This is a genomic window from Bradyrhizobium sp. 26S5 (assembly GCF_036923295.1).
GTDB classification, from domain to species: domain Bacteria; phylum Pseudomonadota; class Alphaproteobacteria; order Rhizobiales; family Xanthobacteraceae; genus Bradyrhizobium; species Bradyrhizobium septentrionale.
In genome coordinates, this window is record NZ_CP145948.1 from 4,919,102 (window position 1) to 4,974,874 (window position 55,773).

Consider the following 55,773-nt stretch of genomic DNA (forward strand, 5'->3'; position numbering starts at 1 on the left):
GATCAAGGACGTCGCGCTGTCGTGGCGCGACATCATCCTGATCGGCGGCGGCCTGTTCCTGATCGCCAAGGCGACCCACGAGATCCACGGCGAGGTCGAGGCGCGCGAGGCGGAGGCCGACGACAGACCGAGCGCCAGCGCGTTCTTCTGGGTGATCGTGCAGATCATCATCATCGACCTGGTGTTCTCGCTGGATTCGATCATCACCGCGATCGGCATGGCGCAGGATATCGAGATCATGATCGCGGCGGTCGTGATCGCCTGCGCCATCATGTACATCTCGTCCGGGCCGGTGGCGCGGTTCGTCGCGCAGCATCCGACCACCAAGATGCTGGCGCTGGCGTTCCTGGTGCTGATCGGCGTGGCGCTGGTGGCCGACGGCTTCCAATTCCACATTCCACGCGGCTACATCTATTTCGCGATCGTATTCTCGGTCGCGGTCGAGATGTTCAACGTGCTGGCCAAGCGCAACCGCAGGAAGGCGGCGCGCCAGGGTTCCGCGCCGCTTGGTTGACAAGCCGGCGCCGATGGCATTCGCTCGCGTGACGCTGATATCTGAGGGGAGCGACCGACATGACCAAGGCTGTGCGCGTGCACAAGGTGGGGGGCCCGGAAGTCCTGACCTATGAGGACGTCGAGGTCGGCCCGCCGGGGACGGGCGAAGTCCGGATCCGCCAGCACGCGGTCGGGCTGAACTTCATCGACGTCTATTTTCGCACCGGCCTCTACAAGGCGCCGGGCCTGCCGTTCATCGCCGGCAACGAGGCCGCGGGCGAGGTTTTGGCGGTCGGCCCTGGGGTGACCAATTTCCATGTCGGCGACCGCGTCGCCTATTACTACAACCTCGGCGGCTATGCCTCCGAACGCGTCATCCCGGCGGACAAGCTCGTCAAGCTGCCCGACCACATTACGTACGAGCAGGGCGCCGTGCTGATGCTCAAGGGGCTCACGGTCTGGTATCTGCTGCACAAGACCTTCAAGGTCGAGCAGGGCCATCGGGTGCTGATCCACGCCGCGGCCGGCGGCATCGGCCTGCTGGCCTGCCAGTGGGCGCACGCGCTCGGCGCCAATGTTATCGGTACCGTCGGCTCCAAGGCGAAGGCCGACATCGCGCTCGCCAATGGCTGCGACCACGTCATCCTCTACAACGAGGAGAATTTCGTCGAACGCGTCAAGCAGATCAGCCGCGGCGAACTCTGCGATGTCGTCTATGACGGCGTCGGCAAGACCACCTTCCCGGGATCGCTGGCCTGCCTCAGGCCGCGCGGCCTGTTCGTCTCGTTCGGCAATGCGTCGGGTCCGGTACCGCCGTTCGCGCTCGCCGAGCTCAACAACCACGGCTCGCTGTTCGCGACGCGGCCCAAGCTCAACGACTATGTCGGCACCCGCAAGGAATTGCTCGAAGGCGCCGACACGCTGTTCGCGGCCGTGATCAACGGCAAGCTGCACGTGCCGATCAATCACGCCTATGCGCTGAAGGATGCGGCGAAGGCGCATATCGAGCTTGAGAGCCGGGCGACCACGGGCGCGGCGATCCTGCGGCCGTAGTTTTTCGCGTCATTGCGAGGAGCGAAGCGACGAAGCAATCCATTGTTCCGAATACTCGGAGGGATGGATTGCTTCGCTTCGCTCGCAATGACGTTGCGGGGACCGGTTAGGCCACCCGCCGTGCTGCACCGACCTTGGTCAGCACCGTATCCAGGCAGTCGGTCATCGCAAGAATCTCCTCCCGCGTGACGTTGAGCGCCGGCATGAAGCGCAGCGTGTCCGGCTGCGGCGAGTTGATCAGCACGCCGGCGGCAAACGCCTCGGCGACGACGGCTGCGCCGATCGGCATCTTGAGATCGAGCGCGAGCAGGAGGCCACGGCCCCTGATCTCGCCGAGCCCGTGCCGCGCCGACAGCCGCTGCAATTCGCGCTCGAGCAAGAGGCCGGCGTCGACAACCGATTTCAGGAAATCTGGCTGACCAACCTGATCGAGCACGACAAGGCCGGCGGCGCACATCAGCGGATTGCCGTTGAAGGTGCCGCCCTGATCGCCATGATCGAAGCAGGAGGCATGCTCGGTCGCGAGCAGCGCAGCGAGCGGCACGCCGCCGCCGATGCCCTTGCCGAGCGTCATGATGTCGGGTGTGATCCCGGCATGCTCGTAACCAAACAGCTTTCCGGTCCGGCCCACGCCGGTCTGGATCTCGTCGACGATCAGGAGCAGCCCGCGCTGCTGGGTGAGCGCCCGCAACTCCCTGAGAAACTGATCCGTCGCGGGCCACACGCCGGCTTCGCCCTGGATCGGTTCGAGCATGACCGCAACCGTGGACGACGTGATCAGCTGCCGCACCGACTCGATGTCGTTCAGCCTGGCTTTGCGGAAACCCGAGACCTTCGGCTCGAACAGCGGCTCGAACGCCTTCTTGCCCGAGGCCGACATGGTCGCGAGCGTGCGGCCGTGGAAGCCACCCTCGAAGGTGATAATCTCGTGCGCGCCGTTCTTGTACTTGGCACCGTATTTGCGCGCGAGCTTGATTGCGCCTTCATTGGCCTCGGCGCCGGAATTGGCGAAGAACACCTGGTCGAAGCAGCTCTTGTCGACCAGCATCTTCGCCAGCTTCAGGCTCTGCTCGTTGTAGAACGCCGGGCTCGGCGTCAGCAGCCGCCGGGCCTGCGCGGCGAGCGCATCGGCCACGATGGTCGGAGAGTGGCCGAGGGGATTCACGGCCCAACCCTGCACGAAATCGAGAAAGCGGTTGCGGTTATGGTCCCACAAATACGAGCCGGCGCCGCGCACGAACACGACTTCAGGGCGGGCAGTGATGTCCATCAGCGCGTCGAACGGATGCGTGGCGTTGGTCATATCGATCTCCTCTGGTCAGTGTTGGGAAAGGGCAGGCCGAAAAGCGAGAAGGCCGCGCTTTGGGGGCGCGGCCTTCTCGAAAACCTTGGCTGATTTTAGCTAATCAGCGCTGGCGTCGGACATGGCGCAGCCCATCATCGTCGCGGGTGCGACGACGGCGGATGGCCTGGCGGTGGGTCCGGTTCAGCTTCATGGCGCAGGGCCATACAGCGGGAGGGCAGGCGATGTCAAGGGCGAGAATAGCGCGCGAACGCAACTTGCCAACCATCGCCGATGCGGTATTCCGGATTTGAACAGCGTCGGAGCAAGTGCATGACGACGTCGATCCAATTTCAGGAGCTCTGCGCGATCCCGACCGTGCTAGGGTTTTCCCTCGTCAGGAACGCTGTCGCGAACGACGGTTCGCTGCTGTTCCTGTTTGCCGAGACGTCTGCCGCCAAGTCTCTCTCCGAGACATACAGGCAGGGCATCGGCGGGTTTCCGCGAACTCGCGCGGAGGTCGCGGCGCGACTTTGTCTCGTGAGGATGACCTCGATGGCGTCGCACACCATCGAGCTTCCCGAACTCGATTTGACCTTTCCGGAGGTTGACGTCTTTCCCGACGGGCGAATTCTCATCGCGGGGCCGAGATGTGAATGGCGAGGCAAAGATGATTTCGATCTCAACGGCGCCATTGTCCAACCAACCACGGGGGAGGTAACACGAATACTGCTGAGGGACGGCATCAGCGCCATTCAGGTCGATGACCTCGCTCGCATCTGGGTCGGCTATCTCGACGAAGGCGTGTTCGGCAATTTTGGTTGGGGGTTTGGGGATGGGCCGACGCCAGTCGGCGCGGCTGGACTTGTTTGCTTCTCTGATGCCGGCGAGAAAGTCTGGGAGTTTCCGAAGAATCGCTCCTACTCGATTGCGGATTGTTATGCGCTGAACGTGTCGGGGGCCGACGCGACGGCCTTCTTCTATACGGAGTTTCCGATCTGTCGGATCAGCAGCAGCTTTGAGCTTACTTTCCGCACGACAAATCTGGCTGGGTGCCACACGCTTGCCGTGTCCGACACGGAGGCTCTTTTCTCTGGTCAATACCGAGATCCGCCGGACACCGCCCATCTTGGCAAACTGTCTCCAGAGCGGCTGTCGGATATCAGGCGGCTGCGCATGTTGATGCCGGACGGATCAGCCCGATCCGGGGGGCAATTATTGGCGCGCGGTCAGTCGCTCTACCACTTCGACACCGAGAAAGTCTGTCGCTTCAGCTTGGACTAACGCATAAGCAGCAGGCTTCAGCGTGTCAGAACCCGGCGACGCTGCCGTGCAGGTCGTATTGGTCGGAGCGCTCGATCTTCGCGGTGACGATCTCGCCAACCTTGAGCGGGCGGCGGCTGGTGAGGTAGACGGCGCCGTCGATCTCGGGCGCGTCGGCCTTCGACCGGCCCTTGGCCACGGTTGGGCCGACCTCGTCGATGATCACCTGCTGGCGGGTGCCGACCTTGCGCTTCAGGCGCCGGGCCGAAATCTTCTGCTGCCGCGCCATCAGCGCATTCCAGCGTTCCTGCTTGACCTCGTCGGGCACCGCATTGCCGATCGTATTCGAGGTAGCGCCGGCGACCGGTTCGTATTTGAAGCAGCCGAGGCGATCGATCCCGGCCTCATCGAGCCAGTCGAGCAGATAGGCGAAATCGGCATCGGTCTCGCCGGGGAAGCCGACGATGAAGGTCGAGCGCAGCGTCAGCTCCGGGCACTGCTCGCGCCATTTCTGGATCCGAGCCAGCGTCTTCTCCTGCGCGGCCGGCCGCTTCATCGCGCGCAGCACGTCCGGGCTCGCATGCTGGAAGGGGATGTCGAGATAGGGCAGCACCTTGCCCTCGGTCATCAGGCCGATGACCTCGTCGACATGCGGGTAGGGATAGACATATTGCAGCCGCACCCAGGCGCCGAGCTCGCCGAGCTCTTTTGCGAGGTCGAAGAACTTGGCGCGGACGCTGCGATCCTGCCAGGGGCTCTCGGCGTATTTCAGGTCGACGCCATAGGCCGAGGTGTCCTGCGAGATAACGAGCAATTCCTTGACGCCTGCCTTCACCAGCCGCTCGGCCTCGCGCAGCACGTCATTGGCCGGCCGGGACACCAGATCGCCGCGCAGCTTCGGGATGATGCAGAAGCTGCAGCGATTGTTGCAGCCTTCGGATATCTTCAGATAGGCGTAGTGCCGCGGCGTCAGCTTGACGCCCTGCGGCGGCACCAAGTCGAGGTGCGGATTGTGCGCCGGCGGCAGCGCGCGGTGCACGGCGTCCAGAACGCTCTCATATTGTTGCGGCCCTGATATCGAGAGCACGCCGGGATAGGCACTCTCGATCTGCTCCGGTTCGGCGCCCATGCAGCCAGTGACGATGACCTTGCCGTTCTCGGCCATGGCCTCGCCGATCGCGGCCAGCGATTCCTGCTTGGCGCTGTCGAGGAAGCCGCAAGTGTTGACGATGACGATGTCGGCGCCGTCATGCTTGCGCGCGAGTTCATAGCCTTCCGCGCGCAGCCGGGTGATGATGCGCTCGGAATCGACCAGCGCCTTGGGGCAGCCAAGTGAATGGAAGCTAATGCGCGGCGCTCTTTCCATGTAATCAACCGTAAATGCATCTGAATTGTTCAATCCAACTAATTGTTTTGATAGTAAAATTCAACCGCATATCAGGTTCCAACGATGATAAAGTGATGCACGTACTAGGCGAGTGGAATCCACCAGTGCCTAGGGACCTGTAGGGTTCATGAACGGCCGGAACTCGGCCCCATCGCGCCGCAGAAATTCATCAACAAGGGAGGGGTATGGACGGACTGAAAATTGCGAGTTCGGGAGAGACAACAACCGAGCGCGTGCTTGACCCATGCTGCGGCAGTCGCATGTTCTGGTTCGACCGTCAGCATTCTGACGTGATCTACGGAGATAAGCGACGCGAAACCATTACAGTTACGGATCGGTGCAGCGCTGACGGGCAACGGACGCTACGCATTGAGCCGGATGTGCTTATGGACTTCCGTGCTCTGCCTTACGCGGACGGAAACTTCAAATTGGTCGTATTCGATCCGCCGCACCTGAAGAGCGCTGGTCCCAAAAGCTGGATTGCTGCTAAGTATGGGAAGCTCGGCCCGGACTGGCGAGAAGATCTTCGCCTCGGATTCTCGGAGTGCTTCCGAGTTCTAGCACCAGATGGCGTTCTCGTATTCAAATGGAACGAGACACAGGTGAAGGTGAAAGAGGTTTTGGCGCTAACCGACAAGAAACCTCTGTTTGGTCATCCGAGTGGCCGCACTGGCCTCACGCATTGGCTGGTTTTCATGAAGGACTGAGGCGCAGCGTCCGAGCCGTCTCCCGGCGGCTTCACAAGTGGCACAAGAGCGGACATCTTCCAGCCCACGCGATGGGCCATTAGCGGACGTTGCCCGTTTCCCGGCGTGTAGGCTGAGTGCTACAGCTGTCGCGCCGATCACGGCGTGCTGTGTAGACGCTCCAATTGCTTTTGCGCGTCCCAGTCGGACGGAGGGCGTCGCCCCTTGCTGAACCATTTCATTCCACTGGCAATCCAAGTAACGCGCCACGTTTCGTACACGGCTTGGCGCTCGACTGAATTACCTCCGGCCGCATCGTCATATCCAAAGTGAATTCCGCAACACGGGCAAATTTCGTGTGAAGATGACCGACCGATCCACGGCGCGAAGTCGAGACCGTATCCACAAGCAGGGCAGAGATCAGGCATGCGGCACTCCTTGAAAAGCAAGAGTTCGTTCCCGGAGCGCCCAAGCGCAAACCCTTTGCTTCACTTCTTGCCTGCTTTGCAGTCCAGATGACAGCCGCCTACGGGCGGCTTTTTTTGGCTCGGATTTTTACCGTATCGAATTACAAGGCAATAATTTCTATACATTCGTTGCTTCAGGGGCACCCCAAGGACACAAAGCTCACTTTCGGCGCGGCCGCCTCTTGCATATCTACCCAAATCTGCCTGATTGATGGGCAGGAGCTAGTCCCAATTGCCGAGAATTACAACCCTTTCCAGGGGCTTCCGGCATGTTATGGATGGCTTTGCCGGGTCCTCAAGAGTCGTCGATGAGCGCTGAGTCGTCTCCCAAGATCGTCATAGTCGACGAGAGCCCGATCCGCGCAGCCATCCTTGAGGAGGGGCTGCGGGAAGCCGGCTATACCGACGTCGTCCACATCAGCGAGATGCAGAGCCTGCTCTCGCGGATCTACGCGCTCGACCCCGATATCATCGTCATCGACCTCGAGAACCCCAGCCGCGACGTGCTGGAACAGATGTTCCAGGTCAGCCGGGCCGTGCGCCGGCCGATCGCGATGTTCGTCGACCAGAGCGACGCCGCCTCGATCCAGGCGTCGGTGGAGGCGGGCGTCTCGGCCTACATCGTCGACGGCCTCAAGAAGGAGCGGATGAAGCCGATCCTCGATCTCTGTGTCTCCCGCTTCAATGCCTTCTCCAAGCTGCAGGACGAGCTCGACCGCACCAAGCATGCGCTGGAGGAGCGCAAGGTGATCGACCGCGCCAAGGGCATCCTGATGAAGGTGAAGGGGCTGACCGAAGAGGAGGCCTACGTGCTGATGCGCTCGACCGCGATGCGCGAGAAGAAGAAAATCGGGGAGATCGCGCAATCGATCCTGACGGCGTCGGAGCTGCTGAAATGACCACACCCTTGCGCATCGGGTTCATTCCGCTGGTGGACGCGGCCGCGCTGATCGTAGCTGTCGACAAGGGCTTTGCCACGGCCGAAGGCCTTGACGTCACGCTGGTCCGCGAAGTGTCGTGGTCGAATGTCCGCGACAAGCTCAATATCGGCCTGTTCGACGCCGCCCATCTGCTGGCGCCGGTCGCGATTGCCTCAAGCCTCGGGCTCGGCCACGTCAAGGTGCCGATCGCGGCACCCTTCAATCTCGGGCTCAACGGCAACGCCATCACGGTTTCGCCGGCGCTGCACGCAGCGCTGATGGACGAGATCGACGGCGACCGCTTCGACCCGATGGCGACCTCGCAGGCGCTTGCCCGTGTGGTGGCGAAGCGGCGCAAGAGCGGGGCGGAGCCGTTGACCTTCGGCATGACCTTCCCGTTCTCGACCCACAATTATCAGCTGCGGTTCTGGATGGCGGCCGGCGGCGTCGATCCCGACGAGGACGTTCAGCTCGTGGTGCTGCCGCCGCCCTATATGGTGGACAGTCTCGCCAACGGCCATGTCGATGCATTCTGCGTCGGCGCGCCCTGGAATTCGGTCGCGGTCGATCTCGGCATCGGCCACATCCTGCACTTCGTCTCCGACATCCTGCTCAGTGCGGTCGAGAAGGTGCTGGCGGTGCGCCAGACCTGGTCGGAGAAGCATCCCGACGCCGTGGCGTCGCTGGTGCGTGCGCATCTGCGCGCCGCGGAGTTCATCGAGCAGCCCGAGAACCGGTCCGAGGTGGCGCGCATCCTCGCCCAGCCGGAGCGGATTGGCGTCGACGCCAGCGTCATCCAGCGCACGTTCGATGGCCGGCTGAAGATCGCGCCTGATGGCACCATGCGCGAGAGCAACCGCTACCTCCTGGTCGGGCGCGAAGCGGCGGCCCGGCCCGATCCGGCACAGGCAGCCTGGCTCTATGCCCAGATGGTCCGCTGGGGCCAGACGCCATTCAAGCCGGAGGCGCTGAAGGCTGCCATGGCGGTGTTCCGGCCCGATCTCTACGACGCCGCATCGGGCCGGCCGGTCGGCGCCTCCAATGCCATCGGCGCGTTCGCCGGTCCGCCCTTCGATCCCACTGACGTTCTGGGGCATCTGGCGGCCTTCAGGATCGGGCGCTGGAAGCCCTGAGCGCGACGCAGCGGCCGCTTCCACCGGGACGTGCACAGCCGGTGCGTTTTGTTGCTGGGACAAGGATGAGCAACAGACGCGGCAGCGGCCGCGCCTCAACTATCCACCTCCGGCTACTTTGCATGGGGTTGTTTTCGAGATTTTCGGCTATTGCGGGACTGGCGCAGGTTCCCGACGCCTCGAACTGCAACGAATAAGATTCTCGAGCCAGCGCGCGAGAAAGAATATTCCACTCGGAACCGAGTTCCCCGAGGTGGCGGTATCGCTATTTTCGCCGCCCGCTTGAATCCCGGCGCGAACGCTATTCCATATGCCCGAGAATGGGGCGTTGGAGATCGACCATGCGCGAACTATCGGCGGAAGCCCGCCTGCACTTTTACGCGCGACAAGTTTCAAGGAAGTCCGGAAGCGGAATTCATACCGCGGCGCTCTACAGCGCCTTCGCGGTGATCGCGGCCATCGTGTTTGGCACGCTGTCCGTCCATCCGTTCTGACGTTTTCAGAAAATTCAAAAGCCGCCGTCTGATTTCCTCAGGCGGCGGCTTTGTGTTGGCGGGATGCTGGTCGTTCAGTATCCGGAGCCGTATCCATATCCGTAGCCGTAACCGCCGCCACCGCCGCAGGTGTTGCAGGTCGGCTGCACCGGCGCGTAGTAGGAATAGCCCGGCGAGACCATCTGGGTGCGCTCCTGGGTGGCGTATTGCGGCGCGATGCGCTCATAGGCGACGCCCTCCGGCGCGACCATCACCGTCCTCGGCACCATCACGGTACGATACTGCGCCGGCGTGCGATGCGCGATCACGCGGCCCGGCGCCACCATCACGGTCTCCTGCACCGTGCGATATTGCGGCGGCACGCTCTGCACCTGGTAGCAGGTCGTGCAGGGCTGGGGCGGCGGCGTGTAGCAGCTGGAGCAGCCGGCGGATGCTGCGCTGGTGAAGGCGGCCGTGGCAACCGCGGCAATTGCGAGGGAGAGGCTGGTGCGGAACATGCTTTCGTACCCAATTTCCTGAGAGGACAATCAAAGGCTCGGAAGCTGCACCTAGCAACCAAACGGCAAGTTTGGGTTTAAGAAGACTCTTAACGGAATCTAAAGGGGCCGGCGCAGCGGCCGGCCCTTGTCAGTCGATGCGTTGACCGCTCAGTGCGCGGTCTTGAACGGCGCGACCGTGATGCCGGCCTTGCTCAACGTCTCACGCAGACCGCGCGCGATCTCGACGGCGCCATGTGTGTCGCCATGGATGCAGACGGTATCGGTCTGCATCTTGATCACCTTGCCGGTGACCGAGACGACGGCGCCATCCTGCACCATCCGCACCACGCGCTCGGCGATCGCCTTGGGATCGTGCAGCACCGCGCCGGGCTTCTTGCGCGACACCAGATTGCCGTCGTCCTCATAGGAGCGGTCGGCGAACACCTCATGCGCCATCCTGAGATTGGCGGCTTCGCCGGCGCGCACCAGCTTCGAGTTCGCAAGCACCACGAAGATGAGATTGGGGTCGACCGCCTTGATCGCATTGGCGATCGCCCTTGCGGTCATGTCGTCCTCGCAGGCGACATTAGAAATCGCGCCGTGTGCCTTCACATGGGTGACCTTGTGGCCGGCCGCGGTCGCGATCGCCTGCAAGGCGCCGATCTGGTAGGCGATCAGGTTCTCGATCTCCGAGGATGTCAGTCCCGGCATGGGGCGGCGGCCGAAGCCGTGCAGGTCGCGATAGCCGGGATGGGCGCCGACGCTGACGCCGCGCGCCTTCGCCAGCTCGACCGTCTTGCGCATGATGTCGGCGTCGCCGGCATGGAAGCCGCAGGCGACGTTGACCGAGGTCGCAAGCTCGATCATCGCGGCATCATTGCCCATTTCCCAGGGCCCAAAGCTTTCGCCGAGATCGCAATTGAGGTCGATGGTTGAGGTCATGACAACAGATCCGTTTGTTGTTGCTGGCTCTTCTGCTTGAGCATGATCTTTTCGGAAAACCGCTTCACACTTTTCCGGATCATGCTCTAGGGCACCGCGACCTGCCACGTCGCGGCGTCGATGGCGCTGACCGCCTGGCCAGCGACGTTAGCATCTCTCAGCGCCTCGATGTTGAGGCCAAAATCCTCGATGCCGCGGAGGCGGTCGGGCAGGGAGCGCAGCAGCGCGTGGAACTTGATCGCCTCGGCCTGCGCTTCGGCCATTGTCACCGCCTTGAAGCGGAACGGCCGGCCAGCGGAGATTTGCGCGAAGCGGCCGAAATCGGCCGAGATCACGGTCGCGATCTTCGGATAGCCGCCGCTGGTGCCGCGGTCCGGCATCAGCACGATCGGCTGGCCGTTGCCGGGCACCTGGATGCTGCCGTTCACGGTGCCGTCGGAGACGATGTTGTGGCCGTCGAGGTGTTTTATCACCGGGCCTTCGAGGCGGTAGCCCATCCGTCGCTGGTCGCCGAGATCTTCCACTCGCTGTCGGTGAACAGCTTCTTGTTTTCTTCGGCGAACTCGTCGTCCTGCGGGCCGAACACGATGCGGATCGGCGCATCGGTGGCGGCCGGCAATTCGATGCGGCGTTCGGCGGCGCCGCTGGCAGCCTGCGTCTTCAGCTCGTCGCCGCTCTGCAGCGGCCGCGGGTACGGACTGCCGAGCCCGGCGCGGGCGTTGACGGCGAGGCTGCCGAACATCGGCTCGCCCTCGATGCCGTGCTCGATCGCGAGATAGCTGAACGAGCCGCCGCGTGCGAACCCGAGAGTGAGCGTCTCGCCCTCGGCGAGGGTGGCCGTACCGTCGAAAGCAACCGCGCGGCCGCCGATATCGGCATTGCGCGGCGCGCCGGCGAGCCCGACGCGCACGGCGCCGCCACGCGCGGTGAAGGCCGCGCCGAACGGGCCGATCTCGACGGCGGCGGCGAGCAGATCATTGCCAACCAGCGTGTTGGAGGCGGCAAGCGAAAGCCGGTCCATCGCGCCGCTCGGCGTCAGGCCGTAACGCTGCGAGCCCGGACGCCCGCCGTCCTGCACCGAGCTTGCCGGGCCGATCGAGCTGACGACGAGCTTGCTCATGGCGTCACCAGTTCTGCGACGAACTCGCCGGCCTCGGCGGCGCGATCCTGTTCGGCAAAGGTCTTGGCGTCGACCGCCGTGAAGGTGATGGCATCGCCCGGCTCCAGCAGGAAGGTCGGATCGCGATGCAATTGGTAGGTTCGCACGGGGGTGCGGCCGAGCAGGTGCCAGCCGCTCGGGCCGGCCAGGCACTGCACGCCGGTCTGGATGCCGCCGATCGAGATGGTGCCGGCCGGGGTCAGCAGCCGCGGGTCCTTGCGCCGGGGCATGTGCAGGAATTTCTCCAGCCCGCTGAGATAGGACCAACCGGGCGTGAAGCCGATCATGGCGACGCGATAATCGCCGGCGACATGGCGCGCGACGATCTGGTCAGGCGTGGTCTGGAGCGCCTTCGCCACATCCTCGAGATCGATGCCGTGCTCGCCGCCATAGGTGACCGGGATGCGCCAGCGCCGCGTTCCGGTTTCGCTCGGCGGCGCCTTGGCGGCGCGCGCAAGCAGTTGCTCGCCGAGCACGTCGAAGGTGATCTGCACGGGATCGTAATGCACCAGCAGCGAGCGGTAGGTCGGCACGGTTTCGGTGATGCCTGTGATCGGCTCGGCTGCAATCAGGCGGTCGAGCGCGAGCACCCGCCGGTTGGCGGCGTCGTCGATGGTGCGGCTGAATTCCACCGTGATGGCGCTGTCGCCACTCGGCAAAAGGCGGGGAGGAGCTAGCGTTTCGGCCATTGGATCAAACGGACTCGTTGGCCATCAAGCTAGCGTGTTTTGCAGCGAAACGGAATTCGTCTCGTGCAAAAAGATACAGCAACTTCAATAAATTAATCGGCATGCCAACGATAAATTTAGATGATCGCACCATTTTCGCGCAGCCCTTGACGCAACGCCTTTGCCCGGCAACATGCGCCGGTCTTTTCCTCCCATCGGAGCAACCTTTCCAGATGTCACTGTCCGCCGAAGCGATCGCGACGCTGTCGCACGTGTCCACCGCCACCATCACCACCGTGCTGCTCAAGAAGGGCCTGCGCAACATCTGGATGCGCGGCACCAAGCCGCTGAAGCCGGGGCAGAAGCGGCTGGTCGGACCCGCCTTCACGCTGCGCTTCGTGCCGGCCCGCGAGGATCTGGCGACGCCGGAATCCTGGTCGTCGCCGATCTCGACCCGTACCGCGATTGAGGCGATGCCTTCGGGCTGCATTGCCGTGATCGATGCGATGGGCATCACCGACGCCGGCGTTTTCGGCGATATCCTCTGCGCGCGGATGGTCAAGCGCGGGGTGACGGCGTTGATCACCGACGGCGTGGTGCGCGACGTCGAGGGCGTGCTCGGCACCGGCCTGCCGGTCTGGTGCGACGGCTACGCCGCTCCACCGTCGGTCGCAGGCCTGACCTTCGTCGGCTGGGGTGAACCGATCGCCTGTGGCGGCGTTGCCGTGTTTCCGAACGACGTGGTGGTGGCCGACCAGGACGGCGCGGTGCTGATCCCCCAAGCCTTCCTCGATCATGTACTGGCCGAAGGGCCGGAGCAGGAGCGGATGGAAGCCTGGATAGTCAACGAGGTGAACAATGGCGCGCAGCTGCCGGGCCTTTATCCGATGAATGCCGAGACCAAGGCGCGCTACGCCGCAAGCAAAAAATAACTTCAAGAGAGGGAGGTAACCCCATGGATATCCACGTTTCCGGCTCGCGGCCGACCCGCCGCGCGCCGAAGGAGAACTTCACCGGCAGCGTGCTGCAGGACCCGATCAATATGGCGCCCGCCCCGGCGCGGCTGAACGCCTCGCGCGTGTCGTTCGAGCCCGGTGCACGCACGGCTTGGCACACCCATCCGCTCGGACAGACGCTCTACGTGATATCAGGCATCGGCCGCGTGCAGGCCAAGGGCGGCCCGATCAGGGAAATCCGCCCCGGCGACGTCGTCTGGATCCCGCCGAACGAGAAGCACTGGCATGGCGCGTCCCCCGGCAACAGCATGACCCACATCGCCATGCAGGAGGCGCTCGACGGCGTGTTTTCGACCTGGATGGAGCACGTCACCGACGAGGAATACAACGGCCAGGTCGGCTGAGACGTCGCAGCCAGCCAAGAAAAAAGCCCCGCTCATGAAGCGGGGCTTTTGCTTTTCCAATGGAGGCGATCAATTCACCCGCGTCCAGGTCTGGCCGCCGCAGAACATGCCGCCGAACGCGCAACCCTGGACGCGCAATGTATCGGAGTTCTTCATCGCAATGGTGGAATCGTAGGTGCTGCCGCTGCTGGGATCGAAGATGCGGCCGCTCCACTTGTCCTTGCCGGGCTTCATGTTGATCAGAATCTGTTCGCCGTTGACGTTCGACTTCTTGTCGACGGCGTAGCCGCAGAGATTGGCGCCGCATTGCTCGATGCGGACCGTGCCTTCCTTCTCTTCGGTCAGCCAGACGCCGAGCGGTGAATTGGCTGTCAGCACGGGATTAGCTGCCGGCCTGGGCGCAGCGGCCGGAGGCTGCGCGACGGCGCCGACCGTCGGCGCCAGGGCGGGCCTTGGCGCCGGTGCAACGCTTTGCTGCACAACTGGCGGCGCGGGTGGCGGTGGAGGCGTGGTCGCCGCAGCAGCCGGAGGCGGCGTGGCCGCGACGCTCGTGTTGGCTGGCTCCGTAGCTGTCGCTGGCGTGGGCGCCGCCGGGGCAGCTGCCTGATCAACGGCAGCCGGGGCGGGCGCTGCAGCCGCCGGCGGCGCGCCGGGCGCGGGCTGGGGATTTGTCGTGGGAGCTGTCTTGGCGTCAGTCTTGGCTTCGGTCGAAGCCGGCTTGCGCTTCTGCCCGGCGTCCTCGCCCTTGGCGCGTTTGGTGCGGCGAGGAGTATTGTCGTAGACGCCGGGGATCGAAACCGTTCCACGATCCGGATCGATCCGGATGGTACGGCCGTCATAGTCGAAGGTGTATTGCGCCTGCGCGGCCGCCGTGCCCGCCAACAAAAGCGTGGCGATCGCGAGAAGCTTCCTCATCTCGACCTCCAGTGCGGGAATTCCGTCCCGAGGCTACCTGACAAAGCTACGTAGGGACCGCCTCGTTGAACGTGACCAAATCACGCCCAAGATATGAGTCGTAGCCTCACGGCTTTGGTTCAAATGCCTGGATTGCAGTCTGGTTTCAGACCGAGCGCGTCAATTCATGCACGCCGCACGCTATTCAAACCACGCAGCATAGATTTTCGCGTAGCTGCCATCCTCGCGCGCGATATGAAGCCACTGGTCGACGAACGCTTTCAAGGCGACGTCGCGCTGCATCCAGTAGGCCTTCTCCGCGAAGTCGAACGGCTTGTCGGGGTGCACGGCGCAGAGCACGCCGGGATGCAGCTTCTGCTGATAGCGCGTCTCGGACGCATCGGTCATCATCAGGTCGGCGTCGCCCTTGGCGATCTCGTCGAAGATTTTTGTATTGTCGTTGAAGACGCGGATCTCGGCGGTCTTCACATTGGCGCGGGCAAAGCGCTCATTGGTGCCGCCGGGATTGACGATGACGCGGGTGCCCGGCTTGTCGATCTCGGCGATCGTCTCGAACTTGTCCTTGTCCGCACACCGCGCGATCGGGGTCTTACCCTCGCGCATGATCGGGGTAGAGAACAGGCCCTTCTTCTGCCGGTCGAAGGTGATGGAGACGCCGCCCATCGCGATGTCGAAACTGTCGGCCTCGAAATCCATCATCATCTGCGGCCACGATGTCGGCACGAACTCGACCTTGACGCCGAGCGCCTTGCCGAGCGATTGCGCCATGTCGACGTCGAAGCCGCGGAACGCCTTCGTCTCCTTGTCGAGCGCCGTGAAGGGCAGGTAGTCGCCGGTCATGCCGACACGCAAGGTGCCGCGCTTGACGATCTCGTCGAGCCGCGACGGCGCCTGCTGCGCATGCGCGGCAGACAGGAGCAAAGCGAGAGCGAGGCCGGCAAGCGCGCGAAACATCTGATGTCTCCGTCAATTCCCATGACATGTCGTTGCGGAGCATTTAGACCAGATGGGACGATCGAGCCAGCATAGCGGGTACAAAAGTGACCATCTCGCTCCATGAAGCATCCGTCGGCGTCTATGTGCCGTATCTGCGCAGTCTTTCCGCGCTGCTCGATCATGCGGAGGCCCACGCCAGGGCTCGCAACATCGATCCTGACGTGCTGCTGGCGATGCGGCTTTCGCCTGATATGTACAGCCTTCGCCAGCAAGTCGGAGAGGCGAACCGGCACGTCGTCCTGAGCTGCGCGTTGCTGGCGGGCTGCGCGCCGCCGGCCTTCGCTGAGGCGGAGCCCGATATCGCCGAGCTGAAAGCACGGATTGCGGCCACGATCGATTTTGCGCAGAGCCTGCCGCAGGCGGTGATCGAGGCCGCCGACGACAAGGACGTCGTCTTCACATTCCGGAGCGGCGCGACCAGGCCGTTCACGGGCAAATCCCTGATTCTGACCTTCAGCGTTCCGCAGTTCTTCTTCCACGTCGCAACGGCCTACGACATCCTGCGCCACGCCGGTGTCGATCTCGCGAAGAAGGACTTTCTGGGACCACCAAGGCCGCCGCAGGGCTAGCCCTCGTTGCTGTCCTTGCTCGCCCGAAGCGCGGTCGCGCTACGGCTGATCATCTCGTGCTTGAAATGCTCGAAGCGCCGCCGCGCTTCGGCCTCGCGTTCGTCGACGAACTTGATCGCGGCGTCGCTGTCCATCGGGCCGTTGACGTGAGGGCTCGATCCTTCGCCGACGGTCTCGTCGACATAGTAGCGGCCGTCGTCCTCGCGCACCGTCCAGCGGAAGCGCAGCGCGGCCATCGGGCCTGGGCCGGACTTTGAATAGCCGTTGGCCTCAATTGGGTGGGGCGGCGGTCGGACGGGCTCCGGCTCGCTCGGCACGGGTTCGACTGACTCTGCTTCGACTGACTTCGGTTCGACTGACTCTGGTTCGACCGGCTCAGGCTGCTCGATCGGCGGCGGCTCGACGGGCGCGACCTCGACGGCTTCGATGGAGACGACTCCGATGGTCGATGGCAGAGGCGGTGGCATCGCCACGGAGACCGGCGGCTCCTCGACGGGCTCGGCTGCCTTGTCCGCAGTCTTGTCCGGCGACTTGTCGGCTGCTTTGGCCGTCTCGGGAGGCGTCGTCGTCTGATCGAGAATGCTCGCGATTGCGGCGAGCGCATTGTCGGTCGGGTCGCTCACGGTTCGGTCTCCCAGGCATGACGCCGGCGGAATCGTGCCGACGCCCTTCCTATCTACCTGATCTGGCTACCCTTTGTCAGCCTGGAGCTTCGGCTCTGATTGAATCAGAGCCGAAGCTCCAGGGCTCTTTATCTGACGCGGTTTCTTGACGCGAACCGGGAGCCACTTCGCTCGAAAACGCTATTAGGCCGAGACCGGCGGGCGGCGGTCCTTCCAGGGACGGACCTGTTCGAGCTGGCCGGCCAGCCGGAACAGCAGACCTTCCTGGCCGAGCTTGGCCGCGAACATCATGCCGAGCGGCAATCCGGCCTTGTTCCAGGCCAGCGGCACCGACATCGCCGGCTGCCCGGACATGTTGAACATCGAGGTCCCCGGCATGTAGCGGCGCAAGACCGGTGCAATGTGGGTCAGATCCCGGACATCGTGTTCAGTTCGCCGAGGCGGAGCGGTGGCGCACACAAGGTCGGGCTGAGGAAGATGTCGCAGCCCTCGAAGAAGGTCGCAAGCGCGCGCGAGATCTGGAATGCCGCAAGCTGCGCGGCGACGTAGTCGACCGGTGTCAGCTTGACCGAATTCTCCGCGCTCGCCAGCGTCAGGCGCTCGACGTCGTCGGAGGTCAGCTTGCGCCCGACGCGCTGCTCGAGCAGGCGGATCGTCAGCGCCGTATTGCCGCCGACGATCGTCGTCATGGTCGCTGCCGGATCGGCCGCAAGCGGCGGCGCGCGCTCTTCGACATGATGGCCGAGGCCCGCCAGCAGCTTGGCAATGTCGCGGACCGCCGCGGCGATCTCGGGATCGATGGCGTCGCCATAGGGCGACTTGTCGGTGAAGCTGATGCGCAAATGGCCGGGATCGCGGCCAACCTCCTGGGAGAACGGCCGTTCCGGCGGCGGCGCGACGTAGAGGCTCGACGGCTCCGGGCCATGGATCGCATCCATCATGACCGCGCTGTCGCGGACGCTGATGCTGAGCACATGGCCGACGGAGAAGCCGCCCCAGCCTTCGCCGCGATCGGGACCACACGGGTTGCGGGCACGCGTCGGCTTCACGCCGAACACGCCGGAGGCGGAAGCGGGAATCCGGATCGAGCCGCCGCCGTCGCTGGCATGTGCGACGGGCAGGATGCGGGCGGCGACCGCAGCCCCCGCGCCGCCGGACGATCCGCCGGAGGAGTGGTCGAGATTCCAGGGATTGCGGGTCGGGCCGAACAGGCGGGATTCCGTCGTCGGCATCAGGCCGAACTCGGGGCTCGCGCTCTTGCCGAAGATCGTGAGGCCGGCGTCGAGGAAGCGCTGGGCCAGCGTGCCGTTGTGGTCGGCAACAAAGTCCTTCAACAGACTGGCACCCGACGTGGTGCGCGTGCCCTCGAGCAGGTCGAGGTCCTTCAGCAGGAACGGCACGCCGGTGAAGGGGCCGTCAGGCAATCCCTTGGCAATCTGGCGTTCGGCATAGTCGTAATGCTTGACGACGACCGCATTGATCTTCGGATCGACGGCGGCCGTGCGCGCGACGGCCTCGTCGAGCAGCTCCTTTGGCGTCACGTCCTTGTTGCGGACGAGCTCGGCGAGACCGACCGCATCGTAGTTGCCGAATTCCTTGAAAGCCATGTGGTACTCCGCATCGCCGGGCCGATCGCAAGGATCGGCCGCGGCGCAAGAGGAAGGCTGAACGGTCAGCCGAGGACGTCCTGGTTGATCACATTCTGGCGCAGCGGATTGCCGTCCAGCACGCTCAGGATATTGCGCGCGGTCTGCTCGCTCATGCGATCGACGGCCTCGACGGTGACGCCAGCAACATGCGGCGCCATGATTACGTTCGGCAAACCGTGCAGGGGCTGGTCGACCGGTGGCGGTTCGACCTCGAACACGTCGAGGCCCGCGCCGGCGATCTTGCCCGATACCAGCGCGTCGTGCAGCGCCTTCTCATCGACGATGCCGCCGCGGGCGGTGTTGATGAGATAGGCGGTCGGCTTCATCAGCCTGATCCGCGCCGCGTTGAACATGCCGACGGTCTCGGGCGATTTAGGGCAGTGGATCGTGACGAAATCCGCCCGCGGCAATGCCGCCTCTAAGCTCGGCACCGCCTCGCAGCCGGCCGCCGTGATCTCGCTGGCGGGCTTGTAGGGATCGTAGACCAGCACGTTCATTTCCATCGCAAGGCAGCGCTTGGCGGTGCGGGTGCCGATGCGGCCGAAGCCCACGATCAGGGCCGTCTTGCCGTAGAGATCGAACGGCAGCACGCCGAGCCGGCTCGCCCAGGTGCCGTCCTTGACCATTGCGTGCATTTCGTTCGCGCGCTTGGCCAGCGTCAGCATCATGAACAATGCCTGTTCGGCGACCGAGGGCGAGTTCGCGGTGCCTGCGACCATCAGCGGCACCTTGCGGCGGGAAAGTGCCGGCACGTCGACGGCGTCGTAACCGACGCCGATCCGGGTCACCACCATCATGCCCTTGGAGGCTTCCAGCTCTGCCTCGCCGAACCGGGTGGCGCCGAGCGCCACGCCATGGACCGGTGCATGCTGCTCCAGCATGGACTGGAAGTCCTTGGCCGAGATCAGGTTGGGAAATTCGATCAGTTCGACGTCGTCCCGCTCGTTGAGGAGCACCCGTGCCCCCGGCGACAGAGTCTGGGTGATGAAAATCTTCTTCTTGTTGGTGGCCATTTCCTGCCCTTGAGGTTTCTTGTACGCCGTCAAAGGACGGCGCCGGTCACCTCATTTAGCAAATGCATATTGTTGAGGTCCACAGCCAATCGGAGCGGGCTGCCATCCTGCGCGCCGGCGTTGGGATTGACCCGGCCGCAGAGCTGGGAGCCTTCGAGCGTGAAATAGACCAGCGTCTCCATCCCCATTGGCTCGGTGACGTCGAGCACCGCATCGAACGGCTCGATACCGGGCTCGGCATGCGGGCGGGCCTCCATGACATGCTCGGGCCGGAGGCCCAGCAACAGCTTGTCGGTGCGGGAAAGCGCCTGGTAGCGGGCGGCGCGCGCCGGCGGCAGCGGGAAGGTGAGGCGATCGGTCAGCCGCACGTTGAGCTTGCCGCCGACATCCTCGAGCCGGCACGGCACGAAGTTCATCGCGGGCGAGCCGATGAAGCTTGCGACGAACTTGGTCGCCGGCTTGTGATAGAGCTCGTTGGGCGTGCCGATCTGCTCGATCCTGCCGTGGTTCATCACCACCACGCGGTCGGCCAGCGTCATCGCCTCGACCTGGTCATGGGTCACGTAGACGGTCGTGGTGCGGACCTTCTGGTGCACCTTCTTGATCTCGATCCGCATCTGCACGCGCAACTTGGCGTCGAGGTTGGACAGCGGCTCGTCGAACAGGAACACTTTCGGGTTGCGCACGATCGCGCGTCCCATCGCGACCCGCTGGCGCTGGCCGCCGGAGAGCTGCTTCGGCTTGCGGTCGATCAGGTCGGTGATGTCGAGCATGCGGGCGGCTTCGGTGACCCGGCTCTTGATCTCGGCCTTGGGATAGTGCTTCAGCCGCAGCCCGAACGACATGTTTTCGGCGACCGTCATGTGCGGATACAACGCGTAGTTCTGGAACACCATCGCGATGTCGCGGTCCTTCGGCGGCACATCGTTGACGACGTCGCCGCCGATCATGATGTCGCCGTCGGAGATGTCCTCGAGGCCGGCGATCATCCGCAAGGTCGTCGACTTGCCGCAGCCGCTTGGGCCCACCAGCACCACGAACTCATGGTCGGCGATATCGAGGTCGATGCCGCGCACCGCCTCGACCTCGTCGTAACGCTTCACCACCTTACGCAAACTGACGTCAGCCATGAGTCCTACCTTTGTCGCGTTCAACCCTTTGTCGCACCGGCGGTCAGGCCGGCAATGTAGTAGTCCATCAGGAAGGCATAGATGATCAGCGGCGGCGCGGCGCCGAGCAGGGCGCCGGTCATGATCTGTCCCCAGTTGAAGACGTCGCCCTTAATCAGGGTCGTGATGATGCCGACCGGCAGCACCAGCTGATCGGTCGAGGTCGTGAACACCAGCGGATAGAGGAACTGGGCCCACGACACGGTGAAGGCAAAGATCGTCGCCGCGATCAGGCCGGGCAGGGCGACCGGGATGAAGATCCGCGTCAACGTCTGGAACCAGCTCGCGCCGTCGATGATCGCGGCCTCGTCGAGCTCCTTCGGGATCGAGGCAAAATAGCCGATCATGATCCAGGTGCAGAACGGCACCGTCAGCGTCGGATAGATGAACAGCAGGACGTACCAGCGATTGATGAGCTGGATGCCGGTCCAGTCGCCGATCACCGCGAACATCTTGAACAGCGGGATGAACAGCAGGCTGTCCGGAATAAGATAGGTCAGGAACACCCCGGTCGCGAGCGTCGCCGAGCCCCAGAACTTCATCCGCGCCAGCGCAAAGGCCGCCGGCACGCTGATCAGCATCGTGATGGTGACCACGATGATCGAGACCCACGCCGAATTCCAGAAGAAGCGGAGGAACTGGTTCGAGGTCAGCAACTCAGCGTAGTTGGAGAGCGTCGGATGATATACCCACCACGGGTTGGTCGCCGCGGAAATCTCCGCACTGCTCTTCAGCGAGGTGATCAGCATGTAGAGCGGCGGCACCAGCGAGAAGATCGCAAACAGCGTGAGAAAGAAATAGGACCAGCGCAGCGCCCAGGTCCGATCGCGGCTCATGCTGCCGTATTTGACCTTGCGGGTCGGTCCGGACTTGTCGATCGTCACCGTGCTCATCAGGATTCGTTCCCGCGTTTGGTGATGTCGCGCAGGATGAAGATCGCCGCGACCGCGAGGATCGGCACCATGAACAGCGAGACGCTGGCGCCGAGCGGAATGTCACTGCCCTCGATGCCGACGCGGAACGCCCAGGTCGCAAAGATGTGGGTGTGGTCGAGCGGCCCGCCGGCGGTCAGGATGCGCACGATGTCGAAATTGGCGAAGGTCACGATCAGCGAGAACAGCGTGGTGATCGCGATGATGTTGCGCATCATCGGCAAGGTCACGTACCAGATGCGCTGCCACCAATTGGCGCCGTCGATCGCGGCCGCCTCATAGAGCTGCTCGGGCACCGATTTCAACGCCGCCAGATACATGATCATGAAGAACGGCGCGCCGTACCAGACGTTGACCAGGATCACCGAGAAGCGTGCCCACATGGCATCGCCGGTCCACGGGATCGGCCCGATGCCGAAGAACGAGAGCGTGTAATTGAAGGCGCTGTAGGACGGGTCGAACAGCCACAGCCAGGCCAGCGTGCTCATGGCCGGCGGGATCACCCATGGCACCAGCAGCATGCCGCGCCATTTGCGCTGCTTGTTGGCCGGCACGTTGTGCACGAAATGCGCGACGATGAAGCCGATCAGCGCTTTGAACACCACCGCCGAGATCGCGAAAATGCAGGATTGCTTGACCACCAGCCAGAAGGTCTCGCGCTTGAACAGGAACTCGAAGTTGCCAAGGCCGACGAACTTGGTCATCGCCTTGTTCAGCGTCGCCAGATGCAGCGAGTAGATGGCCGGATAGATCACCAGCACGCCGATCAGGAGGATCAACGGCAGCGCCATCAGGAACGCGGACATCGATTTGCGCCGCAGCGCGTTGCGCAGACCGGTGCGCCGTCGCCCGCTCGGAGCTGCGGCTGTGCGGTTGGATTGGAATGCGACGTCAACCATAACGCAGGTCCCTCGCGCGGGTTGGTTGCACGGCTCGCCGGTTCGGCGGTCGGGATGTGAAGACGAGACCTCGCGCGGCCGGCACTACGGGCGGTCCCGCGAAAGCTCGCTTGTCGTCAGCTTCGCATGAAGCCTTCACACTCGCCCTCGGCCCAGGCGAGCGTCTTTTCCATGCTTTCACCCTGGTAGTAGCGCAGGCACATCTTGGTCAGGGTGGCCTGGAAGTAGATCTGCTGCGCGACCTTGGGCGGCGCAGGCGAGGCCGCCATCGACAGCGTCTGGTGTTTGAAGGGGTTCGGGTAGTGGTAGAGCGTGCCCTTGGGCGGCCCTACCTCTTCCCAGATCTTCAACGTCGTGAGCTTTTCGTAGGCCGGTAGGTCGTAGCCGCCGCTCGCGACCACCATCTTCTCGATCGATGCCGGTTGCGACAGATGGGACAGCAGGCTCTTGGCCGCTTCCTTGTTCTTCGAGAACGACCAGATCGACCAGAAGAACGGCAGATAGGGCGCGAAGCGTCCCTTGGGTCCGGCCGGGAAGCCGTGGGTCCAGCATTGCTCCGCGACTTGCGGGGCATCGCGCTTGGCGACCGCCCACGCGCTCGGCGGGTTCATGATCATCGCGCCCTTGCCAGCGACCAACCACTTGTTGTTGGAGGCATCGTCCCATGCGGAGACGTCGGGTGGCAGGAAAGCGAGCAGCTTCTTGTAGAACTCGAGCGATTGGCGCACCGCGTCGGTCTTGACGGTGAGGTTGCCCTTGGCGTCGACCAGCTGCGCGCCGAACGAGTTGAAGATCGCGCCGGCGGTGTCGACATTGTCGCTGGTTTCGCCGAGACCGATGCCGAACGGGAAGCCGGCCTTGTGGCAGGCTTCGGCCGCCTTGAGGAACGTATCGAGGGTCCAGTTGTCCGCCTTCGGCGGGCTTCCGGCCGGATACATCTCCTGCACGTCGATGTTGGCGTGCTTCTTCATCAGATCGATGCGCGAGCAGGGGCCCTTGATCTGGCTGCCGACGCTGGCGGGAACACCGAGCCATTTGCCGTCGGCCTGGCCGAGATATTTCACCGTGCCGTTGACGTCGCCGTTCAGCTTGATGAGCGGGTCCATGATGTCGTTGACCGGCTCGAGCAGCTCGGCATTGGCCTGTGGCCACCAGGTCGGCATCTGGAAGATATCGTGACCGGATTTCGCCTGCGCCTCGGCGGCGATGGTGACGATGTTCTTGTTGCCCTGGCTGGTGATGTAGTCGATCTGGACCTCCACCTTTTCCTTGGCGGCCCATTCATTGACCAGCTCGGTGGAGGCACTGTTCGCGCCCGGCACCCAGTGATCCCAGAAGCCCATCGAGAGCTTTCCGGCTGCGTAGGCGCCACGCACGTAGGGGGCTGTAATGAGCGCCGCCGATGACAGCGCTGTCGCTGCAACGAATTCTCGGCGCGAAAGCTTCTTCCGTGACATGGCATTCCCTCCCTGGTAGCCAACGGACAAAAGACTTTTTGAATCCCGATGTTCTTTTTTGTGCGTCGCGTTCGCGCGACATCGCGGGATTTCGTTGCACCAATCAGAACAGAATTGCCGGCCGCTGTCGAGAAACGTAATGCCTGTGCCACGTAGAACTAACGTTGTGGTCAAATCGCAGGCAGTGTCGTCAGCCTCACTGCAATTTCCGGCGGTTTGCTGCACGCCTTGCGATCATGTTGCGACGCACGCACGAGTTGCCGCTTATACATTCGCGGACGGTGCGCCGTTGCGCCGCAGGTTTCCGGTCAAGCCTGATCGAGCCGTGTTCCGTCATGTTGATGCCCCGCGCGAGCAATAGACTTGCCGAAGCTGGAAACGATAAAGTCCGGATTCGTCGAACCTACCCCCGCATCAGTTCTGTAATCCACCATCGATCACGGAGACCCGATCATGCTCAACCCGGTAGCGAAGCTGCGAGCACAATGGCGATTGTGCGCCGCGGTTGGGGCCGCCACCGTCATGCTGCTTGCGGTGCCTCGTATCGTCGATGCGCAGATCGTGCAGGGCGTCGAGAAGGGCGCGCGCGAGGGCAACAAGGCCGCCGGACCGGTTGGCGGCGTTCTGGGCGGCGCGATCGGCGGGGTCGTCGGGGTGGTGACCGGCGTGACCGGGGTGTTCACCGGCAACAATGCCAACAACCCCAGCCCCAATGCTGGCGGCGGCAAGAATGCACAGGCTCCGGCCCCCAGTGACAAGCAGGGCGCCAAGGGCACCAAATCGGCCAAGGCCGCCGCCAAGGACAAGGGCGCGAAACAGCAGACGGCCGTGCTAACCCAGGATGGGGCGCCGCAGCTCACGGCTGAGCAGATGGTCGCCAACAGCGACGCCAACATCGAGCGGATCAAGAAGGAGCTGAATCTGACGCCGGAGCAGGAGAAACACTGGTCCGGTTTCAACAGCGCGATGCACTATCTCGGCCACAACGGCGCCGATCGCCTCAACCTGCGCATTGCGCGCGCGCAGCGCGATCCGCCTGACGACATCATCGAGCAGATGCGCAATGAGGCCCAGTTCCTCAACGACCGCGCGGTCGATCAGCGCAGCGTCGCCGACGCCGCGGAGCCGCTCTTTGCGAGCCTCGACGACAAGCAGAAACAGATCTTCATCAACGAAATGGTCCGCCTCAGCCACGAACGCGGGCTCGACTAAAGGATCCATCGTCAGCGAAGTGGGGACGAATAGCCGGGCCACCAAGCCCTGGGGTAGGTTAAAGGCGCAGCACCCGGCTATTCTGCCGCAGCGGCGCGGCCCGGTTAATTCGTCATTCAATGTTGAAGAAAAACGGACCGGATCGCGCCCGAGTGATGGCCGAGTCAGGGCCTTGTCGGGAACCGCTTGCGCGACATGAAAATTGGCCGACGCACGCGCCGGCCAATTGTTGAGCAGGGGTGATCCGGCGAAAGCCGGTTCAGCTCCTCGGGAAGTTCAGTTCCACCCCGACGCCGTCGGGATCGTAGAGGAAGATCTGGGTATCGCCGGTGCGCGGCACGATCTGCTCGCGGAACGTGACGTTCTTCGACTGCAGGCGCGTGCGCACGGCTTCGACGTCGGTGGCGGCAAAGGCGATATGGTCGAGGCGGCCGGTGTCCTCATATTTCTTCTCGGTGCCGCGCACCACGATGCCGTCCCGCGGCTTGCGGGTGCCCATTAAATGGACGGTGGCCTGGCCGCCCGAATAGAGCCAGTAGCCGGGGAAATCGAGCGGTGGCCGGTCGCCGTTCTCGAGCCCGAGCACGTCGCAATAGAACTCCTTGGTGCGCTCGAGATCCTGCGGCTCGATGGTGTAATGCTGTAGTCCGCCCAATGGCATGGTTCTTCTCCTTGAGAATTAGGGTTAGAGCGTTTTCGAGCGAAGTGGGTACCGGTTCGCGTGAAGAAAATGTGTCCAAACGAGAATCTGGGGCCTCGTTCCGATCCAATCGGAACGAGGCCCTAGACGAAGCTGAGGTCGGCATCGACGCCGAGCATCCAGGCGCCGACGGTCTCGAAATGGCTGAACCGGCCCTGCAATTGCTGGGTCACGGTGTGGATGTCGCGGAAGCGCCGCTCCAGCGGATGGCCGTCGAAGATCGCGGTGGCGCCGGCGGCATTGTAGGCGAAGTCGACCGCCTCGCGCCCCTTGTGGATGGCATGCGTTGCCGCCATCCGGATCGTCATGCGCTGCGCGACCGTGATGCTGTTGCCGGCAACCAGGTCCTTCCAGATGTCGGCCATCGATTGCAGCAGGAACGCGCGCGCCGCCCGCAGATTGACCTCGGCCTGGGCGAGGCCGGATTGCACGACCGCATTGTCGCGCAACGTCTTCTTCATGCCGCGCGGCACCTTGTTGCGGGCGACGTCGACGAAATTGTCCAGCGCGCTGCGGGCAATGCCGCAGGCGACCCCGGCAAAGCCGATCTGATAGCAGGTGTGGTTGCTCATCCGGTACAGCGGGCCGTGCTCGCGGCATTCGCGGTCGAACTCACGGGTGATCGAATGGTCCGAACGGACGAAGAAGTCGTTGAGCGCAAACTGATCGCTGGCGGTGCCGCGCAGCCCGACCGTGTTCCAAATGTCGGTCCATTCAACGTCTTCGGTGCGCACCAGCATGGTGCGCTCGACCTGCTCGCCATTGGCGTCACGGCGCGGTGCGCCGTCGGCGGCATAGATCGGGCAGTGGGCGCCGAGCCAGGTGGCGTGGCGTCCGCCGGAGGCAAACGACCAGACCCCGGTGACGCGGTAGCCGCCTTCGCACTCAATCGCCTTGACCTTCGGGCCGGGACCCCAGGCGAGCACCGCGCGTGGGTCGGCAAACACCTCCCGCGCAACCGGCAGGTCGAGATAGGCGGCCGACATCGCACAGCCGCCGGCCTGGCTCAGGCACCACGCCGTCGAGGCATCGCCCTTCGCAATGGTCTCAATGACATGGAAGAAGGTGACGGGATCGGTCTCGATCCCGTTGGTCGACCGCGGCAACAGCAGGCGGAACAGCCGCGCCTCATGCAGCCGGTCGAGCAGGTCGGGTGGCAGGCGGCGCGTCATCTCGATATCGTTGGAGGCGGCTGCAACCGCGTCCCTGATCGCCTCGGCGCGAGCGATCACGTCGCGGTCGCCCGCAAGGTCGGCGGAGGTCACGCTCATATTCGTCTCCCTCAGGCGCGCCGGATCGTTGCGGACGCCGCGACGTCAGCCGTCGCGTTGAGCTCCTTGTCGATCTGCTCGATCGACTTGCCCCGGGTCTCGAGCCCGAAGAACAGATAGACGGCGCCCGCCATCAGGAACCAGCAGCCGAGATAGACGAAGGCGGTTGGGATCTGGGTCAGCGGCACGTCCGGCTTGAGATAGTTGTTCGATCCAACGATCAGGGCAAGCCCGACCGGCCCGATGATCTTGCCGATGCCGCCGAAGCCATAGGCCGAACCCATGCCCGTGGTGCGCAGATGCGACGGCCAGACCTCGGCCGCATAGGGTCCGACGATCGCAAAGCCGCCGTCGGCGAAGAAGAAGGCGGCAGCGAGCAGCAGCCAGAACGCCGACATCCCGAACAGCGTCACGTCGTAGTGATAGCCGGCAATGATCGTCAGCGCCCCGGCCCCCAACCCGAGCAGGCCGCCGGCGACGCGCCGTCCCAGCAGTTCCGAGAACCATGAGAAGGAGATGCGGCCGAGGAAACCGGTGACGCTGAGCAGGATCATCATCTTGGCGGCCTCCTGCGGCGTGACCTTCAGGAGCAGCACGAACAGCGCGGGCGCCCAGAGTGTGATGCCGTAGACGCCGGTCTGCGCGCCGGCATTGCCAAGCCAAGAGACGATCAGGCTGCGCGGATATTTGAACAGGTCGAACCAGCTCGTCTTGACGATCGGACCGACGTCGGCTGCGCTCGGCAATGGCAGCTCCGACGGCGACATCTGCAGGGCCCAGGCAAGCGACTTGCGGGCTTCGTCATAGCGTCCCTGTCGGCACAGCCAGCGCGGCGATTCCGGAACCCAGAGCCGGACCAGAAGCACCAGGACCGCCGGCAGCACGCCGATCGCAAACAACAGCCGCCACTGGTCGGCGCCCATCACGGCTCCCAGCACCGCGCCGAGCCCGACGCCGAGCGGGATCACACAGGTCACCAGCCCGCCGACCCAGCCCCGCTTGTGCGAGGGCATGAACTCCTGCACCAGCGGCAGGTCGACACAATAGAGGCCGCCGACGCCGACGCCGACGAAGAAGCGCAGGATCGCTAGGTAGACCCAGCCGTTATCGGGCGTGAAATAGAGCAGGCCGGTCGCGATCGAGAAGTTCAGGACGGTACCGATGAAGACGATGCGGCGGCCGATCCGGTCGGCGAGCCAGCCCCAGAGATACGCGCCGATGATGGCGCCGATGCCGGAACTCATCAGCACGGTGGCCGATTGGCCAAAGGTGAGTTTCCACGGTCCGATCAGGAACGCGAGTACAAAGCCGATCAGGAAGTAGTCGAAGAATTCCAGCGCATCGCCGATGATGGCCGCCGCAAGGATCTTGATCTGGTTGCCGGTCAGAGTCGTCCGGCGATCGAGAATCTCGAACATGGCGCGTTTTCCCCATGGCGCCTGTTCATTGTTACCAGGAGCGTGCGTTGCGCCAGCGCTTCGCCCATAGGGTGAGGCTATCCTCGCGCCATCGCGAACGACAAGCCCGCGCTGACGCGGGGCTCATCTGCAGTGACGCGATAAGCAATTCGGCCTACTGCTTCGCACAAATCGTGGTGCGAAAGCCCGATCCGGCCTGTCGGAGCCGTTGACTTCGGCAATGCCGATCGCCCACGCTTGTGTGAAGGAAGTTGGGGGGAGGCTGGGTGGACGAAAAGCGCAGGCATCCGCGAACCGAGGTCAATGAACCCGGCTATGTTTCATCGGGCGGTTCGGTCATGCATTGCACGATCGTGAACATTTCGCCGGAGGGAGCCGCGATCGAGGTCGAGAATCCGGCCTTCGTCCCGCATCGCTTCCGCCTGGTGATGGCCAAGGACGCCTCTGTTGTCTACGAGTGCCAGGTGGTCTGGAGCAAGAAGACGCGGATCGGACTGAGCTTCGTGACGCCGACCTGAGCGCGGCGCGCTGCAAATCCCGGCCCGGACGTCCTGGATCGCCCGGGTTTCGTTGCTGGAACGACTGGTGGTGTGCCGATGACTCCGGAACCTGCAACGATCTGCCTCGGCTGCTGGCAAAACCTGCATATGCCGATTCCCCTGCGCGGCCCGTTGTCGGCGCCGTTCCGCCTGTTTGGCGTCAAGCCGAGCCGCATGAACCCGAACACCTGCACGCTCTGCGAGATGGCCTTCTCGAAGATCATGAAGGCGCGCGCCGTGACAATCGACGCCACCATCCTGTTTGCCGATCTGCGCGGCTACACCACGCTGACCCAGACCATCGCGCCGGACGGACTGACATCGCTTCTGGATGCGTTCTACGATGACTGCGCCGCCGCGATCTGGCGCTATGACGGCATTCTCAACAAGACGATCGGCGATGCCGTGTTCGCGATCTTCAATTTTCCGGTGCGGCGGGACGACCATGCGGTGCAGGCCTTGCTGGCCGCGCGCGACATCCAGCGCCGCTTCCAGGAAAGGCACGACGCGCTGGTGCGGACGATCGGCGCCGGCGACATCGATATCGGCATCGGAATCGGGATGGACAGCGGGGACACCAATTTCGGCGAGTTCGGCCAGACCCATCGCGACCTGACGGCGGTCGGCACCGTCGTGAACCGCGCCGCGCGCGCCCAGGCGGCGGCGAAATCCGGCGAGATCCTGGTCACGACGGCGGTGCGGGAAAGAACGGGCGACATGATCACGGCAGCCGGTTCCGATCACGCGCTGAAGGGCTTCGACCAGCCCGTCAGATTGTTTCCTGCGTGAATTGACGCGGCGCAAAAAAACGACGGCTCCAGCGCGAAACTCCGCGCCGAAGCCGTCGGGGATGGTCGTTTGCCGATTACGAACGCGGCTTCAACGCGAGGCCGGCGGCTTCGTTCCAGGCCGTCTGAAAATCTTTCGCAACCGGCGTCAGCGCCACATGCCGCGCATCCGGGCTCCGATGTCGATCGGCGGCGCGCGGCTGGCGGACGCGGCCTGCGCGGTGGCGGCGCGCGGCCAGGTGGTCCGCTCGAACATCGGCAGCAGCCGTTCCGGGATGAAACGGGTGCGCGAGGCGTACATGTGGCGCTCGCCCTTGGCGGCCTGGCCGTGGACGAAAAAGCGCTGCGGCACCAACAGGTGCAGATCGTCCTTGGCGCGGGTCATGGCGACATAGAGCAGGCGGCGCTCCTCCTCGAGTTCCGCCGATGTGCCGGCGCCGAGATCGGAGGGCATGCAGCCATCGACGACATTGAGCACGTAGACCGACTTCCATTCCTGCCCCTTGGCGGAGTGGATCGTCGACAGGATCAGGTAATCCTCGTCGAGCAGCGGCACGCCGGCCTGGTCGCTGGTCGCGTCCGGCGGATCGAGTGTGAGTTCGGTGAGGAAGCGTTCGCGTGACGGATAGCCGGCGGCGATCTGCTCGAGCTGGATGAGGTCGGCGCGGCGGACCTCGCTATCCTCGTGGATGCGGTCGAGATGCGGCTCGTACCAGTGGCGCGCGCGTTCGATGTCAACAGGCCATTCCGAATAGCGGAGGTTCTCGATGGCCTCGACGAACAGCCGCCAGTCGGCACCGACGCGGGGCGGGGCGGGCAGTGCTGCGAGCGCTGCGATCGGATCGGCGGCCTCGGCCATGCGGTCGAGTACGCGCTGCGCCGAGGCCGGCCCGACGCCGGGCAATAGATGCAGGATCCGAAAGCCCGCGACCCGGTCGCGCGGATTGGCGGTGAAGCGCAGCAGCGCCAGCATGTCCTTGACGTGCGCAGCATCGAGGAATTTGAGCCCGCCGAATTTCACGAACGGAATATTGCGGCGGGTCAGTTCGACCTCCAGCGGTCCGCTATGCGAGGAGGTGCGGAACAGCACTGCCTGGTGCTTGAGCAGCGCGCCTTCTTCGCGGTTGGCCAGCACTTGCTCGACGATGTAGCGCGCCTGATCGGCCTCGTCGCGGATCGTGACGAGCAGCGGCTTGCGGGACGAGGTGCGGTCGGTCCAGAGGTTCTTGGTGAAGCGTTCCTTGGCGAGCGAGATCACGCCATTGGCTGCCGACAGGATCGGCTGCGTCGAGCGATAGTTGCGGTCGAGCGTGACGATCTCGGCAGCCGGGCTGAACTGCGACGGGAAGTCGAGGATGTTGCGCACGGTGGCGGCACGGAACGAATAGATCGACTGCGCATCGTCGCCGACCACGGTGAGCCCGCGCCCCCCAGGCTTGAGCGCAAGCAGGATCGAGGACTGCAGGCGGTTGGTGTCCTGATATTCGTCGACCATCACATGGTCGAAGCGGCCGCCGATCTCCTCGGCCAGCGCCGTGTCCGTCACCATCTGCGCCCAATAGAGCAGGAGGTCATCGTAATCGAGCACGTTCTGCCGTTGCTTGGCTTCGACATAGGCCGCGAACAGCTGCTTCAATTCGCTGGCCCAGCCAGCGCACCAGGGGAAGAACTGCCCGAGCACGGTCTCGATCGGCATCTCCGCGTTCACGCAGCGCGAATAGATCGCAAGGCAGGTGCCCTTGGTGGGAAACCGGCTTTCGGCGCGGGAGAAACCGAGGTCGTGGCGGACCAGGTTCATCAGGTCGGCGGAGTCTTCACGATCATGGATCGTGAAGGCCGGCTCGAGGGCGATGCGTTCGGCGAATTCCCGCAGCAGCCGCGCGCCGATGCCGTGGAACGTGCCGGCCCAGCTCAGTGCATCGGTCATGATGGAGGCGCGCTCGCCGAGTACGCGCCGAGCAATGCGCTTGACGCGGCCGGCCATTTCGGCGGCGGCGCGCCGCGAAAAAGTCATCAGCAGGATGCGGCGCGGATCGGCGCCTGCGACGATCAGATGCGCGACGCGATGGGCGAGCGTGTTGGTCTTGCCGGAGCCCGCGCCCGCGATCACCAGTAGCGGGGCGCCGACGATGCAATCCTTGCCGACCCCGTGCTCGACCGCACGGCGCTGCTCGGAATTGAGCGCATCGAGATAGGCTGTGTTGGCAAGTTCAGGCACGAATCACCCCCACAAAACGCTAACAGACATTGCGATTCAGTGGAGCCGATGCACCGGGGCGGATGCAGAGAAATTAGATTGACATTAACGCGGTGCGGCGCACAACCGCGCCATGGGTGACGTATCCAAATCCGACACGCCGCTGAAGGCGACGTTCAAGGTGCGGCTGAACGGCGAGACGGTGACGCTTGCGACCGTCGGTCAGGCCTACCGCTTCATCAGCAATCTCAGCGCCGTCGAATGGATGGAATTCCGCTCGCTGCATGACGAGGCGTTGGTTGCGCTGGAGAGGGCGGCCGGGAATGCCATGCTGACGGTGCAAGCGACCAGCGCGTTGCGGACGCTGTTCGTCCGCGCCAAATTGCTTTGAAAGAAAATGGGCCGCCTTGGCCTTCCTTTGGCGCTCCGAGGCGGCCCTAGATTAGCGGCCGAAGCGCAATCCGCATCCGGCCGTCGCGTGTACCGCCGTTACCTTGTTTGCGGCCATAACGAACAGCGACTTACGAGACCATCGCCGATTCGGCTGTAGCCGCCGCACCACAATCAGGGGCCGACGTCGTCGACGAGGCGGTCATACACCAGCGCGGACCGCAGATTCATGGTCGCGATCTTCAGATAGCCCGGTTCGCGCATGGCGTTGTTGAACATCATGATCGCCGTCTTCCAGTAACCACGCTCGCGCTGATCGATATTCAGCGTCGACAAATAGTCCGCGGCGTCGCCGACGGTCGCGAGCGTTCGCCCGTTTTTCAGCGCGATCGGGAACGCTAGTGGCGATCGCTTCTCCAGCTCCAGCACGTAAGGCTCCCCCAAGCAAAGCAGCGATAAAGACAAAGCAGCAACGACAGAAACAGAACTAGCTGCGCCGCTATATCAAAGCCTTAAGGGGGTGTCCGGCCCGGTCCGGATGGGGAGTTCAGAAAGAGTCCGCCAGCGCGATCTCGGCCCTGAGGGCATCGATGCGCCGTTCGGCTTCCTCGGACGTCAGGTCGCGCGCGTACTGGTTCGGCTGATACGCCTCCTCGGCAAGGTTCCTCAGCCGCAGCGCCTGGGCACGGGTCATCAGCCCGCCAAGGCGCTGCGCAACCCCGCCAAATCTTACCGCTGCCATGCTCATTGCCTACCTCGTTTGCTGGATCGTGACTTGACAATATGTTCTATTTTTGTTCTAACAAGCTATGGACAACAAGATCAATGAAATTCGTCGAAGGATCAGCACCTTGCGGGCTGAAATGACCCTGATCGAGGCGTCGATCCGTGATCAGATCAACCGCGACCTCGATTGCAGTGAGGCGTCATGCCGGCTGATGGCGATGCGGGCCGAAGTGGCCGAGCTCATTGGTCGATGGAAAGCCTCCGGCGGCGGCGACCGCCTCCCGACGGTGCGGGAGCGGCTAAGCCGAAGCTTTGCGGACCGCCCTGTTGCGACCGTCAAGCCGACCCCCGTCAACTCGAAGAAGGCCCCGCCCAAGCCGGGCCACAGCAACGCGAAGGTTTGATCGGCCTGCCCGAGCTGGAGGGCGCGCCTCAGACCGGCTTGAGCCCAAATCTGGTTTCGAGGCGGGAACCGGAGCCACGGATGGGCATTTTCTTGTGGTGAGAGCCAATTCCATAGCATCGTCCAGCGCCATGATCGCCGATCCGACCGCGCCACCGCGGGCATCGATGAATGACGATCGCAGCCCGTTGCTGACGCTGATTTCCTGTATCAGCTGCATCAGGACGATGCGGCTTGAGAGCAGCCACCCGGGCACCGAGGGCAGGGATATTCTCCAGTACCGCTGCGAGCAGTGCAGCCGCATCGAGCGGGTGCAATTGGTGCGGCGAAGCTGGCCGGCCGAACGCTAGCCCTTGGTTTTTTAGGAGTGCGCTTTTGCCTTTGGTCTGAGCGCAACGTCCCGCGCGGCGGAATCGAACTCGCCCACAGCGCCTGCGGACGGGTTGCCCATGACGCCGCCCGAGCCTTGTCCGGTCAGTTTCGAGAGTTCGCGGCTGAGATCGTGGATGCGGTACGGCTTGCGCAGGACCGGAAAGTCGGACCTCACGTCGCGTGCACTCTTGCTGTAACCGGTCGTCAGCAGGATCGGCAGCTCGGGCTTCCTGTCCCGGATCGCGCGCGCCAGCTTCAGCCCATCCATCCTGCCGGGCATCACGATGTCGCTGAACACCACATCGACCCCGTTGGCGTCGATTTCCGATAGGGCAGCTTCTGCGTTCGACGCCCAGCGCACGGTGTAGCCGAGCTGTTCGAGCAGGCCCGTGCTCGCATCGGCGACAGCGGGATTGTCCTCGATCAGCAGGACGATTGCGGAGCCGCGCACGCTGTGGTCCGCGGTCGTACGCTTTGCGGCAGCGGTCCCGCGGGGCAGGTAGATGCTGACCGTCGTGCCCTTGCCGAGCGTGCTTGCGATCTCGACCCGGCCGTCGGCCTGGTGCGCAAAACCGTGGACCTGGGACAGTCCGAGGCCGGTCCCTTTGCCGACCGGCTTGGTGGTGAAGAACGGGTCGAAGACCTTGCTCAGCACATCCTCGGGAATGCCTTCGCCGGTATCGGCCACGCCGACGGCGACCTCGGCGGTTTCGGGTGCGTTGCGAGCCGAGACGGTCAGCTTACCGCCATTGGCCATCGCGTCCCGTGCATTGACCACAAGGTTGATCAGCGCGGTTTCAAATTCGTTCGGGTCGACGAACACCGGCCAGAGATCCGGCTGGATCTCCATGTTCAACTTGATCGCGCCGCCTAGCGCGCTGCTCAGCACCTCGCGCAGCGCGGCGATCCTGTCGGCGACGTCGACGGTCTGCGGATTGACGCTCTGACGGCGCGCGAAGGTGAGCAGCTGGCTGGTCAGGGAGGCGGCACGCTCGGAGGCGGTGTCGATCGCGCTGAGCGCGAGCTGGCCGCGCTCGCTCGTCACCTCGCGCTTGATCCGGTGCAGATTGCCCGAGATGATCATCAGCAGGTTGTTGAAATCGTGCGCGACGCCGCCGGTCAATTGACCGAGCGCATCCATCTTCTGCGACTCCGCCAGCTGGCGCTGCACCAGTTCGAGCTTCTGTTGCGCCTCACGCCGCTCGGAAATGTCCCGTGTGATCTTGGCAAAGCCGACCAGGCTGCCGTCGCCGTCGCGGATCGGATCGATCACGACGCTGGCCCAGAAGAACGAGCCGTCCTTGCGGACCCGCCAGCCATCCTCCTCGTAGTGCCCGGTCTCTTCCGCGATCTTGAGCGCGCGGGCCGGCTTGCCTGCGGCCTGGTCGGCCGGCGTATAGAACCGCGAGAAGCTTTGGCCGATGATCTCGTCGGGCGAATAGCCCTTGATGCGCTCGCCGCCGGCGTTCCAGTTGGCGACGATCCCGGCCGGCGTCAGCATGTACAGCGCGTAGTCGGTGACGTTGCTCACCAGCAGACGAAACTGGCTTTCGCTGGCATCGAGATCCGCGCGCGCTTGCTGCCGCTCGGTGATGTCGCGGGTGACCATCGCGTAGCCGACGAGCTTGCGCTTCTCGTATATCGGGTCGATGACGACAGAGGCGTGGAATTGCGATCCATCCTTGCGGATGAACCAGCCCTCCGCCGCGGCATGCTTTTCCGTCCGCGCGATCTGCAGGGCCTTGGCGGGAAGGCCGGAAGCGCGATCCTCCGCAGGATAGAAGACCGAGAAGTGCTTGCCGAGGATGGCCTTCGCCGAATAGCCCGTGATGCGCGCGGCGCCCTTGTTCCAGTTGGTCACCCGTCCATCGGGGGCGAGCATGCAGATCGCGTAGTCGATCAGGCCTCCGGCCAACAGCCGAAAGTTGCGCTCGCTCTCGAAAATGCCGCGCTTGGGTCGATCCGATTTCTTAACCATCACAAATCCTGCCATTCGGCCGGAACGTTTCGGAGAGGCGAATGTTCCAATGCGATCAGATGCGACCGTGGGTACCAGGCAATACGAACGGCTTACGCTGCTTTGCGAAAAAGTTCCATTCCGCGTTGGAACTTTAGGTTCCATTAGCGATTAAGCTACTCGGTTTGCGTCACAAATCGCGGTTTTGGCGTTTTCCCGCTTGAATAGAACACGGGCAGTCATTCTTATGGTCACACTGGCTTTTCCGAGTCTCTCGACAGGGGGCCAGCGCGTAGGGGAAATTACATGACCGATCTCGGTTCGCCGCCTCGTCCCCGTGCTGATACCCGCCGCGCCCAATCATCCAACGGAAGCCTCGATTCCTCGCACGACCTGCTGCAATCCCTGCAGGCGATGCGCGGCGGCGACTTCTCGGTTCGCATGCGCGGCGACTATCTCGGGATCGACGGCAAGATCGCGGACGCCTTCAACGAAATCGCCGCGGCGAACGAACGTATGGCGCAGCAATTGGCGCGCGTCGGACAGGTGGTCGGCCGCGAGGGGCAGACCCGCCAGCGCGTCAATTTCGGCCTCGCCAGCGGCGCCTGGGCCGATATGGAAAGCTCGGTCAATACGCTGATCGACGATCTCTTGTGGCCGACCCGCGAGGTCACGCGGGCGGTCGCCGCGGTGGCGCAGGGCGACCTGCTGCAGACCGTGCAGCTCGACGTCGAGGGCAGGCCGCTGCGCGGCGAATTCCTGCAGTCGGCGAACATCGTCAACACGATGATCAAGCAACTCTCGGTATTCACCTCGGAGGTCACGCGCGTGGCCCGCGAGGTCGGCACCGAGGGCAAGCTCGGCGGCCAGGCCCAGGTGCCGGAGGTGACCGGTGTCTGGAAGGACCTGACCGAGAGCGTCAACTCGATGGCCAACAATTTGACCGGCCAGGTCCGCAACATCGCCGAGGTGACGATCGCGGTCGCCAATGGCGACTTGTCCAAGAAGATCACGGTCGACGTCCGCGGCGAGATCCTGCAGCTGAAGGAAGCCATCAACACGATGGTCGATCAGTTGCGCTCGTTTGCGTCGGAAGTGACGCGCGTGGCGCGCGAGGTCGGCACCGACGGGAAGCTCGGCGGCCAGGCGATCGTGCCCGGCGTCGCCGGCACCTGGAAGGATTTGACCGACTCGGTGAACGCGATGTGCGGCAACCTGACTGCCCAGGTGCGCAATATCGCCAATGTGACCACGGCGGTGGCGCGCGGCGACCTGTCGCGCAAGATCACGGTCGACGTCAGCGGCGAGATCCTCGAGCTGAAGGACACCATCAACACGATGGTCGACCAGCTCAACTCGTTCGCCTCGGAAGTGACGCGCGTCGCGCGCGAGGTCGGCACCGAAGGCAAACTCGGCGGCCAGGCCCAGGTGCCCGGCGTCGCCGGCACCTGGAAGGACCTGACCGACAACGTCAACTTCATGGCGTCGAACCTGACCGCGCAGGTTCGCAACATCGCCGACGTCGCGACCGCGATCGCCGGCGGCGACCTGTCGAAGAAGATCACGGTGAACGTGTCGGGCGAGATCCTTCAGCTGAAGGAAACCCTCAACACCATGGTCGACCAGCTCAACGCCTTCGCATCCGAAGTGACGCGCGTGGCGCGTGAGGTAGGCACCGAAGGCAAGCTCGGCGGCCAGGCTAACGTGCTCGGCGTTGCCGGCACGTGGAAGGATTTGACCGACAACGTCAACTTCATGGCGTCGAACCTGACCGCGCAGGTCCGCAACATCGCCGGCGTCACCACCGCGGTCGCCAATGGCGACCTGTCGAAGAAGATCACGGTGGACGTGCGCGGCGAAATCCTCGAGTTGAAGGACACCATCAACACGATGGTGGACCAGCTCAACGCCTTCGCCGGCGAAGTGACGCGCGTGGCGCGCGAGGTCGGCACCGAAGGCAAGCTCGGCGGCCAGGCCGAGGTGCGCGGCGTTGCCGGCACCTGGAAGGATCTGACCGACAACGTCAACTTCATGGCGTCGAATCTCACCGCGCAGGTCCGCAACATCGCCGAGGTCGCGACCGCGATCGCCGGCGGCGACCTGTCGAAGAAGATCACGGTGGACGTGCGCGGCGAGATCCTGCTGCTCAAGGACACCCTGAACACGATGGTCGAGCAGCTGCGCTCGTTCGCCGCCGAAGTGACGCGCGTGGCGCGCGAGGTCGGCACCGAGGGACGGCTCGGCGGCCAGGCCGTGGTGCCCGGCGTCGGCGGCACCTGGAAGGACCTCACCGACAACGTCAACCTCTTGGCCGCGAACCTGACCACGCAGGTCCGCAACATCGCCGAGGTGACCACCGCTGTGGCGCGCGGGGACCTGTCACGCAAGATCACGGTCGACGTGAAGGGCGAGATTCTCGAGCTGAAGAACACCATCAACACGATGGTGGACCAGCTCAACGCCTTCGCCGGCGAGGTCACGCGCGTGGCGCGCGAGGTCGGCACCGAGGGCAAGCTCGGCGGCCAGGCCGAGGTGCGCGGCGTCGCCGGCACTTGGAAGGATCTCACCGACACCGTCAACGTCATGGCGGCGAACCTGACCGAGCAGGTGCGCGGCATCGTCAAGGTGGTGACCGCGGTTGCCAACGGCGACCTGAAGCAGAACCTGACGGTGAAGTCGAAGGGCGAGGTGGCCGCGCTCGCCGACACCATCAACAACATGACCGAGACGCTCGCGACCTTCGCCGAGCAGGTCACCAGCGTGGCGCGTGAGGTCGGCGTCGAGGGCCGGCTCGGCGGTCAGGCCAACGTGCCCGGCACAGCCGGCACCTGGAAGGATTTGACTGGCAACGTCAACCTGCTGGCGGCCAACTTAACCTCCCAGGTGCGCGCGATCGCGGAAGTGGCGACCGCGGTCACCAAGGGCGACCTGACGCGCTCGATTCAGGTCGACGTGCGCGGCGAGGTCGCAGAGCTCAAGGACAATATCAACACGATGATCGGCAACCTCCGTCTCACGACGGAGCGCAACACCGAGCAGGACTGGCTGAAGACCAATCTGGCGCGCTTCACCAACATGCTGCAGGGCCAGCGCGATCTTGCGACCGTCGGCCGTCTGCTGCTGACCGAGCTGGCGCCACTGATCAACGCGCATATGGGCGTGATCTACCAGGTCGACAATCCCGAGAATGCGCAGCTGCGCCTGTTGTCGGCCTATGCCAGCGACAGCAACAATCCGCATCCGCAAATCGTCCAGTTCGGCGATGGATTGGTCGGTCAGTGCGCGCTCGACAAGCGGCAGCGCTTCGTTTCCGATATTCCCGGCGATGCGGTGCCGATCAATTCGGCGTTGATGCGGGTCATGCCGAAGAACCTCGTCGTGTTCCCGGTGCTGTTCGAGAACCAGGTCAAGGCGGTGATCGAGCTGTCCTCGATCTCCTCGTTCACGACCTCGCAGATCACCTTCCTCGAACAGCTCACCGACAGCATCGGCATCGTGCTCAACAGCATCGAGGCGACGATGCAGACCGAGGCGCTGCTCAAGCAGTCGCAACAGCTCGCCGGCGAGCTGCAGACCCAGCAGAAGGAATTGCAGCAGACCAACGATCAGCTCGAGCAGAAGGCCCAACAGCTCGCCGAGCGCAATGTCGACGTCGAGCGCAAGAACCAGGAAATCGAGCAGGCGCGGCGCGCGCTGGAAGAGAAGGCGACCGAGCTGTCGCTGACCTCGAAGTACAAATCCGAATTTCTCGCCAACATGTCGCACGAGCTGCGGACGCCGCTGAACTCGATCCTGATCCTGGGCCAGCAGCTCACCGAGAATCCGGACGGCAATCTGACCGGCAAGCAGGTCGAGTTCGCCCGCACCATTCATGGTGCCGGCACCGACCTATTGAACCTGATCAGCGACATCCTCGATCTCTCCAAGATCGAGTCCGGCACGGTGACGGTCGATGCCGAGGAAATTCTGACGTCGAGCCTGCTCGAGACGGTCGGACGGCCGTTCCGTCACGAGGCGGAGAACCGGCACCTCTCCTTCAGCATCGATGTCGACGCCAATCTGGCGCGCAGCATGGTCACCGACTCCAAGCGGCTGCAGCAGGTGCTGAAGAACCTGCTCTCGAACGCGTTCAAGTTCACCGCGGAGGGCGGCGTCAGCCTGACGGTGTCGGCCGCGCTCGGCGGCTGGAGTGCAGAGCATCCGATCCTCAACGCGGCGCCCGCCGTCGTCGCGTTCGAAGTGTCGGATACCGGCATCGGCATTCCCCAGGAGAAGCAGAAGCTGATCTTCGAGGCGTTCCAGCAGGCCGACGCCGGCACCAGCCGCAAATATGGCGGCACCGGTCTTGGCCTTGCCATCAGCCGCGAGCTGGCGGGCCTGCTTGGCGGCGAGATCCATCTGCGCAGCGCGCCGGGCAAGGGCTCGACCTTCACGCTCTATCTGCCGCTGAAATATGCCGGACCGTCGGCCGGGCTGCGACCGCAGGCTCAGCCGCTACAGATGCCGCACACCACGGCACCGTCGCTGCAATCAGCGGGCACGCAGGAGCGCGTGATCGAGCAGCTTCCGGACGACCGGCTCAATCTCGAGCCCGGCGACACCATCCTTTTGATCGTCGAGGACGATCCGCATTACGCGCGGGTCCTGATCGATCTGGCGCGCGACAAGGGCTTCAAGGTTCTGGTCGCAGCCCGCGGCGCCGAGGCGCTCGATCTCGCCAAGCAGTTCCAGCCGAGCGCGGTCTCGCTCGACGTCTTCCTGCCGGACATGCTGGGCTGGACCGTGCTGAGCCAGCTCAAGCACAATCCACTGACCCGTCACATTCCGGTCCAGATCATTACGCTCGACGAGGACCGGCAACATGCGCTGGCCCGCGGCGCCTTCTCCTTCGTCAACAAGCCGACCACGACCGAAGGCGTCAGCGCCGCGCTGTCGCAGATCAAGGAATACGCGAGACCGCGCCGCAAGCGGCTCCTGATCGTGGAGGATAACGCGGCGGAACAGCTCAGCATCACCGAGCTGCTCGGGCACGAGGATATCGAGATCGTGACCAGCGGCACCGGGGCAGGGGCGCTCTCGACGCTGCGCGAAAATCCCTGCGACTGCGTCGTGCTCGATCTACGGCTGCCCGACATGAGCGGTTTCGAGGTGCTGGATCAGATCCGCCAGGACCAAATGCTCTCCAATATTCCCGTTGTCGTGTTTACGGGCCGGGAACTTTCGGCCGAGGAAGACGCGGAACTGCACACGATGGCGCGCAGCATCGTCGTCAAGGGTGTGGAGTCGCCGGAGCGGCTGCTCGATGAAACGTCACTGTTCCTGCACCGTGTGATCACGGAATTGCCCGTCGAAAAACAGAGGATGCTGGAGAAGCTCAATAGTTCCGATGAGGACCTGATTGGCAAGACGGCGCTGCTGGTCGACGATGACGCCCGCAACATCTTCGCGCTGTCGAGCGTGCTGGAACGGCGCGGTATGAAGGTGTTGACGGCGACAACGGGGCATGAAGCGATCTCGCTGGTCGAATCCAACCCGAGGATCGCGATTGTCCTGATGGACATCATGATGCCGCAGATGGACGGTTACCAGACCATCGGCGCTATCAGGCAAAATCCCGCCTTTTTGCGGTTGCCGATCATTGCGCTGACCGCGAAGGCGATGAAGGGCGACCGCGAGAAATGCCTGGAGGCAGGCGCGTCCGACTACCTGGCGAAACCCGTCAACACCGAGCAACTGCTGCTGGCGATCCGCATGTGGCTGCACCGCTGATCGGCGATCGAACATGATGGACCATGAAAAGGTAAACATCCTTCTGGTCGATGACCAGCCGGCCAAGCTGCTGGCTTATGAGGTGATCCTGAAGGAGCTCGGCGAAACGCTTGTCGCCGCATCGTCGGGCCGCGAGGCGCTCGAGTTTCTGCTCAAGAACGAAGTCGCGGTCATCCTGGTCGACGTCTGCATGCCCGAGCTCGATGGCTTCGAGCTCGCGGCGATGATCCGCGAGCATCCGCGTTTCCAGAAGACCGCGATGATCTTCATCTCGGCGATCCAGGTCAGCGATATCGACCGGCTACGCGGCTACGAGATGGGCGCGGTCGATTACGTGCCGGTGCCGGTCGTGCCCGAGGTGCTGCGGGCAAAGATCCGCGTGTTCGCCGAGCTCTACCGCAAGACACGCCAGCTCGAACGCCTCAACGCCGAGCTCGAGGACCGTGTGCGCGCGCGCACCGCCGAGCTCGAGCAGTCGACCACGCGGCTGGTCGAAAGCGAGGCGCGCCGCAGCATGGCGATTGCCGCGGGCAAGATGGGCTCGTGGGACTGGGATTGGGTCAACGGCGACTGGATGTGGGATGAGGGGCAATACAAGATTTTCGGCATCGACCCGAAATCCTTCGCGCTGACCTCCGACAATATCCAGGAGCTGTTTCACCCCGACGATGTCGAAGAACTCCGGCAAGCCTGGGCCGGGTTCGGTAACGGCCAGACGTCGTATGAAGCCGAATTCCGCATCATGCGGCCGGACGGCGAGGTGCGCTGGTGTGTCGGGACGGCTGCTGCGACCAGCGACAGGAACGGCAGGGTGGTGCGGGTCAGCGGCGTTACCGTCGACATCACCGATCGCAAGAAGGCCGAGGAACGCCAGAGCCTCCTGACCCGCGAGGTCGACCATCGCGCCAAGAACGCCCTCGCGCTGGCGCAATCGATCGTGCGGCTGACCCGCGCGCAGAACGTCACCGCCTATGTACGGGCGGTCGAGGGCCGCATCACGGCGCTGGCGCGCGTCCACACCGTGCTGTCGCTGTCGAGCTGGCAGGGCGCCGAAGTCCGGCGGCTGGTGACCGAGGAGATCGCGCCCTATTCCGAGGCCGGGCAGATCCAGATCGCCGGCGGCGAGGTGCAGTTGCAGCCCGCGACCGCGCAGACGCTGGCGTTGGCGCTGCATGAGCTCGTCACCAATTCCGCGAAATACGGCAGCCTGTCGGTGTTGTCGGGCCGGCTCGCCATCACCTGGGAAGTGCACGACGAGACGCTGATCCTGGCTTGGGTGGAATCCGGCGGGCCGCTGGTGACCAAACCGAAGCAGAAAGGTTTCGGCACGCGAAGCGTGATCGCCAGCATCGAGACCCAGCTCGGCGGACGGGCCGACTTCGATTGGCGCGCCGAAGGCCTAATATGCCGGCTCACGGTTCCTCTCAAGCCGCCGCTTGGAGAGACGCCGGCGTTTCGCGAGCCGTCGACAGCCGAGCGCAAGCCCATGGTCCGTTCGAGGGCCGTGTAACGCATCTCGCGAAGCGCGCGTCGATTGATGTGACGACGTCTCCCCAACGGACATTGATGCGACGACATTGTGAACGCGGCCAGCGGTCGAATTGCGCTATGAGCAGCACGACTGACTGGGACATCGCGCGAGGAGCTTATGCGTAAGGCCAATCTTGCCGGCGTCAGCGTTGCCGCCGTTATCCTCGCAGCCATCAGCATCACGCGGTCGGGCGCCGAACCCGTGCTCAGAGGTGCCGAGGCCTTTGGCGACTGGCAGCGCGACAAGCCCGGCACGGTGCGCCTGATCACGCCGCAGGACTTGCCCCGACGGGGGGCAACGGCCTCCAGCAGCAATTCGTCACGCGTCGTGCAGCGACCTGCCTCGGCGGTGCCGCAGGTGCCGGCAGGGTTCAAGATCGAGCTGTTTGCAAGCGGGCTGAGCGGGCCGCGGATCATTCGGACTGCGCCCAATGGCGATATGTTCGTCGCGGAGACCGGCCCCGGCCGCATCCGCATCCTGCGCAGCGCCGATGGTGCTGCCAAATCCGCGACCAATGACGTCTACGCGACCGGACTGAACCGACCATTCGGCCTCGCATTCTTCCCGAGCGGCGACAATCCGCAATGGCTCTATGTTGCCAACACCGACAGCGTCGTGCGCTTTGCCTACCGCAACGGCGATCTCAAGGCGTCGGGAAAGCCCGAGGCGGTCGCCCGGCTGCCGCACGGCGGCAATCATTTCACGCGTGACATCGTGTTCACGCCCGACGACAAGCGGATGCTGGTGTCGGTCGGCTCCGCCGGCAATGCAGGCGAGGGCCTCGGTCAGCCGCCGCAAGGCGTTGAGGCCTGGAGCCGTGATCATGCGCTTGGCGCGGCCTGGGGGATCGAGACCGACCGCGCCGCCGTGCTCGCCTTTGACCCTGATGGCAAGAACCAGAAACTGTTCGCCACCGGAATCCGCAACTGCGTCGGATTGGCGATCCAGCCCGGAAGCGGCACGCCGTGGTGTTCGACCAACGAGCGCGACGGCCGCGGCGATAACCTCGTGCCCGACTATGTGACGCGGGTCCGCGAGGGCGCGTTCTACGGCTGGCCGTGGTACTACATCGGCGCCAACGAAGACCCTGCGCATGCCGGTGCGCGACCCGACCTCAAGGACAAGGTGACGGTGCCCGACGTCCTGCTACAGGCCCACTCGGCCTCGCTCGGCTTGACCTTTTACACCGGCAGCAGCTTTCCGCCCGATTATCGCGGCGATGCCTTTGCGGCCGAACACGGCTCGTGGAATCGCTCGAAGCGCACCGGCTACAAGGTCATCCGCATCAGGTTGAAGGACGGCGTGCCGACCGGCGAGTACGAGGATTTCGTCACAGGCTTTGTCATCGGCGACAATGAGGTCTGGGGCCGCCCGGTCGGGGTGACGGTGGCGCGTGACGGCGCGCTGCTGGTCTCGGAAGACGGCAACGGCACGATCTGGCGCGTCAGCCGCGAATAGTGGTTCGGCGGTCAGTCAGCCGCCGCCGCGGCCGCTATCCCAGTCCATCCTTGAGGCCGTATTCCTCATAGATGGTCAGCGGATCGGTATCCGGAAACAACCGGCACTTGGCCTGCGCAAGATGCAGCGTGACGGCGCCAGACTCACATCGCGAGGTCAGGATTTTCCGGACATCCTCCATATGCGCGCGCGGCTGATGTTTCGACGGCAGCTGCTCGAGCGCGACCAGCGCCGTGGCCAGGGCCTCCGTGACCACCCAATCGTCGTGTCCGGTAATTCCCTTTCGCGGCATCACCACACCCTCCGTAGCACCGGCTGCGACATTGTAGCGCGAGATGGGTGGGGGCTGTCATCAGCCAACATGGGCAGGGCGGCGGGGGAACCGGTTCGAGCCGGGCCTGCCACGATGCGCCGCAGGGAGCAGCCGTGGCAGTGCGTGCAGGCGATGACTAGAACGACGGGGGCCCGTTTCTCCATCCCGGTCAATCACCAGATGTTCGAACCCTATCTCGCGGCCTGGAGCCTCATCCCCGACGGCCACCCGATCGTGACGCACGCCGCGCGGTTGCTGCCGGTGCGGCGGCACGGCGAACCCGCAATGCTCAAACTCTCGAGCGAGCCGGACGAGTGCCTCGGCGCCATCGTCATGGCGTGGTGGGACGGAGACGGCGCGGCGCGCGTCCTCGCCCACGATGGCAACGCGCTGTTGCTCGAAAGGGCGACGGGTTCGGCTTCGCTCAGCGCGATGGCGCGAACCGGCCGGGACGATGAGGCCTGCAGGATTCTCTGTGCGACGGCCGATCGGCTCCACGCAGAGAGAGCAAAGCCGCGGCCGGATCTGACGCCGCTGACACACTGGTTTGGTGAGCTATGGCCCGCTGCGAGGGCGCATGGCGGCATCCTGAACCGATCGGCTGAAGTGACCGAAGACCTGCTCGGCAATCAACGCGAGATGGTGGTCCTGCACGGCGACCTGCACCATGACAACGTGCTCGACTTTGGCGCGCGGGGCTGGCTCGCGATCGATCCGAAGCATCTCGTCGGCGAGCGAGGCTTCGACTTCGCCAACATCTTCACCAATCCGGATCTCGCCGACCCGGCGCGGCCGGTTGCGACCGAACCCAGGCGCTTTGCGCGGCGTCTCGACATCGTCGTGGAGGCTGCACGGCTCGATCGCCGGCGTCTGCTGTCATGGATCGTCGCCTGGACCGGCTTGTCGGCGGCCTGGTTTCTCGGCGACGGCGATCCGTTGGCCGAGATCGACCTTGCGATCGCACGGCTTGCCGCCGCCGAACTCGACCGAACAGGCTAGCGTTTGTGGAAGCTTACGCGGCCATCGCGGCGGTGGTCACTGAAACACTGAGAATCCGCCACTTCGAGGTATCGAAGAAGTAGGCGGCCTTGATGTGCGCGGATGCTGAATCAGGGGCCTGAATCACCGTGTGGAATTTCCGCGTCCCATCACTCAGCGAAATCCGGAATGTCTGCATTGGTCATACCTCCACGCGCGGATGCTGCGGCAAGGAGGGTTAATATCCGGTTGCTGTCGACGGGGCGTGCGCATCGCGGCGCTTCTCACGCGGTCTCTTTCTAGGGCGACGCGGGCGGCAGGCGGACCATCGTGTCCTCAGCGCCAACGACGCGTCCGTCTTGCGCGCGCAGCTCCAGCCGCCGTACCGGCTGTCCGGTCTTGCGGTCGACCAGCAGCACATGCGCCTCGTCGGGTTCGAAGAAGAAATCCTCGCCCCACTGCCGGAGCGCGACAAGAAGGGGGAAGAGCCCGCGTCCCTTCTCGGTCAGGACGTACTCCTGATAGGGGCTGCCGTCCGCCGCGGGTACGGTTTCCATGATGCCGTGCGCCAGGAGATTGCGGAGCCGGGCCGAGAGGATGTTCTTGGCGAGCCCGAGGCTCTTCTGAAACTCGCCGAACCGGCGCAACCCGTCGAACGCATCGCGGACGATCAACAGCGACCACCAGTCGCCGATCGCATCCAGCGGCCGTGCCACGCCGCACATGGAGTCCTTGTGGCTCACTCTCTTGGCCATCGCGATCCGCCTGCCGCTCCTCATCTCACGTTGATCAGCTCAATGGCGCGGCTGGAGAGACCATTACCATATTGAGCTCGATATATCGGTTGCAAAGTAAAACCACAAGCAATACACGATGGTTTCAAATTAAAACCATGGGAGGTCAGTCATGATCCAACCCGACGCCACGTTCGACGGGACCTTTCCCTTCGCGCCGCATTTCACCGCAGCTCCCGGCTTCCGGATGCATTATGTCGACGAGGGCCCGCGGGACGGCGAGGTGGTGCTCTGCCTGCATGGCGAACCGACCTGGGGCTATCTGTTTCGTCACCTGATTACAGGCCTGAGCACGACCCACCGCGTGATCGTTCCGGATCACATGGGGTTTGGAAAGAGCGCCACACCGGCGCAGCGCAGCTACTGGCTGCAGGACCATGTCGACAATCTCGAAGCGCTGGTCCTCGCGCTCGATCTCACTGGCGTCACCCTGATCATGCATGATTTCGGCGGCCCGGTCGGCATGGGGCTCGCGGCCCGGCATCCGGATCGCATCCGCCGCATCATCTCGGCCAACGGACCAACGCCGTTCGGGCAGAGCGATCTGTTCGAGCGCGTCACCGCGAATGCGCTGGCTTCGCCGTGGTTTCAATGGATCGCCCGAGCCGAGGCGAGCGGCGAGCTCGAGCCGGTTCTCGGACAGCTCGGCTTCAACATCCTGAGCACGCTCAAGCTCAACGGTTTCGAGAACAACGCTGTGATCACCGACTCATGGCTTGCGGCCTACGGCTCGCCCTTCGCGCGTCCGGCCGATTGCCTCGGTGCGATCGGTTGGGCCAAGGGGTTTGCGACCGGCGCGCACACCTTCGAGACGCCCGGTCCGGCCGCCGACCGCGCGATCCGCGGCAAGCCGGCGCTTGCGATCTGGGGCGAGGCGGACCGCACATTGCGCGCCCAACATTTCCTGCCGCTGTTTTCCGCGATCTTCCCCGCTGCGCCGGTCAGGCGCCTCGCCGGCGTCGGCCATTACTGCTTCGAGGATGCCCCGCAGCAAACCGGCGGCCTGATTGCGGAGTTCATCCGGCAGACCTGACGGCACGTCGATCGACGAGGGCAGGAACGTCGCGAGAGCTACCTGCGCCAGGTTGTACCTCGCGCGAGACTCGCGTCAACACAATCAGGCTGCTAACCTTCCGGCGTTGCATTCAGCTCCGGAAGGAAATTTCTGGTGACCACCTACGTTGGAACCCTCGGCGACGACAACCACACGGCCGCTGCTGGTGAGGACGTCCTTTACGGTCTGGACGGCAACGATACCCTCGCTGCCACGATGACCGGGAGCGTTGTCTATGGCGGCAACGGCAACGACAGTCTCAGCTCGAGTTCTTTTCATAACGACACTGTCTATGGTGGCGAAGGCGACGACACTGTTTCCGGCTTCGACGCCACCGTAACGGGAGCTGGCGGCGACGACTCGATCCAGGCGTCGGGTGGCATCGCCTACGGTGGCGAAGGCAATGACATAATCTCCACCGGCTGGGATGGTTTTTTCGACACGGGCCGCGCTTATGGCGGCCTCGGTAACGACACCATCACTGGACAGGGCTCCGCGATCGACGGCGGTGGCGGCGACGATACGATCTATGACGGGCCGATCGGCTTAAGCGGCCTCATTGTCATCCAGGGCGGCGACGGAAACGATGCGATCATCGTCAGCGGGTCTGGGTCAGTTGCCGAGACCGTGATGGCCTACGGAGGGCAGGGCAACGACAGCATTTACGGCGGACAAGGTGCAGACATCCTGATTGGTGATCAGGGTGTCGACCTTCTCGAAGGCAATGCGGGCAATGATTACCTGTACATGCCTTCCGGCGGCGGCACGGCCTATGGCGGCGATGGCAATGACGTCGCCGTCGGCTCGAGCGCCAACGACGTTCTGGTTGGCGATGCCGGCGACGATACCGCCTACGGCTACGAGGGTAACGACTACCTCTACGGCGGGGCCGGCAACGACGTGATGTATGGCGGCGATGGCACCGATGTGCTGTTGGGCGGCGCCGGCAACGACTACTTCGACGGCGGCACCGGCGTGAACTACTATTTCGGCGGAGGCGGCAACAACACCTTCGTTTCCAACGATGTCCCGAGCATCCAGGTGGTTCAGGACTGGACTCCAGCCACCGATACCGTGCAGCTCAACGGCAGCGGCTTCACCTCATTCGCCGACGTGCTCTCGCACTCATATCAGAACGGCGCTTACTTCGTGGTGCAGATCGATACCGACACTGCGGTCTGGCTGAACGGTGCCACCGCGGGCACGGTCACGGCGGCGAATTTCACGATCGTGAGCTAGCGCGGCTGGGCGGCACACTGCCGGCGTGGCGTTGATATTCGCTCGGAAGAGCTCAAGACCTTTAGGAGGGAAGCTTGGTCACATACGTAGGAACGTCGGGAGACGACAGCCATACGGGCCCCGAAGATGCCATGTATGGCCTGGATGGAAACGATACACTTGCCGGCGGGTACGGTGGGCTGGGTCCCCAAACGCTTTACGGTGGTGAGGGAGGTGACAATCTTTCTCTCCCTGAAGGGGGATTTGGCGGCGCGGTTTACGGTGGATCTGGCAACGACACCATCTCTAGCGTCGGCGCATTGTATGGCGACGCGGGGAATGATCTGATCACGGTCGTCGGCCAGGGAGGAGGTTATGGTGGTGACGGCGACGACACCATCAATGCTCTCTTCAACGCAAACTACGATGGCATTGCATATGGAGGCGGCGGCAATGATCTTGTCACCGGGTTCGCTGTGCATTGGGATGGAGGCGACGGGAACGATAGCCTTTATGGGTCCTACGATCACGACGATGGCCCCCAGCCAGTGGTCCTGGGCGGCAATGGGGATGATGTGATTGCATTCACCGGCAATGGGCTGGTTGGCAGAGCATCCTTCTACGGCGGGTTGGGCAACGACAGCATCTATGGTGGCGCGGCAGAAGAAACCATCGTTGGAGATGCCGGAGTAGACTTGCTTGAAGGCGGCGGCGGAAACGATTGGATCTACCTTCCGACAGGGGGCGGTAATGCCTACGGAGGAACCGGCAACGACGTGCTAGTGGGGTCGCAGGTCTTCGATGTCCTGATCGGCGATGACGGCGATGATGCGATGTTCGGCTATGGCGGAAACGATTACGCCTATGGCGGCAACGGCAACGACGTGATGTACGGTGGTGATGGCGTAGACGTGCTGATCGGCGGCGCCGGAAACGACTATTTCGATGGCGGCGCCGGCGTGAATTACTATTTCGGCGGAAACGGCGGCGGTCCGGGCACCGGCGTGGGCAACGACACCTTTGTTGTCAACGACGTTCCCGGGGTGCAGGTCGTGCAGGACTGGACGCCGGGCTTGGACGTCGTGCAATTGAACGGCTCCGGCTTCGCGTCCTTCGCCGACGTTCTGTCGCACTCGTACCAGAACGGCGCTTACTTCGTGGTCCAGATTGATGCCGACACCGCGGTCTGGCTGAATGGTGCCACTGCGGGCACCGTCACGGCGGCGAACTTCAACATCGTCAGTTAGCGGATCGCTGATCGATCACGCCAACAACAAGGTCATGTGCATCTGGCCGAGAGCGCGCCGGCGCGTTGGCGTCGCGCCGGCCGGCGGCTCCTGCTGCGCTGATACTCGCTGGCGACCACCGGACATCGGCGACGACCCGGCCATCGTTCGAAGCAGAGCGATCCGGCCCTGGCTTTTTCTCCCAGCCGCCGGGATCGCGCTTGCGAAGCAGGGGGCCCGATGAAATAGTACGCATTTTAAGGTTGCATTCGGGGGCATTTATGACGGTTGTCAGCGACTTCACCGCAATTTTGTCCGGCAACTCATGGTGGGGCAATTCGGTTTCGGGAGCGTCGCTCCCTGGCAGGCCTGCCTTCGTCAGCTTTTCGTTCGACTCAACCATTTCGGCGGCCGAGCTTGCTTCGTCAGATACCCAAGCCTTCAAGAACAGCCTTCGACCCTTTACCGAGGACGAGAAGGCCGTCGCGCGGGCGGCGTTGCAACAATGGGCGGCCGCAAGCGGTCTGGTTTTTCTCGAGGTGCCCGCAGGTCTCGGCGATATCCGATTCACTACGGCAGATTTCTCCACCGATCCCAAATACGCAATCTACAGCGGATTTGGGTATTACCCGAACGTATCGATCAACTACGACTACGACAATCAAATCGGCGGCGACGTCTTCGTCCAGTATGGCCGCGTCGCTGTCGGGCTAATGCTGCATGAAATCGGACACGCGATCGGCTTCAAGCATCCGTTTGATGGCGATCCGACGCTGACGCCGAGTCTCGACGATAAATCCCAGACGGTGATGAGCTATACGGGTGCACAACCGACGCACCTCGGACCGCTCGACCTTCAAGCGGTTGCATACCTGTACAATGGACCAGGCACCGGCGGATCCCAGGATTCAGCCTGGCAATGGACCGGCTACAACACACTCATTCAGGTCGGGACGGGCGGTAACGACATCTTTCGCGGCTTCAACACGGGAGACGTGATCTCGGGAGCTGCTGGCGACGACGTTGCCATGCTCAACGACGGCAACGATCAGATGTTTGGCGGCCTCGGCAATGACAGCATCCACGGCGACGCCGGCAACGATCTGCTGTCGGGCGATGATGGCAACGATACTCTGTTCGGCGATGCCGGGAATGACGCATTGCGGGGCGGAGCGGGAGCTGACGCGCTCTACGGAGGCGACGGCCTCGATGCGATCGACGCCGGATCGGGCAACGATGTCGTCTATGGCGGTGCGGGCGACGACACACTTACCGGCGGCGACGGAAACGATATCCTCCAGGGCGACGCCGGCACTGACTTTTTCAATTTCTCCGCGCCCCGGGCGGCCTACAGCATTTCGATCTATGGTGGCACCACCGTGGTCGTCGATGGCGTCGACGGTACGGATACGGTTTACAGCGGGGAATATCTGAATTTCGCCGACGGCAATTATGCCATCGGCGGCCTGGTGGCCAACACGCTGTTTTCCCCGGTCGATCCTTCGGGTCCGGCGACGAACGATCTGCTCTACGGGGGCGCGGGCAATGACACCCTGGCGGGCGGGGCTGGAGCTGACGTTCTGGTCGGACTGGCCGGTAACGACACGGCTTACGGCGGCACCGGCAACGACTACTTCTATGGCGGCGACGGCAACGACGTGTTCTCGGGCGGCGCCGGGGTCGACGTCCTGGTGGCAGGCAACGGCAATGACGTCGCCTATGGTGGCGACGATCAGGACTACCTCTATGGCGGCGCCGGCAACGATGTTCTCGTTGGCGGCGGCGGCGTCGACGTGCTGCTTGGCGAAACCGGCGACGACTACCTATACGGCGGAGACGGTGGTGACTATTTCTACGGTGACGTCGGCAACGACACCGGATTCGGCGGAGGCGGCAACAACATCTTCGTGATGGCGGCAGGCAACGACGTCGCGACCGGTGAAGATGGTCAGGACTATTTTTACATGGGAGACGGCGACGACATCATGTACGGCGGCGCCGGCGTTGACGTCCTGCTCGGCGAGGCCGGAAACGACACATTCGACGGAGGCGCCGGGACTGACTACCTGTTCCTTGGCCCGGGCGGAAATGACAAGGTGCTGTTCAATGCGAATTCGGGCGTCGATGTCGTGAATGACTTTGAGGTCGCAAACGACCTCATCGCGCTTCAAGGAACGATGCTGACGAGCTTTGATCAAGTGCTCGCCGCTACGACAGACTACGGTTCGTTCTCCATTGTTACGGCCGACGCGAACACGGCCATTTGGCTGATCGGCGTGAACAAGAGCCAGCTCCTGGCAACGGACTTTACGTTCTCCTAGCGGGGCGCAATGCGGAAGCGCGCCATGTGCGCGCTCTCGCAACGACGGCTCCCTAAGGACCATCGATCTCCTGCTGTCTGACCAGATCTGTCATCAAGACGAGCAATTCACGGCCGAAACAATCGCCATCGATCGCCGATGGGTTGGCAAGCAGACCTTCCATCTTGTGGGTCCAATCCGGGCCGGCAGAGGAGCCGGCATAGGCCATCGACCAATCTGGGAAGCGCCGCGGTGTCGAAGGCCTGAAGGTCAGAAGGGTGATGTCCCGGTGCCTGACATCGCATTCGATCGCGTTGAAGATTTCCTCGACGGCAGCCCGCTCACCTTCGAGGACCTGGCAAAAGTAACCCTCGCTGAAGAGCAGCGCGCCGGTCACGCCGAGCCTGACATTCTTCGACCGTGACTGCGCGAGTATGCTGCGAATGATCTCGCTCGCGGAACTGTCGTGAACATTGCTGTTGCTGCGACTGACATAGATCAACGCATGCTCGGATTGCGACATCGATAGGTGCTTCTCGGGGGATTCGCGGCTCACATGAAAAGCGGCCGCGTCGCGCCGGCGCACCGTACGGAAATCTGAAACAGTCGATCTTGATGGAAACCAACCTCGGACTTTTTGGCTGTTAGCGCGTTTCAAGACCAAATTGGATTCCGGGGAACCACGGGGGAGTGGGGCCGGTAAACCGATTTGACATCGGAGTTCTTTTTCTCACGGCTGGATTGAAATCCACGGTTCCGGGTCACGCAGCCGGCGGCGAGCACGCAGTTCGTTCGCCAGGCGAAGCGGATCAATGCCTCGGACACCGATATTTCGGCATCGGCAAGGACTGCACCGTTCCACCGGTGAAGCCAGACACCGAGATCGCCTTTGGTGCAGGCAGGCGATCTCAGCCGTGGGTGGAGGCGGCGGGACCGATACTCAGGCGGTTCAATTCAAAGCCACCCCCGGCGAGATCGTATCGATTACGCCCCTGGAAAGGGTAGCAGATGGCGGCGGCCAGATCGCCCCGTTGATCCCATTGCACAACGACAACGGGCGCAGGAAGAGGCGCGGCTGCCGGCGGGGCGACGAATTAAGCAAGATCGCCTCAGCAATCTCATGAAACGAAATGAAAGAATCGCGCGTGCTATGACTTGAGGGTCATCGGGGGACGCTCCCCCGACAACATAGGAACTGGCCCCGGCTTCTTGCTGGGGCCATTTTTTGTCCGAACCCGAGCCAGCTCAACAAGTTCGAAACTGTTCGCGCTGTTGTCAACGCGCTTCTTCTCACGCTTCAGCTCCAAGCGATCGACGCGCTCATCCATCAGTCGATTCAATTCCCTATCCCGGTGCGTATCCCTTCTATAGAGGGCGCCATGCAGACCATAGGCGACCAGGATCAGGACGAACGAGATGACCAATAGATAGGTCCAGTCCATAGGGGTCTCCCTTGACGCCTCCATCATGACAGCAAAGGCAATGACGTCTGTCAGTCGGAGCTTCGTGCCTTGGAGCTATGCAGGTCGACTAGAAACGAGATCGCTGGTCTCTAGAAAAGCTATGCGGCCAAACGATCTCGACGATGCGCAGAATGCGTTAGCCCTAGGTGCCGCCAACGTGAAGAGCGCCGCATCTAGCGAAGCGAACCGGCTGATCATAATAAAATGCGTCAATGCGTTCAAATGATCAGTGCTCGCGCAGTCACTTGAGAAGCGCGCCCTGAGGAAGAAGTGGCAGCTGTTTCTGGGAGTAAGTTGCAATCATTTCCGGGAAAAACCGGAAATAGATGCAGCTCGGAGGTCACCGACAGTGTGTCGCGTTAGCAACGTCCACAGCAGATCCAATTGTGGATAGACCTCTCTCTACTTCACGGCGTTGCGAATTCATCGTCTAATCATGATGGACCTTCGATGGCGATTTTATTTCCAAGACGTTCATTTTAGATCGGGTCCAAGAGGCCGCTGTCAGCGGCCAGCGGCCTCTTCATTTCTAATTTGATTGCAATGAAATTGTCCGACGCCAAGCGGCGTCAAATTCATGCTGTATGGTCATAGAGACAAAATGATTGAAGCACTCAAACCTTACGTGGCATTCGGAGTCGATCCTGCTGGCGTCGCACGCGCAACGTATGAACTTCGTTGCAGTGACGACGAAGAGGCGAAGCGTCGGGCTAAGGATTATTTGGACGCGCACGAAATCATCGAGTTGTGGATCGACTACAAGAGGATCGCTCGTCTGAAGCGTGGGTAAGCTCGAGGTGTGCCGGCCGAGTTGTCTCCGACCAAGATCGCATCAGCTCGAAAAGTAGAAGTATGTCGGCGAGCGGGAGCTTTGTGCCCTTGGGGCATATGCTGCAGGAGCAGATTCCCGGTGTTAGCCGCGATCTCGTCGCGCTCGATCGGATCGGGGTCGGTGTGGAGGGCTCGCATATCGGCAGCGAACTGTCTGGCGACCTTGGGCGGAATCTCGATCGGCTTTCGCTTGATGGACATATAGTCCAAAGATGGGATGGCAGACCGCCCCCTGCGATTGGGCGGGACCGTCGCTCTGTGGCTGGAGCGGCGATCCCTCATCGCGCGATATGCATGGTCGGGGTGTGTGGGGTTGGGTCGGCCAATCCGCACGATTAGGTAGATCGTAAATCGATAAATGCCTGCGGCAATTGCCATTCCGAACAAGCGAGCGGATAGGGGAAGGCCGGGCCCTGGCGCAAAGGTGGTAGCGCGCCGCAGCAATCGCGGTTCGTGGTGGATGGAAATCAGGGAAGAGGCGCAATGTAACGTCGTGGGCAGAGGTTGGCCGCTACAGCCTCCGAAGCCGCGTCAGCCCCAGCTCAATCCCCTTCGAGCTGGGGCACGCCGGACGGGGAGAATGATCTTATGAAGGCAGCACTCTTGGGATTATTGCTCGTTGGCCAGCCGCCCGTACAAATTTCAGACAGTGTTCCCAACTTCGATATCAAGGCGCTTTGCGCGGATGTTTCCGCTGACGATAAAGCGTCGGGACTGCCCCAGGATGCGAGTAAGTGCGTGAGTGACGAGACGGATGCGCGGCAACAGCTAGACTCGATCTGGCTAACTGTCCCGGCAGGACCGCGTGAAAGTTGCGAACTCTTGGCGGGGTCAGGGCAAGTACAAAGCTATGTC

General features: G+C 63.4%; 53 protein-coding genes and 1 pseudogene (2 of these 54 only partly in view). 26 read left to right on the top strand and 28 right to left on the bottom strand.

Going from position 1 to position 55,773, the window contains the following annotated elements; genetic code table 11:
• Both V5279_RS22765 and V5279_RS22770 read left to right on the top strand, forming a co-directional pair.
• Window positions 1-514, top strand: the 3' portion of a protein-coding gene (locus V5279_RS22765; RefSeq protein ID WP_338687869.1) for a TerC family protein. 233 nt of this gene lie to the left of the window's left edge; the window shows 514 of its 747 coding nt (coding positions 234-747); its start codon lies off the left edge, out of view; it ends in the stop codon at window positions 512-514.
• A 59-nt stretch (window positions 515-573) separates the two neighbouring features.
• On the top strand, window positions 574-1,548 hold the full coding sequence (locus V5279_RS22770) for a quinone oxidoreductase family protein (protein WP_029081873.1): 975 nt from the start codon (window positions 574-576) through the stop codon (window positions 1,546-1,548).
• 106 nt (window positions 1,549-1,654) lie between these two features.
• Here V5279_RS22770 and V5279_RS22775 read toward each other — a convergent pair whose 3' ends face one another.
• Entirely contained in the window at window positions 1,655-2,851 is a 1,197-nt protein-coding gene (locus V5279_RS22775; RefSeq protein ID WP_338687876.1) for an acetylornithine transaminase, read from the bottom strand.
• A 312-nt stretch (window positions 2,852-3,163) separates the two neighbouring features.
• Between V5279_RS22775 and V5279_RS22780 the strand changes: the two genes are divergently transcribed.
• The gene (locus V5279_RS22780; protein ID WP_338687878.1) at window positions 3,164-4,114 is read left to right on the top strand and encodes a hypothetical protein; all 951 of its coding nucleotides are present in this window, start codon (window positions 3,164-3,166) and stop codon (window positions 4,112-4,114) included.
• A 25-nt stretch (window positions 4,115-4,139) separates the two neighbouring features.
• Here the strand turns inward: V5279_RS22780 and rimO are convergent, their stop codons facing one another.
• Window positions 4,140-5,459, bottom strand: coding sequence for a 30S ribosomal protein S12 methylthiotransferase RimO (gene rimO, locus V5279_RS22785; RefSeq protein WP_338687881.1), 1,320 nt, complete (start codon window positions 5,457-5,459; stop codon window positions 4,140-4,142).
• 206 nt (window positions 5,460-5,665) lie between these two features.
• Here rimO and V5279_RS22790 point away from each other — a divergent pair, with 206 nt between their 5' ends.
• The 4 genes from V5279_RS22790 (at window position 5,666) to V5279_RS22805 (ending at window position 9,180) form a co-directional block, all read left to right on the top strand.
• Entirely contained in the window at window positions 5,666-6,187 is a 522-nt protein-coding gene (locus tag V5279_RS22790; RefSeq protein WP_338687884.1) for a class I SAM-dependent methyltransferase, read from the top strand.
• 754 nt (window positions 6,188-6,941) lie between these two features.
• Window positions 6,942-7,532 carry an ANTAR domain-containing response regulator gene (locus tag V5279_RS22795; RefSeq protein ID WP_029081869.1) on the top strand — a complete coding sequence of 197 codons (591 nt, stop codon included), beginning with the start codon at window positions 6,942-6,944 and terminating at the stop codon, window positions 7,530-7,532.
• Window positions 7,529-8,686: a CmpA/NrtA family ABC transporter substrate-binding protein gene (locus V5279_RS22800; protein ID WP_338687891.1), complete on the top strand. Its 1,158-nt coding sequence runs from the start codon at window positions 7,529-7,531 to the stop codon at window positions 8,684-8,686. The genes V5279_RS22795 and V5279_RS22800 overlap by 4 nt, the downstream gene beginning before the upstream one ends.
• 341 nt (window positions 8,687-9,027) lie before the next feature.
• Window positions 9,028-9,180, top strand: coding sequence for a hypothetical protein (locus tag V5279_RS22805; RefSeq protein ID WP_165123581.1), 153 nt, complete (start codon window positions 9,028-9,030; stop codon window positions 9,178-9,180).
• A gap of 74 nt (window positions 9,181-9,254) precedes the next feature.
• On the opposite strand, the gene V5279_RS22810 is transcribed toward V5279_RS22805, so the two are convergent.
• From V5279_RS22810 to pxpB, 4 genes and pseudogenes are all read right to left on the bottom strand, one after another.
• Window positions 9,255-9,677 (bottom strand): hypothetical protein, encoded by a 423-nt coding sequence (locus V5279_RS22810; RefSeq protein ID WP_338687900.1) that lies wholly within the window; start codon window positions 9,675-9,677, stop codon window positions 9,255-9,257.
• A 150-nt stretch (window positions 9,678-9,827) separates the two neighbouring features.
• Window positions 9,828-10,601, bottom strand: a complete 774-nt coding sequence (locus V5279_RS22815) for a 5-oxoprolinase subunit PxpA (RefSeq protein ID WP_338687903.1) — start codon at window positions 10,599-10,601, stop codon at window positions 9,828-9,830.
• 86 nt (window positions 10,602-10,687) lie between these two features.
• Window positions 10,688-11,721 (bottom strand): annotated as a pseudogene (locus tag V5279_RS22820) (biotin-dependent carboxyltransferase family protein).
• A complete protein-coding gene (gene pxpB / locus V5279_RS22825) occupies window positions 11,718-12,449 on the bottom strand; it encodes a 5-oxoprolinase subunit PxpB (RefSeq protein ID WP_338687905.1) in 732 nt (243 codons plus the stop codon). The pseudogene V5279_RS22820 and the gene pxpB overlap by 4 nt, the downstream one beginning before the upstream one ends.
• A gap of 212 nt (window positions 12,450-12,661) precedes the next feature.
• Between pxpB and V5279_RS22830 the strand changes: the two genes are divergently transcribed.
• Complete coding sequence (locus V5279_RS22830; RefSeq protein WP_338687908.1) at window positions 12,662-13,360, top strand: ribonuclease activity regulator RraA; 699 nt, start codon at window positions 12,662-12,664, stop codon at window positions 13,358-13,360.
• A 23-nt stretch (window positions 13,361-13,383) separates the two neighbouring features.
• Complete coding sequence (locus V5279_RS22835) at window positions 13,384-13,788, top strand: (R)-mandelonitrile lyase (protein ID WP_166295564.1); 405 nt, start codon at window positions 13,384-13,386, stop codon at window positions 13,786-13,788.
• 69 nt (window positions 13,789-13,857) lie between these two features.
• On the opposite strand, the gene V5279_RS22840 is transcribed toward V5279_RS22835, so the two are convergent.
• Window positions 13,858-14,703 carry a DUF2147 domain-containing protein gene (locus tag V5279_RS22840; protein ID WP_338687913.1) on the bottom strand — a complete coding sequence of 282 codons (846 nt, stop codon included), beginning with the start codon at window positions 14,701-14,703 and terminating at the stop codon, window positions 13,858-13,860.
• A 180-nt stretch (window positions 14,704-14,883) separates the two neighbouring features.
• Window positions 14,884-15,657, bottom strand: coding sequence for a transporter substrate-binding domain-containing protein (locus V5279_RS22845; protein WP_338687915.1), 774 nt, complete (start codon window positions 15,655-15,657; stop codon window positions 14,884-14,886).
• Between the two features lie 86 nt (window positions 15,658-15,743).
• On the opposite strand from V5279_RS22845, the gene V5279_RS22850 reads away from it, so the two are divergent.
• On the top strand, window positions 15,744-16,268 hold the full coding sequence (locus V5279_RS22850; RefSeq protein ID WP_166295556.1) for a DUF1993 domain-containing protein: 525 nt from the start codon (window positions 15,744-15,746) through the stop codon (window positions 16,266-16,268).
• On the opposite strand, the gene V5279_RS22855 is transcribed toward V5279_RS22850, so the two are convergent.
• From V5279_RS22855 to V5279_RS22890, 8 genes are all read right to left on the bottom strand, one after another.
• A complete protein-coding gene (locus tag V5279_RS22855) occupies window positions 16,265-16,891 on the bottom strand; it encodes a hypothetical protein (protein ID WP_338687919.1) in 627 nt (208 codons plus the stop codon). The two genes, V5279_RS22850 and V5279_RS22855, sit on opposite strands and share 4 nt — an antisense overlap.
• 183 nt (window positions 16,892-17,074) lie before the next feature.
• Window positions 17,075-17,254: a hypothetical protein gene (locus tag V5279_RS22860; RefSeq protein WP_414645829.1), complete on the bottom strand. Its 180-nt coding sequence runs from the start codon at window positions 17,252-17,254 to the stop codon at window positions 17,075-17,077.
• Between the two features lie 44 nt (window positions 17,255-17,298).
• Complete coding sequence (locus V5279_RS22865; RefSeq protein ID WP_338687925.1) at window positions 17,299-18,498, bottom strand: amidase; 1,200 nt, start codon at window positions 18,496-18,498, stop codon at window positions 17,299-17,301.
• Window positions 18,499-18,563: 65 nt separating this feature from the next.
• Entirely contained in the window at window positions 18,564-19,553 is a 990-nt protein-coding gene (locus V5279_RS22870) for a hydroxyacid dehydrogenase (RefSeq protein WP_338687927.1), read from the bottom strand.
• Between the two features lie 29 nt (window positions 19,554-19,582).
• Window positions 19,583-20,683, bottom strand: coding sequence for an ABC transporter ATP-binding protein (locus tag V5279_RS22875; RefSeq protein WP_166295544.1), 1,101 nt, complete (start codon window positions 20,681-20,683; stop codon window positions 19,583-19,585).
• 20 nt (window positions 20,684-20,703) lie between these two features.
• Entirely contained in the window at window positions 20,704-21,615 is a 912-nt protein-coding gene (locus V5279_RS22880) for a carbohydrate ABC transporter permease (RefSeq protein ID WP_338687933.1), read from the bottom strand.
• Window positions 21,615-22,553 carry a carbohydrate ABC transporter permease gene (locus V5279_RS22885; protein ID WP_029081854.1) on the bottom strand — a complete coding sequence of 313 codons (939 nt, stop codon included), beginning with the start codon at window positions 22,551-22,553 and terminating at the stop codon, window positions 21,615-21,617. Before V5279_RS22885 ends, V5279_RS22880 begins: the two co-directional genes overlap by 1 nt.
• 116 nt (window positions 22,554-22,669) lie before the next feature.
• Window positions 22,670-24,010: an ABC transporter substrate-binding protein gene (locus V5279_RS22890; protein WP_029081853.1), complete on the bottom strand. Its 1,341-nt coding sequence runs from the start codon at window positions 24,008-24,010 to the stop codon at window positions 22,670-22,672.
• Window positions 24,011-24,463: 453 nt separating this feature from the next.
• On the opposite strand from V5279_RS22890, the gene V5279_RS22895 reads away from it, so the two are divergent.
• Window positions 24,464-25,222 carry a Spy/CpxP family protein refolding chaperone gene (locus tag V5279_RS22895; protein ID WP_414645830.1) on the top strand — a complete coding sequence of 253 codons (759 nt, stop codon included), beginning with the start codon at window positions 24,464-24,466 and terminating at the stop codon, window positions 25,220-25,222.
• Between the two features lie 259 nt (window positions 25,223-25,481).
• Here the strand turns inward: V5279_RS22895 and V5279_RS22900 are convergent, their stop codons facing one another.
• The 3 genes from V5279_RS22900 to V5279_RS22910 all read right to left on the bottom strand — a co-directional run bounded on the left by V5279_RS22900 (window position 25,482) and on the right by V5279_RS22910 (window position 28,611).
• Window positions 25,482-25,883: a VOC family protein gene (locus V5279_RS22900; RefSeq protein WP_338687938.1), complete on the bottom strand. Its 402-nt coding sequence runs from the start codon at window positions 25,881-25,883 to the stop codon at window positions 25,482-25,484.
• Window positions 25,884-26,005: 122 nt separating this feature from the next.
• A complete protein-coding gene (locus V5279_RS22905; RefSeq protein WP_338687941.1) occupies window positions 26,006-27,193 on the bottom strand; it encodes an acyl-CoA dehydrogenase family protein in 1,188 nt (395 codons plus the stop codon).
• Window positions 27,194-27,204: 11 nt separating this feature from the next.
• Entirely contained in the window at window positions 27,205-28,611 is a 1,407-nt protein-coding gene (locus V5279_RS22910; RefSeq protein ID WP_338687943.1) for an MFS transporter, read from the bottom strand.
• Window positions 28,612-28,877: 266 nt separating this feature from the next.
• Here V5279_RS22910 and V5279_RS22915 point away from each other — a divergent pair, with 266 nt between their 5' ends.
• Window positions 28,878-29,129 carry a PilZ domain-containing protein gene (locus tag V5279_RS22915; protein WP_029081849.1) on the top strand — a complete coding sequence of 84 codons (252 nt, stop codon included), beginning with the start codon at window positions 28,878-28,880 and terminating at the stop codon, window positions 29,127-29,129.
• Between the two features lie 78 nt (window positions 29,130-29,207).
• On the top strand, window positions 29,208-29,939 hold the full coding sequence (locus V5279_RS22920) for an adenylate/guanylate cyclase domain-containing protein (RefSeq protein WP_338687946.1): 732 nt from the start codon (window positions 29,208-29,210) through the stop codon (window positions 29,937-29,939).
• A gap of 147 nt (window positions 29,940-30,086) precedes the next feature.
• Here the strand turns inward: V5279_RS22920 and V5279_RS22925 are convergent, their stop codons facing one another.
• A complete protein-coding gene (locus V5279_RS22925; protein ID WP_338687948.1) occupies window positions 30,087-32,156 on the bottom strand; it encodes an ATP-dependent helicase in 2,070 nt (689 codons plus the stop codon).
• A 112-nt stretch (window positions 32,157-32,268) separates the two neighbouring features.
• Here V5279_RS22925 and V5279_RS22930 point away from each other — a divergent pair, with 112 nt between their 5' ends.
• Window positions 32,269-32,526 (top strand): hypothetical protein, encoded by a 258-nt coding sequence (locus V5279_RS22930; protein WP_166295524.1) that lies wholly within the window; start codon window positions 32,269-32,271, stop codon window positions 32,524-32,526.
• A 173-nt stretch (window positions 32,527-32,699) separates the two neighbouring features.
• On the opposite strand, the gene V5279_RS22935 is transcribed toward V5279_RS22930, so the two are convergent.
• Both V5279_RS22935 and V5279_RS22940 read right to left on the bottom strand, forming a co-directional pair.
• A complete protein-coding gene (locus V5279_RS22935; protein ID WP_029081846.1) occupies window positions 32,700-32,954 on the bottom strand; it encodes a hypothetical protein in 255 nt (84 codons plus the stop codon).
• Window positions 32,955-33,072: 118 nt separating this feature from the next.
• On the bottom strand, window positions 33,073-33,273 hold the full coding sequence (locus V5279_RS22940; RefSeq protein ID WP_224741609.1) for a DUF3072 domain-containing protein: 201 nt from the start codon (window positions 33,271-33,273) through the stop codon (window positions 33,073-33,075).
• 61 nt (window positions 33,274-33,334) lie between these two features.
• On the opposite strand from V5279_RS22940, the gene V5279_RS22945 reads away from it, so the two are divergent.
• Window positions 33,335-33,655, top strand: coding sequence for a hypothetical protein (locus V5279_RS22945; RefSeq protein WP_166293434.1), 321 nt, complete (start codon window positions 33,335-33,337; stop codon window positions 33,653-33,655).
• A gap of 130 nt (window positions 33,656-33,785) precedes the next feature.
• Entirely contained in the window at window positions 33,786-34,004 is a 219-nt protein-coding gene (locus V5279_RS22950; RefSeq protein WP_029081845.1) for a hypothetical protein, read from the top strand.
• Between the two features lie 11 nt (window positions 34,005-34,015).
• On the opposite strand, the gene V5279_RS22955 is transcribed toward V5279_RS22950, so the two are convergent.
• Window positions 34,016-36,004: a PAS domain S-box protein gene (locus V5279_RS22955; protein ID WP_338687962.1), complete on the bottom strand. Its 1,989-nt coding sequence runs from the start codon at window positions 36,002-36,004 to the stop codon at window positions 34,016-34,018.
• A 393-nt stretch (window positions 36,005-36,397) separates the two neighbouring features.
• Here V5279_RS22955 and V5279_RS22960 point away from each other — a divergent pair, with 393 nt between their 5' ends.
• The 3 genes from V5279_RS22960 to V5279_RS22970 all read left to right on the top strand — a co-directional run bounded on the left by V5279_RS22960 (window position 36,398) and on the right by V5279_RS22970 (window position 44,741).
• Entirely contained in the window at window positions 36,398-41,752 is a 5,355-nt protein-coding gene (locus tag V5279_RS22960; protein ID WP_338701346.1) for a HAMP domain-containing protein, read from the top strand.
• A gap of 16 nt (window positions 41,753-41,768) precedes the next feature.
• A complete protein-coding gene (locus tag V5279_RS22965) occupies window positions 41,769-43,262 on the top strand; it encodes a sensor histidine kinase (RefSeq protein ID WP_338701348.1) in 1,494 nt (497 codons plus the stop codon).
• 138 nt (window positions 43,263-43,400) lie between these two features.
• On the top strand, window positions 43,401-44,741 hold the full coding sequence (locus V5279_RS22970) for a sorbosone dehydrogenase family protein (protein WP_338687965.1): 1,341 nt from the start codon (window positions 43,401-43,403) through the stop codon (window positions 44,739-44,741).
• Between the two features lie 34 nt (window positions 44,742-44,775).
• On the opposite strand, the gene V5279_RS22975 is transcribed toward V5279_RS22970, so the two are convergent.
• Window positions 44,776-45,033, bottom strand: coding sequence for a hypothetical protein (locus V5279_RS22975; RefSeq protein WP_338687968.1), 258 nt, complete (start codon window positions 45,031-45,033; stop codon window positions 44,776-44,778).
• Window positions 45,034-45,234: 201 nt separating this feature from the next.
• Here V5279_RS22975 and V5279_RS22980 point away from each other — a divergent pair, with 201 nt between their 5' ends.
• Window positions 45,235-46,053 (top strand): aminoglycoside phosphotransferase family protein, encoded by an 819-nt coding sequence (locus V5279_RS22980; RefSeq protein WP_338701351.1) that lies wholly within the window; start codon window positions 45,235-45,237, stop codon window positions 46,051-46,053.
• Between the two features lie 13 nt (window positions 46,054-46,066).
• Here the strand turns inward: V5279_RS22980 and V5279_RS22985 are convergent, their stop codons facing one another.
• Both V5279_RS22985 and V5279_RS22990 read right to left on the bottom strand, forming a co-directional pair.
• Window positions 46,067-46,231: a hypothetical protein gene (locus V5279_RS22985; protein WP_166295504.1), complete on the bottom strand. Its 165-nt coding sequence runs from the start codon at window positions 46,229-46,231 to the stop codon at window positions 46,067-46,069.
• Window positions 46,232-46,331: 100 nt separating this feature from the next.
• A complete protein-coding gene (locus tag V5279_RS22990; RefSeq protein ID WP_166306753.1) occupies window positions 46,332-46,787 on the bottom strand; it encodes a winged helix-turn-helix transcriptional regulator in 456 nt (151 codons plus the stop codon).
• A gap of 151 nt (window positions 46,788-46,938) precedes the next feature.
• Between V5279_RS22990 and V5279_RS22995 the strand changes: the two genes are divergently transcribed.
• The 4 genes from V5279_RS22995 to V5279_RS23010 all read left to right on the top strand — a co-directional run bounded on the left by V5279_RS22995 (window position 46,939) and on the right by V5279_RS23010 (window position 52,645).
• The gene (locus V5279_RS22995) at window positions 46,939-47,859 is read left to right on the top strand and encodes an alpha/beta fold hydrolase (protein WP_338687978.1); all 921 of its coding nucleotides are present in this window, start codon (window positions 46,939-46,941) and stop codon (window positions 47,857-47,859) included.
• A gap of 135 nt (window positions 47,860-47,994) precedes the next feature.
• On the top strand, window positions 47,995-49,119 hold the full coding sequence (locus tag V5279_RS23000) for a calcium-binding protein (protein WP_338687980.1): 1,125 nt from the start codon (window positions 47,995-47,997) through the stop codon (window positions 49,117-49,119).
• Window positions 49,120-49,250: 131 nt separating this feature from the next.
• Entirely contained in the window at window positions 49,251-50,345 is a 1,095-nt protein-coding gene (locus tag V5279_RS23005) for a calcium-binding protein (protein WP_338687982.1), read from the top strand.
• Window positions 50,346-50,605: 260 nt separating this feature from the next.
• On the top strand, window positions 50,606-52,645 hold the full coding sequence (locus tag V5279_RS23010; RefSeq protein ID WP_338687984.1) for a hypothetical protein: 2,040 nt from the start codon (window positions 50,606-50,608) through the stop codon (window positions 52,643-52,645).
• A 52-nt stretch (window positions 52,646-52,697) separates the two neighbouring features.
• Here the strand turns inward: V5279_RS23010 and V5279_RS23015 are convergent, their stop codons facing one another.
• Together V5279_RS23015 and V5279_RS23020 are read right to left on the bottom strand one after the other, a co-directional pair.
• Complete coding sequence (locus V5279_RS23015; RefSeq protein WP_338687986.1) at window positions 52,698-53,147, bottom strand: BLUF domain-containing protein; 450 nt, start codon at window positions 53,145-53,147, stop codon at window positions 52,698-52,700.
• Window positions 53,148-53,772: 625 nt separating this feature from the next.
• Complete coding sequence (locus tag V5279_RS23020) at window positions 53,773-54,066, bottom strand: hypothetical protein (RefSeq protein ID WP_338687989.1); 294 nt, start codon at window positions 54,064-54,066, stop codon at window positions 53,773-53,775.
• Between the two features lie 622 nt (window positions 54,067-54,688).
• Here V5279_RS23020 and V5279_RS23025 point away from each other — a divergent pair.
• Window positions 54,689-54,877: a hypothetical protein gene (locus V5279_RS23025; RefSeq protein WP_338687992.1), complete on the top strand. Its 189-nt coding sequence runs from the start codon at window positions 54,689-54,691 to the stop codon at window positions 54,875-54,877.
• Between the two features lie 629 nt (window positions 54,878-55,506).
• A protein-coding gene (locus tag V5279_RS23030) for a hypothetical protein (RefSeq protein ID WP_338687994.1) crosses the window boundary here: on the top strand, window positions 55,507-55,773 show its 5' portion. The gene runs 96 nt beyond the window's last position; 267 of the gene's 363 nt are visible here — the first part of the coding sequence; the start codon lies at window positions 55,507-55,509; the stop codon falls past the right edge of the window.

What these genes read in the sequence shown, in the direction of transcription:
- rimO (WP_338687881.1), bottom strand. Translation starts at nt 5,459, where the DNA reads ATGGAAAGAGCGCCGCGCATTAGCTTCCATTCACTTGGCTGCCCCAAG.
- V5279_RS22965 (WP_338701348.1), top strand. Translation starts at nt 41,769, where the DNA reads ATGGACCATGAAAAGGTAAACATCCTTCTGGTCGATGACCAGCCGGCC.
- V5279_RS22985 (WP_166295504.1), bottom strand. Translation starts at nt 46,231, where the DNA reads ATGCAGACATTCCGGATTTCGCTGAGTGATGGGACGCGGAAATTCCAC.
- V5279_RS22890 (WP_029081853.1), bottom strand. Translation starts at nt 24,010, where the DNA reads ATGTCACGGAAGAAGCTTTCGCGCCGAGAATTCGTTGCAGCGACAGCG.
- V5279_RS22885 (WP_029081854.1), bottom strand. Translation starts at nt 22,553, where the DNA reads ATGGTTGACGTCGCATTCCAATCCAACCGCACAGCCGCAGCTCCGAGC.
- V5279_RS22840 (WP_338687913.1), bottom strand. Translation starts at nt 14,703, where the DNA reads ATGAGGAAGCTTCTCGCGATCGCCACGCTTTTGTTGGCGGGCACGGCG.
- V5279_RS22980 (WP_338701351.1), top strand. Translation starts at nt 45,235, where the DNA reads ATGTTCGAACCCTATCTCGCGGCCTGGAGCCTCATCCCCGACGGCCAC.
- V5279_RS22780 (WP_338687878.1), top strand. Translation starts at nt 3,164, where the DNA reads ATGACGACGTCGATCCAATTTCAGGAGCTCTGCGCGATCCCGACCGTG.
- V5279_RS22865 (WP_338687925.1), bottom strand. Translation starts at nt 18,498, where the DNA reads ATGGCTTTCAAGGAATTCGGCAACTACGATGCGGTCGGTCTCGCCGAG.
- V5279_RS22930 (WP_166295524.1), top strand. Translation starts at nt 32,269, where the DNA reads ATGGGTGACGTATCCAAATCCGACACGCCGCTGAAGGCGACGTTCAAG.
- V5279_RS23025 (WP_338687992.1), top strand. Translation starts at nt 54,689, where the DNA reads ATGATTGAAGCACTCAAACCTTACGTGGCATTCGGAGTCGATCCTGCT.
- V5279_RS22800 (WP_338687891.1), top strand. Translation starts at nt 7,529, where the DNA reads ATGACCACACCCTTGCGCATCGGGTTCATTCCGCTGGTGGACGCGGCC.
- V5279_RS22875 (WP_166295544.1), bottom strand. Translation starts at nt 20,683, where the DNA reads ATGGCTGACGTCAGTTTGCGTAAGGTGGTGAAGCGTTACGACGAGGTC.
- V5279_RS22910 (WP_338687943.1), bottom strand. Translation starts at nt 28,611, where the DNA reads ATGTTCGAGATTCTCGATCGCCGGACGACTCTGACCGGCAACCAGATC.
- V5279_RS22945 (WP_166293434.1), top strand. Translation starts at nt 33,335, where the DNA reads ATGGACAACAAGATCAATGAAATTCGTCGAAGGATCAGCACCTTGCGG.
- V5279_RS22870 (WP_338687927.1), bottom strand. Translation starts at nt 19,553, where the DNA reads ATGGCCACCAACAAGAAGAAGATTTTCATCACCCAGACTCTGTCGCCG.
- V5279_RS22775 (WP_338687876.1), bottom strand. Translation starts at nt 2,851, where the DNA reads ATGACCAACGCCACGCATCCGTTCGACGCGCTGATGGACATCACTGCC.
- V5279_RS23005 (WP_338687982.1), top strand. Translation starts at nt 49,251, where the DNA reads ATGTATGGCCTGGATGGAAACGATACACTTGCCGGCGGGTACGGTGGG.
- V5279_RS22835 (WP_166295564.1), top strand. Translation starts at nt 13,384, where the DNA reads ATGGATATCCACGTTTCCGGCTCGCGGCCGACCCGCCGCGCGCCGAAG.
- V5279_RS22810 (WP_338687900.1), bottom strand. Translation starts at nt 9,677, where the DNA reads ATGTTCCGCACCAGCCTCTCCCTCGCAATTGCCGCGGTTGCCACGGCC.
- V5279_RS22795 (WP_029081869.1), top strand. Translation starts at nt 6,942, where the DNA reads ATGAGCGCTGAGTCGTCTCCCAAGATCGTCATAGTCGACGAGAGCCCG.
- V5279_RS22815 (WP_338687903.1), bottom strand. Translation starts at nt 10,601, where the DNA reads ATGACCTCAACCATCGACCTCAATTGCGATCTCGGCGAAAGCTTTGGG.
- V5279_RS22790 (WP_338687884.1), top strand. Translation starts at nt 5,666, where the DNA reads ATGGACGGACTGAAAATTGCGAGTTCGGGAGAGACAACAACCGAGCGC.
- V5279_RS22970 (WP_338687965.1), top strand. Translation starts at nt 43,401, where the DNA reads ATGCGTAAGGCCAATCTTGCCGGCGTCAGCGTTGCCGCCGTTATCCTC.
- V5279_RS22845 (WP_338687915.1), bottom strand. Translation starts at nt 15,657, where the DNA reads ATGTTTCGCGCGCTTGCCGGCCTCGCTCTCGCTTTGCTCCTGTCTGCC.
- V5279_RS23010 (WP_338687984.1), top strand. Translation starts at nt 50,606, where the DNA reads ATGACGGTTGTCAGCGACTTCACCGCAATTTTGTCCGGCAACTCATGG.
- V5279_RS22905 (WP_338687941.1), bottom strand. Translation starts at nt 27,193, where the DNA reads ATGAGCGTGACCTCCGCCGACCTTGCGGGCGACCGCGACGTGATCGCT.
- V5279_RS22995 (WP_338687978.1), top strand. Translation starts at nt 46,939, where the DNA reads ATGATCCAACCCGACGCCACGTTCGACGGGACCTTTCCCTTCGCGCCG.
- V5279_RS23015 (WP_338687986.1), bottom strand. Translation starts at nt 53,147, where the DNA reads ATGTCGCAATCCGAGCATGCGTTGATCTATGTCAGTCGCAGCAACAGC.
- V5279_RS22895 (WP_414645830.1), top strand. Translation starts at nt 24,464, where the DNA reads ATGCTCAACCCGGTAGCGAAGCTGCGAGCACAATGGCGATTGTGCGCC.
- V5279_RS22955 (WP_338687962.1), bottom strand. Translation starts at nt 36,004, where the DNA reads ATGGTTAAGAAATCGGATCGACCCAAGCGCGGCATTTTCGAGAGCGAG.
- V5279_RS22990 (WP_166306753.1), bottom strand. Translation starts at nt 46,787, where the DNA reads ATGGCCAAGAGAGTGAGCCACAAGGACTCCATGTGCGGCGTGGCACGG.
- V5279_RS22975 (WP_338687968.1), bottom strand. Translation starts at nt 45,033, where the DNA reads ATGCCGCGAAAGGGAATTACCGGACACGACGATTGGGTGGTCACGGAG.
- V5279_RS22940 (WP_224741609.1), bottom strand. Translation starts at nt 33,273, where the DNA reads ATGAGCATGGCAGCGGTAAGATTTGGCGGGGTTGCGCAGCGCCTTGGC.
- V5279_RS22960 (WP_338701346.1), top strand. Translation starts at nt 36,398, where the DNA reads ATGCGCGGCGGCGACTTCTCGGTTCGCATGCGCGGCGACTATCTCGGG.
- V5279_RS23020 (WP_338687989.1), bottom strand. Translation starts at nt 54,066, where the DNA reads ATGGACTGGACCTATCTATTGGTCATCTCGTTCGTCCTGATCCTGGTC.
- V5279_RS22950 (WP_029081845.1), top strand. Translation starts at nt 33,786, where the DNA reads ATGATCGCCGATCCGACCGCGCCACCGCGGGCATCGATGAATGACGAT.
- V5279_RS22900 (WP_338687938.1), bottom strand. Translation starts at nt 25,883, where the DNA reads ATGCCATTGGGCGGACTACAGCATTACACCATCGAGCCGCAGGATCTC.
- V5279_RS22920 (WP_338687946.1), top strand. Translation starts at nt 29,208, where the DNA reads ATGACTCCGGAACCTGCAACGATCTGCCTCGGCTGCTGGCAAAACCTG.
- pxpB (WP_338687905.1), bottom strand. Translation starts at nt 12,449, where the DNA reads ATGGCCGAAACGCTAGCTCCTCCCCGCCTTTTGCCGAGTGGCGACAGC.
- V5279_RS22770 (WP_029081873.1), top strand. Translation starts at nt 574, where the DNA reads ATGACCAAGGCTGTGCGCGTGCACAAGGTGGGGGGCCCGGAAGTCCTG.
- V5279_RS22880 (WP_338687933.1), bottom strand. Translation starts at nt 21,615, where the DNA reads ATGAGCACGGTGACGATCGACAAGTCCGGACCGACCCGCAAGGTCAAA.
- V5279_RS22805 (WP_165123581.1), top strand. Translation starts at nt 9,028, where the DNA reads ATGCGCGAACTATCGGCGGAAGCCCGCCTGCACTTTTACGCGCGACAA.
- V5279_RS22830 (WP_338687908.1), top strand. Translation starts at nt 12,662, where the DNA reads ATGTCACTGTCCGCCGAAGCGATCGCGACGCTGTCGCACGTGTCCACC.
- V5279_RS22860 (WP_414645829.1), bottom strand. Translation starts at nt 17,254, where the DNA reads ATGTTCAACATGTCCGGGCAGCCGGCGATGTCGGTGCCGCTGGCCTGG.